At 60.2% G+C, this 56609-nt stretch carries 57 protein-coding genes and 2 tRNA genes (2 of these 59 cut by a window edge); 34 read left to right on the plus strand and 25 right to left on the minus strand.

What is annotated here, in order from left to right; all coding sequences use genetic code 11:
• From F6V25_RS08575 to rnr, 14 genes are all read right to left on the minus strand, one after another.
• A protein-coding gene (locus F6V25_RS08575; RefSeq protein WP_151128193.1) for an LPS-assembly protein LptD crosses the window boundary here: on the minus strand, positions 1-1059 show its 5' portion. 996 nt of this gene lie to the left of the window's left edge; 1059 of the gene's 2055 nt are visible here — the first part of the coding sequence; the start codon lies at positions 1057-1059; the stop codon falls past the left edge of the window.
• Positions 1059-2336, minus strand: coding sequence for a bifunctional folylpolyglutamate synthase/dihydrofolate synthase (locus tag F6V25_RS08580; protein WP_151128194.1), 1278 nt, complete (start codon positions 2334-2336; stop codon positions 1059-1061). The genes F6V25_RS08575 and F6V25_RS08580 overlap by 1 nt, the downstream gene beginning before the upstream one ends.
• A gap of 1 nt (position 2337) precedes the next feature.
• Positions 2338-3192, minus strand: a complete 855-nt coding sequence (gene accD, locus F6V25_RS08585; protein WP_151128195.1) for an acetyl-CoA carboxylase, carboxyltransferase subunit beta — start codon at positions 3190-3192, stop codon at positions 2338-2340.
• Positions 3193-3274: 82 nt separating this feature from the next.
• On the minus strand, positions 3275-4078 hold the full coding sequence (gene trpA, locus F6V25_RS08590) for a tryptophan synthase subunit alpha (protein ID WP_151128196.1): 804 nt from the start codon (positions 4076-4078) through the stop codon (positions 3275-3277).
• A 29-nt stretch (positions 4079-4107) separates the two neighbouring features.
• Positions 4108-6267 (minus strand): methyl-accepting chemotaxis protein, encoded by a 2160-nt coding sequence (locus tag F6V25_RS08595; protein ID WP_246167003.1) that lies wholly within the window; start codon positions 6265-6267, stop codon positions 4108-4110.
• A 268-nt stretch (positions 6268-6535) separates the two neighbouring features.
• Positions 6536-7036: an LEA/WHy family protein gene (locus F6V25_RS08600; RefSeq protein ID WP_151128198.1), complete on the minus strand. Its 501-nt coding sequence runs from the start codon at positions 7034-7036 to the stop codon at positions 6536-6538.
• An 8-nt stretch (positions 7037-7044) separates the two neighbouring features.
• A complete protein-coding gene (locus F6V25_RS08605; RefSeq protein ID WP_151128199.1) occupies positions 7045-7695 on the minus strand; it encodes a transglycosylase SLT domain-containing protein in 651 nt (216 codons plus the stop codon).
• Positions 7696-7933: 238 nt separating this feature from the next.
• On the minus strand, positions 7934-8989 hold the full coding sequence (gene cydB, locus F6V25_RS08610; protein WP_151128200.1) for a cytochrome d ubiquinol oxidase subunit II: 1056 nt from the start codon (positions 8987-8989) through the stop codon (positions 7934-7936).
• A 3-nt stretch (positions 8990-8992) separates the two neighbouring features.
• Positions 8993-10339 carry a cytochrome ubiquinol oxidase subunit I gene (locus F6V25_RS08615; RefSeq protein ID WP_151128201.1) on the minus strand — a complete coding sequence of 449 codons (1347 nt, stop codon included), beginning with the start codon at positions 10337-10339 and terminating at the stop codon, positions 8993-8995.
• Between the two features lie 188 nt (positions 10340-10527).
• Positions 10528-10932 carry an RrF2 family transcriptional regulator gene (locus F6V25_RS08620; RefSeq protein WP_151128202.1) on the minus strand — a complete coding sequence of 135 codons (405 nt, stop codon included), beginning with the start codon at positions 10930-10932 and terminating at the stop codon, positions 10528-10530.
• A 120-nt stretch (positions 10933-11052) separates the two neighbouring features.
• Entirely contained in the window at positions 11053-12141 is a 1089-nt protein-coding gene (locus tag F6V25_RS08625) for a 6-phosphofructokinase (protein ID WP_151128203.1), read from the minus strand.
• 114 nt (positions 12142-12255) lie between these two features.
• Positions 12256-13119: a twin-arginine translocase subunit TatC gene (gene tatC, locus F6V25_RS08630; RefSeq protein ID WP_151128204.1), complete on the minus strand. Its 864-nt coding sequence runs from the start codon at positions 13117-13119 to the stop codon at positions 12256-12258.
• Between the two features lie 97 nt (positions 13120-13216).
• On the minus strand, positions 13217-13390 hold the full coding sequence (locus F6V25_RS08635) for a twin-arginine translocase TatA/TatE family subunit (RefSeq protein ID WP_151128205.1): 174 nt from the start codon (positions 13388-13390) through the stop codon (positions 13217-13219).
• A gap of 297 nt (positions 13391-13687) precedes the next feature.
• Positions 13688-15988, minus strand: a complete 2301-nt coding sequence (gene rnr / locus F6V25_RS08640) for a ribonuclease R (RefSeq protein WP_151128206.1) — start codon at positions 15986-15988, stop codon at positions 13688-13690.
• Between the two features lie 207 nt (positions 15989-16195).
• On the opposite strand from rnr, the gene F6V25_RS08645 reads away from it, so the two are divergent.
• Complete coding sequence (locus F6V25_RS08645; RefSeq protein WP_151128207.1) at positions 16196-17158, plus strand: NADPH:quinone reductase; 963 nt, start codon at positions 16196-16198, stop codon at positions 17156-17158.
• A 199-nt stretch (positions 17159-17357) separates the two neighbouring features.
• Here F6V25_RS08645 and msrA read toward each other — a convergent pair whose 3' ends face one another.
• A complete protein-coding gene (msrA, locus tag F6V25_RS08650) occupies positions 17358-17825 on the minus strand; it encodes a peptide-methionine (S)-S-oxide reductase MsrA (RefSeq protein WP_151128208.1) in 468 nt (155 codons plus the stop codon).
• A 49-nt stretch (positions 17826-17874) separates the two neighbouring features.
• Complete coding sequence (locus F6V25_RS08655; RefSeq protein WP_151128209.1) at positions 17875-18621, minus strand: YebC/PmpR family DNA-binding transcriptional regulator; 747 nt, start codon at positions 18619-18621, stop codon at positions 17875-17877.
• A 121-nt stretch (positions 18622-18742) separates the two neighbouring features.
• Here F6V25_RS08655 and F6V25_RS08660 point away from each other — a divergent pair, with 121 nt between their 5' ends.
• The 3 genes from F6V25_RS08660 (at position 18743) to F6V25_RS08670 (ending at position 21402) form a co-directional block, all read left to right on the plus strand.
• Positions 18743-19120: a hypothetical protein gene (locus F6V25_RS08660; RefSeq protein WP_246167004.1), complete on the plus strand. Its 378-nt coding sequence runs from the start codon at positions 18743-18745 to the stop codon at positions 19118-19120.
• Between the two features lie 54 nt (positions 19121-19174).
• Positions 19175-19249: transfer RNA gene (locus tag F6V25_RS08665), tRNA-Cys, on the plus strand.
• A gap of 380 nt (positions 19250-19629) precedes the next feature.
• Positions 19630-21402 carry a DEAD/DEAH box helicase gene (locus F6V25_RS08670; RefSeq protein ID WP_151128210.1) on the plus strand — a complete coding sequence of 591 codons (1773 nt, stop codon included), beginning with the start codon at positions 19630-19632 and terminating at the stop codon, positions 21400-21402.
• Between the two features lie 101 nt (positions 21403-21503).
• Here the strand turns inward: F6V25_RS08670 and F6V25_RS08675 are convergent, their stop codons facing one another.
• Positions 21504-21770 carry an HU family DNA-binding protein gene (locus tag F6V25_RS08675; RefSeq protein WP_149306156.1) on the minus strand — a complete coding sequence of 89 codons (267 nt, stop codon included), beginning with the start codon at positions 21768-21770 and terminating at the stop codon, positions 21504-21506.
• 296 nt (positions 21771-22066) lie between these two features.
• Positions 22067-23683: a DUF748 domain-containing protein gene (locus F6V25_RS08680; protein WP_151128211.1), complete on the minus strand. Its 1617-nt coding sequence runs from the start codon at positions 23681-23683 to the stop codon at positions 22067-22069.
• Positions 23684-24052: 369 nt separating this feature from the next.
• On the opposite strand from F6V25_RS08680, the gene F6V25_RS08685 reads away from it, so the two are divergent.
• The gene (locus tag F6V25_RS08685; protein WP_151128212.1) at positions 24053-24742 is read left to right on the plus strand and encodes a type 1 glutamine amidotransferase domain-containing protein; all 690 of its coding nucleotides are present in this window, start codon (positions 24053-24055) and stop codon (positions 24740-24742) included.
• Between the two features lie 55 nt (positions 24743-24797).
• Here the strand turns inward: F6V25_RS08685 and F6V25_RS16985 are convergent, their stop codons facing one another.
• Positions 24798-24974 carry a hypothetical protein gene (locus tag F6V25_RS16985; protein WP_191965653.1) on the minus strand — a complete coding sequence of 59 codons (177 nt, stop codon included), beginning with the start codon at positions 24972-24974 and terminating at the stop codon, positions 24798-24800.
• Positions 24975-25255: 281 nt separating this feature from the next.
• The gene (locus F6V25_RS08690) at positions 25256-25954 is read right to left on the minus strand and encodes a spermidine synthase (protein ID WP_151128213.1); all 699 of its coding nucleotides are present in this window, start codon (positions 25952-25954) and stop codon (positions 25256-25258) included.
• 355 nt (positions 25955-26309) lie between these two features.
• Between F6V25_RS08690 and F6V25_RS08695 the strand changes: the two genes are divergently transcribed.
• The 7 genes from F6V25_RS08695 to nifH all read left to right on the plus strand — a co-directional run bounded on the left by F6V25_RS08695 (position 26310) and on the right by nifH (position 32407).
• Positions 26310-26654, plus strand: coding sequence for a DUF4124 domain-containing protein (locus F6V25_RS08695; protein ID WP_151128214.1), 345 nt, complete (start codon positions 26310-26312; stop codon positions 26652-26654).
• A gap of 144 nt (positions 26655-26798) precedes the next feature.
• Positions 26799-27380 carry a hypothetical protein gene (locus F6V25_RS08700; RefSeq protein ID WP_151128215.1) on the plus strand — a complete coding sequence of 194 codons (582 nt, stop codon included), beginning with the start codon at positions 26799-26801 and terminating at the stop codon, positions 27378-27380.
• 13 nt (positions 27381-27393) lie between these two features.
• A complete protein-coding gene (locus tag F6V25_RS08705; RefSeq protein ID WP_191966138.1) occupies positions 27394-27795 on the plus strand; it encodes a DUF2787 family protein in 402 nt (133 codons plus the stop codon).
• Positions 27796-28174: 379 nt separating this feature from the next.
• Positions 28175-29416, plus strand: coding sequence for an ABC transporter substrate-binding protein (locus tag F6V25_RS08710; RefSeq protein ID WP_151128217.1), 1242 nt, complete (start codon positions 28175-28177; stop codon positions 29414-29416).
• Positions 29413-30099 (plus strand): GTP-binding protein, encoded by a 687-nt coding sequence (locus tag F6V25_RS08715; RefSeq protein ID WP_151128218.1) that lies wholly within the window; start codon positions 29413-29415, stop codon positions 30097-30099. Before F6V25_RS08710 ends, F6V25_RS08715 begins: the two co-directional genes overlap by 4 nt.
• A 9-nt stretch (positions 30100-30108) precedes the next feature.
• Positions 30109-31125: an ATP-binding cassette domain-containing protein gene (locus tag F6V25_RS08720; protein ID WP_218043537.1), complete on the plus strand. Its 1017-nt coding sequence runs from the start codon at positions 30109-30111 to the stop codon at positions 31123-31125.
• Between the two features lie 418 nt (positions 31126-31543).
• Entirely contained in the window at positions 31544-32407 is an 864-nt protein-coding gene (nifH, locus tag F6V25_RS08725; RefSeq protein ID WP_149306149.1) for a nitrogenase iron protein, read from the plus strand.
• Between the two features lie 71 nt (positions 32408-32478).
• Here nifH and cowN read toward each other — a convergent pair whose 3' ends face one another.
• Both cowN and F6V25_RS08735 read right to left on the minus strand, forming a co-directional pair.
• The gene (gene cowN, locus F6V25_RS08730; protein WP_151128219.1) at positions 32479-32787 is read right to left on the minus strand and encodes a N(2)-fixation sustaining protein CowN; all 309 of its coding nucleotides are present in this window, start codon (positions 32785-32787) and stop codon (positions 32479-32481) included.
• Positions 32788-32816: 29 nt separating this feature from the next.
• Entirely contained in the window at positions 32817-33245 is a 429-nt protein-coding gene (locus F6V25_RS08735) for an FKBP-type peptidyl-prolyl cis-trans isomerase (protein ID WP_151128220.1), read from the minus strand.
• A 559-nt stretch (positions 33246-33804) separates the two neighbouring features.
• Here F6V25_RS08735 and F6V25_RS08740 point away from each other — a divergent pair.
• The 18 genes from F6V25_RS08740 to pnp all read left to right on the plus strand — a co-directional run bounded on the left by F6V25_RS08740 (position 33805) and on the right by pnp (position 51383).
• Positions 33805-34221: a NifB/NifX family molybdenum-iron cluster-binding protein gene (locus F6V25_RS08740; RefSeq protein WP_151128221.1), complete on the plus strand. Its 417-nt coding sequence runs from the start codon at positions 33805-33807 to the stop codon at positions 34219-34221.
• A gap of 148 nt (positions 34222-34369) precedes the next feature.
• Positions 34370-35686, plus strand: a complete 1317-nt coding sequence (locus tag F6V25_RS08745) for a porin (RefSeq protein ID WP_151128222.1) — start codon at positions 34370-34372, stop codon at positions 35684-35686.
• 174 nt (positions 35687-35860) lie between these two features.
• Positions 35861-36676 (plus strand): TOBE domain-containing protein, encoded by an 816-nt coding sequence (locus tag F6V25_RS08750; protein WP_149306144.1) that lies wholly within the window; start codon positions 35861-35863, stop codon positions 36674-36676.
• A 107-nt stretch (positions 36677-36783) separates the two neighbouring features.
• On the plus strand, positions 36784-37638 hold the full coding sequence (modD, locus tag F6V25_RS08755; RefSeq protein ID WP_151128223.1) for a ModD protein: 855 nt from the start codon (positions 36784-36786) through the stop codon (positions 37636-37638).
• Positions 37639-37705: 67 nt separating this feature from the next.
• Entirely contained in the window at positions 37706-38452 is a 747-nt protein-coding gene (gene modA / locus F6V25_RS08760; protein ID WP_191966139.1) for a molybdate ABC transporter substrate-binding protein, read from the plus strand.
• 8 nt (positions 38453-38460) lie between these two features.
• Positions 38461-39147 carry a molybdate ABC transporter permease subunit gene (gene modB / locus F6V25_RS08765; RefSeq protein ID WP_151128225.1) on the plus strand — a complete coding sequence of 229 codons (687 nt, stop codon included), beginning with the start codon at positions 38461-38463 and terminating at the stop codon, positions 39145-39147.
• A gap of 1 nt (position 39148) precedes the next feature.
• Positions 39149-40204 carry a molybdenum ABC transporter ATP-binding protein gene (modC, locus tag F6V25_RS08770; protein ID WP_151128226.1) on the plus strand — a complete coding sequence of 352 codons (1056 nt, stop codon included), beginning with the start codon at positions 39149-39151 and terminating at the stop codon, positions 40202-40204.
• Between the two features lie 137 nt (positions 40205-40341).
• Positions 40342-40417: transfer RNA gene (locus F6V25_RS08775), tRNA-Thr, on the plus strand.
• An 80-nt stretch (positions 40418-40497) separates the two neighbouring features.
• A complete protein-coding gene (locus F6V25_RS08780; protein WP_151128227.1) occupies positions 40498-40845 on the plus strand; it encodes a cytochrome c3 family protein in 348 nt (115 codons plus the stop codon).
• 126 nt (positions 40846-40971) lie between these two features.
• Positions 40972-41457 (plus strand): ribosome maturation factor RimP, encoded by a 486-nt coding sequence (rimP, locus tag F6V25_RS08785; protein ID WP_151128228.1) that lies wholly within the window; start codon positions 40972-40974, stop codon positions 41455-41457.
• A gap of 38 nt (positions 41458-41495) precedes the next feature.
• A complete protein-coding gene (gene nusA / locus F6V25_RS08790; RefSeq protein WP_151128229.1) occupies positions 41496-42713 on the plus strand; it encodes a transcription termination factor NusA in 1218 nt (405 codons plus the stop codon).
• A gap of 9 nt (positions 42714-42722) precedes the next feature.
• Positions 42723-43328, plus strand: coding sequence for a DUF448 domain-containing protein (locus F6V25_RS08795; RefSeq protein ID WP_151128230.1), 606 nt, complete (start codon positions 42723-42725; stop codon positions 43326-43328).
• A gap of 2 nt (positions 43329-43330) precedes the next feature.
• On the plus strand, positions 43331-46051 hold the full coding sequence (infB, locus tag F6V25_RS08800; protein WP_151128231.1) for a translation initiation factor IF-2: 2721 nt from the start codon (positions 43331-43333) through the stop codon (positions 46049-46051).
• A 198-nt stretch (positions 46052-46249) separates the two neighbouring features.
• Positions 46250-46600, plus strand: coding sequence for a ribosome-binding factor A (locus F6V25_RS08805; protein WP_151128232.1), 351 nt, complete (start codon positions 46250-46252; stop codon positions 46598-46600).
• Complete coding sequence (locus tag F6V25_RS08810; protein ID WP_151128233.1) at positions 46593-47555, plus strand: DHH family phosphoesterase; 963 nt, start codon at positions 46593-46595, stop codon at positions 47553-47555. Before F6V25_RS08805 ends, F6V25_RS08810 begins: the two co-directional genes overlap by 8 nt.
• 136 nt (positions 47556-47691) lie before the next feature.
• Positions 47692-48600, plus strand: a complete 909-nt coding sequence (truB, locus tag F6V25_RS08815) for a tRNA pseudouridine(55) synthase TruB (RefSeq protein ID WP_151128234.1) — start codon at positions 47692-47694, stop codon at positions 48598-48600.
• A gap of 108 nt (positions 48601-48708) precedes the next feature.
• The gene (gene rpsO, locus F6V25_RS08820; RefSeq protein WP_149306131.1) at positions 48709-48975 is read left to right on the plus strand and encodes a 30S ribosomal protein S15; all 267 of its coding nucleotides are present in this window, start codon (positions 48709-48711) and stop codon (positions 48973-48975) included.
• A gap of 272 nt (positions 48976-49247) precedes the next feature.
• Positions 49248-51383 carry a polyribonucleotide nucleotidyltransferase gene (pnp, locus tag F6V25_RS08825; protein ID WP_149306130.1) on the plus strand — a complete coding sequence of 712 codons (2136 nt, stop codon included), beginning with the start codon at positions 49248-49250 and terminating at the stop codon, positions 51381-51383.
• Between the two features lie 89 nt (positions 51384-51472).
• Here pnp and F6V25_RS08830 read toward each other — a convergent pair whose 3' ends face one another.
• A complete protein-coding gene (locus F6V25_RS08830) occupies positions 51473-52045 on the minus strand; it encodes a class I SAM-dependent methyltransferase (protein WP_151128235.1) in 573 nt (190 codons plus the stop codon).
• Between the two features lie 334 nt (positions 52046-52379).
• Between F6V25_RS08830 and F6V25_RS08835 the strand changes: the two genes are divergently transcribed.
• The 4 genes from F6V25_RS08835 to F6V25_RS08850 all read left to right on the plus strand — a co-directional run bounded on the left by F6V25_RS08835 (position 52380) and on the right by F6V25_RS08850 (position 55083).
• Positions 52380-52571, plus strand: coding sequence for a hypothetical protein (locus tag F6V25_RS08835; protein ID WP_149306128.1), 192 nt, complete (start codon positions 52380-52382; stop codon positions 52569-52571).
• Between the two features lie 219 nt (positions 52572-52790).
• The gene (locus tag F6V25_RS08840; RefSeq protein WP_149209830.1) at positions 52791-53042 is read left to right on the plus strand and encodes a hypothetical protein; all 252 of its coding nucleotides are present in this window, start codon (positions 52791-52793) and stop codon (positions 53040-53042) included.
• Positions 53043-53060: 18 nt separating this feature from the next.
• Positions 53061-54110, plus strand: coding sequence for a hypothetical protein (locus tag F6V25_RS08845; protein ID WP_151128236.1), 1050 nt, complete (start codon positions 53061-53063; stop codon positions 54108-54110).
• Positions 54111-54453: 343 nt separating this feature from the next.
• Positions 54454-55083, plus strand: coding sequence for an acetate uptake transporter (locus tag F6V25_RS08850; protein ID WP_151128237.1), 630 nt, complete (start codon positions 54454-54456; stop codon positions 55081-55083).
• A gap of 252 nt (positions 55084-55335) precedes the next feature.
• Here the strand turns inward: F6V25_RS08850 and F6V25_RS08855 are convergent, their stop codons facing one another.
• Together F6V25_RS08855 and F6V25_RS17480 are read right to left on the minus strand one after the other, a co-directional pair.
• Positions 55336-55797 (minus strand): hypothetical protein, encoded by a 462-nt coding sequence (locus F6V25_RS08855; protein ID WP_151128238.1) that lies wholly within the window; start codon positions 55795-55797, stop codon positions 55336-55338.
• Between the two features lie 412 nt (positions 55798-56209).
• Positions 56210-56609, minus strand: partial view of an AAA family ATPase gene (locus F6V25_RS17480; RefSeq protein ID WP_218043538.1) — the end only. Its footprint extends 476 nt past the window's final position; the window shows 400 of its 876 coding nt (coding positions 477-876); the start codon falls outside the window, past its right edge — the gene reads right to left on this strand; the stop codon is at positions 56210-56212.

Genomic DNA, 56609 nt, shown 5'->3' on the forward strand with positions numbered 1-56609 from the left:
CTGGAGCGTATGGCTGTTGTCCGCGGCGTACAGGTCTTCGGCGAAGCGCAGGTAACCGGAGAGGGCATAATTCTGCCAGGTTTTCAGGGCGTTGACGACGGTGTCGTTGGACTGGCGGTTGTAGTCGCCGCTCTTTTCACCGAAATCCCCCTGGAAGCTCCGGTCACTGTCCAGGTTGATATCCGCCCGTACGTTCATGGTCGGGGAGAATATTTCCTTGTGGTTGAGGTTCATCTGGCCCCGCCAGCGATCCTTCAAAAGGTCGTAGATCAGGTAGCCCCCGAAACGCCCTTCGCTCCCCCTGTTCCAGATATAGCGGTAATCGACCCCGGTGCCGACGCCGCGCTTGGTTTCGAAATCCAGGTCCAGCACCAGATCCTGGCTGGGGGAGATGACCAGGTAGAGCGGGATGTCCAGTTGAGCGCCGCGATTGCTGGAGTAGCCCATGCGGGGAAAGAGGAGCCCCGTCTTGCGTTCCCGCACCACCGGAAACGCCATCCAGGGGAGGTAGAGCACCGGCACGTCCTTGATGTAGAAGGTCACCCCCCGGCCGATGGCGTATCCCAGCAGGTTGACCTTGAGGTGGTCAGCGCCGAATTTCCAGCTTGGATCGGGGAGGTCGCAGGTGGTCAGCTCGGTGGTGGTGAGTTCCACTTCGTTATCGTTGATCCGGGTGATCTTCTCGCCGACAAAGGTGACGTTGGATGTGGTGGAGTTGAGTGTGCCTTTTTCCAGTTCACCCCGGCCGGTGTCCATATCCAGCTTGATGGAGTTTCCCCGTAGGGTCTCGTCCCCCTTGACGACGAGGACGTTGTCGGTGGCGTTCAGCACCCTGGTCTTGCGGTCGTAGGTCGCCTTGTCCGCGGTGAGGGTCATCCCCTGCCACCTGATGGTGACGTGGCCGGTGGCGGTGAACACCTCGTTGGCCGTGTCCTGGCTCATGCTGTCGGAGTTGATGGAGATGTTGCCTTCGGTCGGCATGGGGACCGCCCCAAGGGACGGAGTCGCGGGGAGCACGACCAGGCAGATCAGCAGTATGAACAGGCGTGTGTGGGTCACTAGCCGCGTATCCCTTCGAAGTGTTGTCCGGCGAGCCACGCCTTGGTCTCGCCGACCGTGAACAGCGATCCGCACACCAGGATCAGGTCGTTCGCCCCCGCCTCGCGGCGGGCCGTTTCTATGCCGTTGCCGACGCTCCCGCAGACCGTGGCCCGGAAGCCGAGCCCGCCCAGAATGCCGGCCAGGGCGTCGGCATTCATCGCCCGCTCCACGGCGGGGGAGACGGTGTAGGCCTGGTGGACCTTGCCCGCCAGGGGCGCGAATATGGCCGGGACATCCTTGTCGGACATGACGCCGGTGACCAGGAGCAGCCTCCGGTAGTGGTAATCGTCGAGCGCCTCGGCCAGGGCGGCGGCGCCGGCCGGGTTGTGGGCCCCATCCAGCAGCAGGGGGGGAGGGCCCGGGATCAGTTCCATGCGGCCGGGCCAGCGGGCGGCGCCGATGCCTGTCGAGAGGGCATCCGTGGCGATGGTGATCCCGGCGGCGCCGAGCGCCTCGGCAGCGGCCAGGGCCAGGGAAGCGTTGTGCGATTGATAGCGCCCCGGAATGCCGGGGATCAGGTGGGACAGCTCCGTGCCGAGGCCGTAGTAGTCGAGGGAACCGTCGCCTCCCCAGGAGGCGCGAAAGTCATCCCCCTCGTGGATGAACCGGTTGCCTCCTCCGGCGCAGACCCGCCGGATCACCTCCAGGGCCTCGGACGGTTGGCGGGCGGCGACCACCGGGGTCCCCGGTTCGGCGATGGCGCTCTTTTCCGCGGCGATGTGGGCGAGGGTTGCCCCCAGATAATCGCAGTGGTCCAGGGCAATGGGGGTAATGACGGTCATCAGGGCGGGGATGACGGCGGTGGCGTCCGATCTCCCCCCCATGCCCGCCTCCATGACCGCCACCTCGGCCCGCTCTTCGGCAAAACAGAGGGCGGCCAGGGCGGTGACGATCTCGAAGAAGGTCGCCTCTGCCGGGGCCGCAGCCAGAACCGTGGCGAGGAGCGTTTCCAGGCGTTCCCGGGTGGGCTCCTCGCCGTTGATGCGGAAACGTTCGCTGAAGTTTACCAGATGGGGAGAGGTGAACAGGGCGGTGCGCAGTCCCGCCGCGCCGAGTATGGCGGCGAGAAAGGCCGAGGTGGAGCCTTTGCCGTTGGTGCCGACCACATGGATGCTGCGGAAGGAGCGCTCCGGGTGCCCCAGGCGCTCCAGAATGAGCCGGACCCGGTCCACGCCGGGACGAATGCCGAAGCGCCGCCGGGCGTAGAGTTTCTCAAGTATGCCGGCCAGGGACATCTCAGGCAGCGGAGTGGTGGAGCATTTTCAGGATCGAAGCCAGCTTGGGGCGCATCTCCATGCGGGGAATGATCGCATCCACCATGCCGTGGTCCAGCAGGTACTCGGCCCGCTGAAACCCTTCCGGCAGCTTCTGGCGGATGGTCTGCTCGATGACACGGGGCCCGGCAAAGCCGATCAGGGCCTTGGGCTCGGCGATATTCAGGTCCCCCAGCATGGCGAAGCTGGCGGTGACGCCGCCGGTGGTGGGATCGGTCAGGATGGAGATGAAGGGGATGCCCGCCTGTTTCAGTTTGGCCAGGGCGGCCGAGGTCTTGGCCATCTGCATGAGCGACAGGATGCTCTCCTGCATGCGCGCGCCACCCGAGGCGGAGATGATGAGCACCGGCTGGCGCTGTTTGAGGCCGCGCTCGATGGAGCGGGTGATCTTTTCCCCCACCACGCTCCCCATGCTTCCCCCCATGAAGGCGAAATCGAAGCAGGCTACCTGCACGCCGATTCCCTCGATGGCCCCCTCGACACAGATGACGGCATCTTTCGACCCCCCCTTGGCCAAGGCGGCATCGATCCGCTCCTGATAGCTCTTGGCATCCTTGAAGTCGAGAAAGTCCACCGATTTCATGTCGGCGTCATACTCCTGCCAGGTTCCGTTGTCCAACAGGATCTCCAGGCGCTTGCGGGCCGGGATGCGGTAGTGGTGGCCGCACTTGGGACAGACGTTGAGGTTGTTCTCGATCTCTTTGCCCAAAATGGTTTCCGAACATCCCTGGCACTTGACCCACATTCCCTCGGGAACCTTGACCTTCCTTTCCGTGTGCTTTTCTATCCCTGCCTTATCCCGATTGAACCAGCTCATAATAAACCTCGCGATCTGTTGAAAACGTACTGAAGTGAATGGGGGTGGTAGCAAAAATGCGGCGGCCTGTCAAGCGCACATCTCAGGCTGGGCCGGGAGAAATGGCCTTTTTCAGCTCGCCGACCAGCCGGCGCAGTTCGCTTTTCAGCTTGGCGCCGGAATGCTGCTCGAACAGCTTGACGATGGCGCTGCCGACGACGATGCCGTCGGCCATTGCCGCCACCTGGGCGGCCTGTTCCGGGGTGGAGATGCCGAACCCGGCCATGACCGGCAGGCGGATCTTTTTGCGCACCTTGGCCAGTTCGGTCGCCAGGGTGGCGGAGGTCTGCTGGCGCATGCCGGTGACCCCGGTGACGGTGACGTAATAGACGAAACCGCGCCCCAGCTTGTCCACGGTGGCGATACGCGACTTGTCCGAGGTCGGGGTCAGGAGGAAGATGACGTTCAGCCCGCTCGGAGCGGCATGGCGGAGAAATTCGCCGGACTCCTCGGGGGGCATGTCCACCAAAAGAACGCCATCCACGCCCGCCTGCGCGGCGTCGCGGCAAAAACGCTCGTAGCCGTAGGCATGGATGGGGTTGAGATAGCCCATGAGGATGATCGGTATGTCCTGTGAGGTCCTCACCTTTGTTACGGTGGCGAGAATCCCCTCCAGGGTGGTGCCGGCCGCCAGGGCGCGTTCGGACGAGAGCTGAATGGTCGGCCCATCGGCCATGGGGTCGGAAAAAGGAACCCCCAGTTCGATGATATCCGCGCCGGCATCCGCCAGCAGGTGGATCACCGCTTCGGTGGTGCCCAGGTCCGGGTCGCCGGCGGTGACGAAGGTCACCAGCGCTTTGTCGTTATGTTCGCCCAGTGTGGCGAGTCGTTGGGTAAGTCGGTCCATGATGTTGCAGTCTCCGGGGTGGTATGCGGCTAGATTTTGAAACCGTCCATCTCTTTTTCCAGCAGGTCGATCTGCTTGGAAAGGCTGGTGACGGCTTGTTCCATGAGATCGGCGGCCTTGGCGTTGGTGGTGGAGGAAAGCTGGATGTTGCCGACCGCCTTGAGGATCTGGGCGCTGTTGAGGCCTTGGGAACGGCAGGCATCGCGGATCTGATCGACCATGGAGGTCATGTCTTCGGTGGAACGGGCGATCAGGCTGCTGGCGCGGCTCTGTTCGCGGGTCGAGGTACGCACGTGGACGGTCAGGTCATTCATGCACTCTACCGCCGATGAGATCAGGTCGCTCCCCTTGGTGTGTTCCCGGGCCGAGGTGGCGATATGACCGACCATCTCCTCCACGCTGGTCATGGCTTCCTTGATGCTCTGGCTGCCCCGCGCCTGTTCGACGGTGGCGCGTGCGATCTCCCGTGTCTGGATGCTGGCCTTCTGGACGCCGCTGACGATCTTTTCCAGGGCGGTGCCGGAACGCTGGGAGAGCTTCTCACCCTCCGAAATATAGTGCTCCGCCAGGCCGATCGCTTCGACCGCGCGCAGGGTTTCGTTCTGCACCCCCTTGATGACGGCGGCTATCTCCCGGGTGGAACTGCTGGTCCGTTCGGAGAGTTCGCGAATCTCGTCGGCCACCACCGCGAACCCCTTGCCGTGTTCTCCGGCCTGGGCGGCGATGATGGCGGCGTTGAGGGCCAGCAGGTTGGTCTGCTCCGCCACCTCATCGATGACCGAGAGTATGGCGCCGATGTCGTTGGCCTTGACGGACAGGTTCTCAATGACCTCGGCGGTGATGTGGGACGAGCGGCGGATGTCCTGCATGCCGGCTATGGCCTCTTCCACCGCCTGCTTGCCGGTTTCTGCGTCGTTCTTGACCCCCTCGGAGATGGCCGAGGCGTCCATGGCGCTCTTTTCCACCTGCTTGATGGTGGCGTCCATCTCGGCGACGGAGGAGGCGGTGGTGCTGGAGGCGTCCAGCAGATTGGCGATGCTGACGTCGATCTCCTTGATGGAGGTGGCCATCTCGATGATCGACGAACTGACCTCGTTGACTGTAACCCCCAGCTTGTCGGCGTTTATGGCCACTTCCTCAATGCTGGCCGCCATCTCCAGGATCGAGGAGGAGGTCTCCGAGGTCGAGACGGCGAGCTTGTCGATGTCGTTGGAAATGTCCTGGATCGATATGTTGATGAGTTCCACCGCCTGGGAGGTTTCCGCGACCGTTTCCTCCTGGAGCTTGGCGGAGTTGACCACTTGGCGGGAGGCCTTCTCGATGTTGTTGTCGATGGAGGTGAGCTCATCGGAGGCGGTCGTGACCCGGGAAACCATATTTTGCAGGTTCTCGGCCATGGTATTCATGGTTACGGCCAGGGCACCGATCTCGCCCCCGGCCTTGGTTTCGAGACGGGTGTCGAGCTTGCCGGCCGCCACGGTGCCGGCAAAAACAACGCACGCCCGCAGGGGTCTGGTGATGGACAGGGTAATCAGGTACGAGAGCAGGGCGATCAGGGAGATCACCACGAGACCGACGATGGCGGTCGTCATGATCTTGAGCGCGATGCTGGTAGCCACCCGTTGTTCGGCGGCGTTCACGTCACGGTGGAGGGTTTCCACCATGGCCGCGACGGTGGTGCTGAAGCTGTTGAAACGCTGCGTCTGAAGGCCGGTCATGAGGTAACTGGCCTTGAGCACGTCCCCCTTTTCGGCGGCGGGCAGGACCTCGTTCAATAGCGTTTTCTTGTAATCGGACCAGATGGTGTAGGCCTTGTTGATGGTCTCCCGTTCCTCGGACGAGTTCACCGACTTCTGGACAACGCCGAATTTGCTGTCGATATCACGGGTGAGTCGCTTCACGGTCGTAACGATCTTGTCGATGGCGGCGACATCGGTTTCCAGCATGAAGTTCTGCATCTCGTTGCTGATCTGGTAGAGGTCGGACTTGAGGAGGGCGATATTTTCGAGGGCGTTGTTGTTGGCCTGGATGGTCCGGTAGGTCGCTCCCCCGATCCTGACCTCGTTGAGGAGCAGGATGCTGAGAATGGCCACAAGCAGGATGCCGGAAAAGGCCGCCGTCGAGAGCAGCATCATCTTGGCGCGCAGGCTGAAACCGTTGCCGCTGGTCGGATTCAATGGGGTCTCCACGTTGTGCAAGCTCCTTGCTCTGCGAAGTTTATGGTTGAAACGCCAAGGGGATGTTCGCGGTCCGCCGCCTTTTCGTCGGTTCGTGTCCCGTGCGGTTCGTCGTGGGAAGTACGGGTACGAACTAACCATACGGGGCACGCATTACCGTGCGGCGGCCCGTGCGCATACTGGCAGCATGGGGAAATCCGGCCAACTATAGCAGAGCACGCGCTTTCATATCAAGCAAAAACGCCCGAAAACCGCTGCGCGGCACGCTTCCGGCAGGTTTTCAGCGCAGGCCCCGCAGGAGGTCCCTGATGCGGTCCAGGTAGGTGTCGGGCCGGTATGCTTCCGGCAGGGAAAGGGTGCTGTCGCTGACGACCGGGATGATCATCTCCCCCAGGGGAGTGGCCAGCTGCAGGCGGGCCTCCAGGCGGTAGGGAATCTTGTCCGGGTCGGGCCGGCGCTTGAGGATCTCGATCAGGTCGTTGTACCGTATCCGCACCGGAAGGCGCAGCTCCGTCTCCCCGCCCGCCGGAAAGGCGACGGTCCGTTGGAGGCCGCCGGCGGCCAGCGGCAGGGCCATGACCCGGAGGTCGTAGGTATATCCCAAGAGCGAGATGTCGAAAGAGTTGGGGTTTGTAACCCCCAGGTAGCATTCCATGTCGAAGCCTGTGGTGTCCAGACCGACGATATTCGTACGTTTGATTGCTACCTGGGGGTCCTTGACGAAGGCGGCGCAGGCCGTCAACAGAAGAACCGCGATGGAGAGGGTGATGAGACGTCCCATGGCTGTCATCAGGGGGTTTTGGTGCCGGACTCTTCCATGGCGAGACGTTCGGTCTGGTGCTCCAGTTCGGCCAGCATCTCCTGGCGGACGTGCCGGATCTTTCTCAGATAGGCATTGGCCTGGGGGCCTTGGCCGCAGTAGAGCTTTTTAGCCCGTTCCAGATTTCCTGCGGCGACTTCCAGCTTGGTGAACAGTTCGCGGACAGCGGCTTCGGCGCACTTTTCATCGTTCTCCATGTCCTGGGGGGTGTAGCCGTGACTTCTGGCCCGCTGCGGCATGAGTTGCCACACGCCAACCGCTCCCTTGGAAGAAACGGCCACCGCGGAGAGGCGGCTTCCGCCGGTCTCGGCCAAGGCGATCTCGGCCAGGTCGAAGGGCATGAAAGGCGTGCTGAGTGTTTTGGTAAAACAGAGGGCTGCCAGTTGGCGCGCTCGTTGAGGGGTTGTGCGGCGGGTGAAAGCGGCTTCTATGGCGCTGACCTGACGCTTGCGTTCGCTCATGGAGATGCCTTTCTCCAAGAGGCTCTTGATCTCCCGGTCCAGCGGAGATTCGATGGGAGTGGTGACGACAGCAGCCTGCGGCTCCGCTTTTTTGATCGGAGTGTTTTCGCAGCCTGCGAGCACCAGCAGGCATGTTAAGCAGAGTAGTTTTTTTCGCATAAGAAAGAGTGGGGTCGGTTGTATCGGCTTTGCCGGAATGGCGTACACGCCTGGAAGTGTTGTCGGGGGGCTCCGGCTGGGTGCTCCTTTCTCGCTGTAGTTACCCTGAAACGCCAAAGTCCCGGTTGGCCGGGACTTTGGTTCGTTGCTCAAGGTACGTAATACTTATACTTCACGATCGTCGATTTGTCAAGCCGAGGGGGGGCTGTTGAGCTATATCAGCATGTTATGTGCCGATTTAGTACGCATCATGGCTTCCCAATACGTCCTCGTTGCTGACGGGTGCCCTGAAGATCCGGTACACCCAGATCTTGTAGGCGATGACGGTCGGGACGAAGATCAGCGCCACCACGGTCATGATCTGCAGGGTTAGCAGACTGGAGGAAGAGTTGAAGATGGTCAGGTTGGAGGCCGGGTCGATACTGGAGGGGATCAGGTTGGGGAACAGCCCCGTCACACCGGTAAAGACCACGAAGACAATGGTCAGGCACGAGAAGGTGAAGGCCTTGTAGCACTCGCCTTTTGCGGCAAAGAGCTTGACCAGGAGGAGCGAAACCACGGCAATGACCGGAATGATCAACAGTACCGGGGCCTTGAGGAAGTTGCCGTACAGCTTGGTGGCCGGATAGGTGTAGCCTAAGAAGACGACCGCAACCACCAGGAGCGGCAGCCAGAGTTTGTTGGCCAGGGCGGCAGCTCGCTTGCTCAGGTCGCCGGTGGTCTTGATGGCGGCGTAGAGCGAGCCGTGCACGGCAAAGAGCAGGACGAACAGCACGCCGGTCACCAGGCCGTAGGGGTTGAGCAGGCCGATCAAGGTGCCGTCATAGGTGAAATTTATTGCGGCGAAATCGTTCTTCATGGGGATACCCTTGAAGATGTTGCCGAAGGCCACCCCGAACAGCAGGGCCGGAAGGAAGCTGAAAACGATGATGGCCTTGTCCCAGGCCCCCTTCCAGGCGGCACTTTCCAGTTTGCCCCTGAATTCGAAGGAGACGCCGCGCACGATCAGAGAGAACAGAAGCAGCAGCAGGGCCGAGTACAGGTTGCTGAACATCAGGGCATAGGTGGTGGGGAAAGCCGCAAAGGTGGCGCCGCCCGCGGTAACCAGCCAGACCTCGTTGCCGTCCCATACCGGGCCGACCGTGTTGATCAGGACCCGTTTTTCGGTATCGTTTTTGGCCAGGAATCCCGATATGAAGCCGGTGCCGAGTACAAAGCCGTCGAGCATGAAATAGACCGCCCACAAAACGCCCCACAGTACGAACCAGATGGTCTGGAATACGGAGATGTCCATAGTTTATGCCCTCCCCTGAACGTTGATGATAGTGGAAATATTCTTGTCCGGCCCTTTTTTGGCGTATTTTATCAACAGGAAGATGTCGATGGCGCCCAACAGGCCGTACAGGACGGTGAAGCCCAAGAGGGATAGGGCCACCTGGGTGGTGGAGATGGACTTGGAAACCGCGTCGGCGGTCTTGAGCACGCCGTAGACGATCCAGGGTTGGCGCCCCAGTTCGGCGACGAGCCAGCCGAACTGCTCAGCCAGGTAGGGGGCCGGGATGGCGAACACCATGAGCGTCAGGAACCAGCGCTGCTGCTCCAGGTTCTGTCTGCGCGACAGGAAGATCGCCACCAGGCTGGCGAGGATCATGAAGCTACCCAGGCCGACCATGAGGCGGAAACTGAGGAAGGTCGGGGTAACCATGGGACGGAGTTCCTTGGGGAAATCCTTGAGCCCTTTGATTTCGGCGTTCGGATCGTGAAAGGCCAACATGCTGAGGGCGTTGGGTACGCAGAGCGCTTCCACGGAGTTGCACTCCTGGGCCACGTTCGGCAGGATCAAGAGGTTCATGCCGACACCCCGCTTGGTTTCCCATTGGGACTCCATGGCGGCGAACTTGGTCGGTTGGGTCTTGGCGATCTCCACGGCGTGGAAGTCCCCGGTCAGGGCAACGCCGAGGGAGGCGACAAAGGCCCAGACCGCGGCCAGTTTGAAGGAACGTTTGAAAAAGTCGTTCTCGTTGTTGCGCAGCAGATGCCAGGCGGAAACCCCCATAATGAGGAATGCGGCCAGGGCATAACCCGAGAGCAGGGTGTGGGTGAATTTGATCCAGCCGTAGGGGTTGAGCAGAACCGTCAGGAAGTTCTCCATCTCGGCCCGGTTGTTACGCAGCACGTAACCGACCGGTTTCTGCATCCAGGCGTTGGCCAGGAGGATGATCAGGGCTGAGATGTTGGTGGCGACCGAGGCCAGCCAGATGGCGGTCAGGTGGGCCTTCTTGGAGACCTTGTTCCAGCCGAAGATCCAGACGCCGATGAAGACCGATTCGAGGAAGAAGGCGAAGGTCGCCTCAATGGCCAGCGGTGCACCGAAGATATCGCCCACGTAGCGGGAATATTCGGACCAGTTCATGCCGAACTGGAACTCCATGGTGATGCCGGTCACGACGCCCAGGGCAAAGTTGATCAAAAACAGTTTGCCCCAGAATTTGGTCATGCGGAGCCACATCTCATCCCCGGTGGTCACATACTTGGTCTCCATCCAGGCGGTCAGGATCGAGAGGCCGAGCGTCAGGGGGACGAAAATCCAGTGGAACATGCCGGTTGCCGCGAACTGCAGCTGACTGAGGGTTAGTACGTCCATACTTCCTCCTTGCTAAGATAGTGGTGCTGTGAGGTGTTTTCTCGAGGCAAATCGTAATTTGGTGTAATCAAACTGTTATTTGCCAGTCTATAACTTTTTATTTGAAATGCAATCCTTTTATGAATAAAAAGACCCTAATTGTCCTATTTTGGACAAAATTTTTTTGGCCGGGGCCGAAAGGGCGAAGATTACCCTTCAGCCAACTCTTTCAGCGTGACCTTGTCAAGGATGCCCCGGACCTGGGATTGTACGTTCATCCATACCGGGTGCACGTTGCAACTGCTGCTGCGATCGCAATCTATTCCGTTGATGACACATCTGTTGGGGATGATCGGGCCCTCTACGGCCTCGACCACGTCCAAGAGGGTGATCTTGTCCGCCGGGCGGCCGAGGATGAAGCCGCCGCCGGTGCCGCGGTATGATTTGACCAGCCCGATTTTGCTGAATTGCTGGAAGATTTTGGCAAGAAAGGTAGGGGGGACGTCAACTGCCGCGGCGATGTCGCTCAGCAGGCAGACTTGATCGGTAGGGCGGGATGCCAGATAGACAATACCGCGAATTGCATATTCACCCTTGCGGGTAAGTTCCATCATGGGATACAACCTCAAGAAGACTTTTTTTATCTTTTTATGGTTTTTTCCGTTGTTTGTCAACAGAATTTTTTGTGGGCATTCCGACGGGGCTGCTCGTGTCGCGCGGCTGACGAGTCGGGGTCAGCGTCCGAGCATGATGCCCAACTCTTCGGCGGTTTGCACGATCTCCCCGGTGGGGTCCACCAGCTTCAGGTCGCGAATGGCATCCTCGATGGGGACCGAGGTGATGGCGCGCCCCTTCAGGCAGGCCATGCGCCCGAATTCCCCGGCGGCCACCATCTGCACCGCCTTGGTGCCGAAGCGGCTTCCCAGGGCCCGGTCGAAGGTGGTGGGGGACCCGCCCCGTTGCAGGTGCCCCAGCACGGTGACGCGCACATCCATATCCAGGCACTGTTCGATGCGCTTCGCCACGAACTGCCCGATGCCACCCAGGCGTTCGATGGCCTGGCGTTCGTCCGCCTCGTGGGCCACGACCCTGCTGCCGCCTGCCGGGAAGGCTCCCTCGGCGACCACGACGATGCTGAAATGGCTGCCGCGGGCCGAGCGGCTGCTGACGGCAGAGCAGATGCGGTCGATGTGAAAGGGAATCTCCGGGATGAGGATAACGTCGGCGCCGCCGGCAATGCCCGATTCCAAGGCGATCCAGCCGGCATAGCGTCCCATCACCTCCAGGATCATCACCCGGTGATGGCTCTCGGCGGTGGTGTGCAGCTTGTCCAGGGCGTCGGTTGCCGTTTCCAGGGCGGTGTTGTAGCCGAAGGTGAAATCGGTCTCCCGCAGGTCGTTGTCGATGGTCTTGGGCACCCCCACCACCGGCACCCCCTTTTTGCACAGTTCCAGGGCGATCTTGAGGGAGCCCTCGCCCCCTACGGTCACCAGGGCATCGATACCGAGGGTCTTGATGTTTGCGACGACCGCGTCGGAGCGATCGGCGTGAACGATGACACCGTCCTGTTCCACCGGATAGGAAAAGGGGTTGCCGCGGTTGGTGGTACCCAGGATGGTGCCGCCGCGAGGGAGGATGCCGCGCACGCTTTCCAGGGTGAGCGGCGCGCATTTATCGAGGTTCAGGAGGCCGTCGAAACCGTCCTCGATGCCGATCACCCGCCAGCCGTGGCCGATGATGGCGCTCTTGACCGCACCGCGGATAACGGCGTTCAAGCCGGGACAGTCGCCGCCGCCGGTCAGGATGCCGATAGTTTGCGTCATGGAGAACCTCCCGTGTCTGCCGCAGGGCGGCTATGGAGAATGGTGTGGGGAATATGACCGCACCAGCGGCCGAGGGCGGGAAATGCCGGTCCCCGCCATCGGCCGTGACAGAACCTATGCGGCCGTTGCGCCCTCTTCCGGTTCGGGTGGGGCAATAACCTTTTTCTTGCCGAAGATCAGTGCCACCCAGATGCTGATCTCGTACATCATGTACATGGGGAGCATGATGACGAACATGGTGATGAGGTCGGCGTGGAAGGCGGCTACGATAGCGCTGGCCAGGAGGGCGTATTTGCGCTTGGGGGCCAGAATTTTGTAACTGACGATGCCGAAGCGGGACAGGATCAGGGTCAGGATCGGGAGTTCGAAGATCAGGCCGAAGATCAGGATGAGCCGCAGGCAGAAGTTGATGTAGGAGCTGATGTTGAACCAGCTCTGCAACCCTTCGGCCTCGTAGGAGAGGGAAAAGTTGATGATGACCGGCCAGATCACGATGAGGAAGAACATGGCGCCGATGCAAAAGGTTATCGTGGCTGCGGTGATGAAGGGGATCACCATGCGTCGTTCCTTGCGGGTGAGCCCCGGCGCTATGAACATCCAGAGTTGCAGGAAGACCACCGGCAGGACCAGCACGAACCCGAGCAGCATGGAGATCTTGCACTGGATGAAGAACGGCTCCAGGGGGGCGCTGTAGTTGAGCGGGCGCTTCTTCTCCGGGGCGTTGATCTCCTGGTCCAGCTTGTAGCGGGTATAGAGTTGGGGGGCGCGCTCCTTGACCTTGGCATAGACTATCTTCTTGATCTCGGTCAGGTAGGTCTTGCCGGTCAGGGGCTTTTCCACAAAGGTAAGGACCGGGCCGGAGAAGTTCCAGGCCACGCCCATGCCGATAACCACGGCGACGACGATGATGACAAGCCGCTTGCGCAGTTCAACCAGGTGTTCAATAAAGGGGGCAACTTTTTCTTTGTCTTCGCTCATGGGGTTCTTTCCTACCACAGGGCCACGCGGTTGCGCAACCGCTTTTTGCCGGGCGGGCCGGGCGTCACGCCGGCCGTAGGGGTGATGGTAAACCCGGTTACGACTCTTTCTGGGGGGGGAGCTCGACGGTATCCTTGCCGTCGGCGGCCTTCTTGAAGTTGCTGATGGCCTTGCCGAAGGAGGTGCCGATTTGCGGCAGTTTCCCCACGCCGAATACCAGCATCACGATGGCCGCGATAATAATCAATTCCGGGGTGCCAAAACCAAACATAATCTGTGATCTCCTTTGTATCGGTTTATTACGGCGCAGAAGGCCCCTGGAGAAAGGAAAAATAGCTCCACGGGCCTTCGTGCTGCACGTTTTTTTGGGGGGGGCGGCGGCCTTGTCCCCGGTTGGGCGGACGCCTCTGCCGCCCCTGTTGAACGGTGTGGATTGTTGGGCAAAGCAATTAGGGCAAAACGCGGCAATGCTATACGAAGAACATCCGCAAAGCAAGTGGCATTGTCGGCGCATGCAGGCCTTGAGAGACGGTAGCGCATATGACCAGCCGGAGCGGTAACCGCGGGATCAGCGCCGTTTCCTGCCGCCCCGGCCTTTGCCCGTGCCGGGCGCAGCCCCCTTGGGCTCCACGCCGCCGCCCCGCTTGGGGCCGCTCACCCGCTTGCCTTTGATCGGTATCCGCGGGTACTCCTCGGCCGGCCCGGCGCCGGCCGTGACCTTGGGCGGCGCGGAGGGGGTATGGGCCGCCAGGGTGAACTCGATGCGCCGGGTGGCCGGGGTGACCGCCGCCACCGTGACCCGCGCCTTGTCGCCGATGCGGAAGACGCGCCGCAGCCGGCTGCCCACCAGGGAGTGCTGCTTCTCCTGAAAGGTGTACTGGTCGTCGTCCAGGGTGGAGATGTGCACCAGCCCCTCCACGAACAACTCCTCCAGCTCCACGAAAAAGCCGAAGCCGGTCACCCCGGTGATATAGCCGTCGAACTCCTCGCCCAGATGCTGCTGCATGTACTGGACCTTCTTCATCTCCACCACGTCCCGCTCGGCCTCCATGGCCACCCGCTCCCGCTTGCTGGTGTGCTCGGCCGTCTCCCCCAGGTGTTCGGTGGCGATGGCGAGCTGTTTGCCGCGGCGCTTGTCCTCTTTCTTCTCGTCCAGGGCCAGGATCGCCTTGAGGATGCGGTGCACCACCAGGTCGGGGTAGCGCCGGATGGGGGAGGTGAAGTGGCAGTAGCAGGGGGAGGCCAGGCCGAAATGCCCCAGGTTCTCGGCGGCGTAGCGGGCCTGTTTCATGCAGCGCAGCAGGGCGTAGTTGAGCATGCGCTCCTCGGGCCGCCCCTCGGCCTGGGCCAAAAGCCGCTGCAATTCTGAGGGGTTGACCCGGTCCTCCACCAGGGCGAACTCGTAGCCGAAGCCGTAGATGAACTCCTGGAAGTCGTGGAGCTTGGCCGGGTCCGGGTTCTCGTGGATGCGGTAGAGGAACGGGATCTCCCGGGAGGTGACGAAGGCGGCCACCGCCTCGTTGGCCGCCAGCATGAACTCCTCGATCAACTGGTGGGCCAGGTTGCGTTCGGCCCGGACGATCCCTTCGGTCCGGCCGGTCAGGCCGATGATGATCTCCGGCTCGGGCAGGTCGAAGTCGATGCTCCCCCGTTTCTTGCGCATGGCCATCAGGATCAGGGCCAGCTCCTTCATCTCGCCCAGCATGGGGGCCAGGGGACGGTGCTTGTCCGTCACCTCCGGGTCGTTGTCCACGATGATCTGCTTGACGATGGTGTAGGTCAGGCGGGCGGTGCTCTTGATGACGCTGGGGTAGAAGGCGCTCTCCACCATGCGGCCGGTGGCGTCGAAGAGCATCTCGGCGGTCATGGTCAGGCGCTCCACCTGGGGGTTGAGGGAACAGATGCCGTTGGAGAGCCGTTCGGGCAGCATGGGGATGCAGCGGTCCGGGAAGTAGACCGAGGTGCCGCGCAGATAGGCCTCCCGGTCCAGGGGGCTGCCGGGCGTCACATAGGCGGAGACGTCGGCGATGGAGACCCACAACCGGAAATTGCCCCCCTCCCGGCGCAGGGCGACGGCGTCGTCGAAGTCCCGGGCCGTCTCGCCGTCGATGGTGACGGTGGCCATGCCCCGCAGGTCCACGCGCCCCTTCAACTCCCCTTTGGTAACCGCCTCGGGCACGGCGTCGGCCTCGGCCAGCACGTCGGGGCCGAACTCATGGGGCAGGTCGAAGCGGCGGATGACCGACTGGACCTCCACCTCCGGGTCGTCGGGCCATCCCAGGATCTCCACGATGCGCCCCTCTGCCGGGCGGCCGCCGATCGGGTAGGCGGTCAGTTCGGCCACAACCTGCTGGCCGTCCTCGGCCCTGCCGCGTCCCTTGGGGGGGATGACGACCGCCAGGTTGAGGCGCTGGTCGTCGGAGATGACCACCGCGCCGCGGCGGCTCTCCTCAAAGCGCCCCACGATCCGGGTGGTGGCCCGCTCCACCACGTTCACGATCCGCCCGTCCAGCTTGCTCCCCCCCATGCGGCTCTGGTTGGCGGTCGCCTCCACCAGGTCGCCGTGCAGGGCGTTCTTCATGAACTTGGCCGGGATGAAGATATCCTCGCCGCCCCCCTCGGGCGCAACGAAGCCGTAGCCGTCGCGGTGGACCGAGATCCGGCCGCGCACGGTCTTTACCTGGCCCGGCAGGACGTAGCTGTTGCCCCGCAGGCGGGTCACCTCGCCGTTATCCGCCATCTCCTCCAGCAGGTTCTTCAGTTCGCGCTTCAGGTGGCGGCCGCCGAAGTCGCGCAGCAGGGTCGAGAACAGGACCGCCCCCCCGTATTCCTTGAGGAGCGCCAGAATTTGTTTTTTTGAAACCGTCATAAGTATATCCCATCGTCGTGTGGTAGTTCGTGCGTTATGAGCCGCATGATATGCTTTTTTGCCGCAATTTGCGATACTTTCCTGCTGTTTACCCCCCGGGAACGTCGCTCTGCCCCGCAAGCCCGCTCATTTTTTCCCTTCCCGGCCCGGCGGAGTGAGGTAGAATAGAAAGTATGAAATGACACGTTAGGGAAAGGAGTGGATGGGATGAAAGCGATACGCGTTGCTCAATTCGGGCCTCCCGAGGTCCTGGCGCTGCACAAGGTGGCCGACCTGGAGCCGGGGCCGGGCCAGGTGGTGGTGACGGTCAAGGCTGCCGGGGTCAACCCGGTGGATACCTATATCCGTTCCGGTCAGTACAAACACGCCCCGGAACTGCCCTATACGCCGGGGATCGACGGCGCCGGGGTGATCGCTGCGGTGGGGCCGGAGGTGAAGCATCGCCGGGTGGGGGACCGGGTGTACGTGGCCTGGTCCGTCTCCGGCACCTATGGGGAGCAGGTGCTTTGCACCGAGTTCCAGACCCACCCCCTGCCCGACGGGATCACCTTCAGCCAGGGGGCTGCCATCGGGGTTCCCTACGGCGCAGCCTATCGCGCCCTGTTCCAGCGGGCCCATGCCTGTGCCGGCGAAACGGTGCTGGTGCACGGCGCCAGCGGCGGGGTGGGGCTCGGTGCGGTGCAACTCGCCCGGGCGGCCGGGCTGCGGGTGATCGGCACCGCCGGCACCGACCAGGGGCGGGCGCTGGTACAGGCCCAGGGGGCGCACCTAGTGCTCAATCACCACGAGCCGGGCTATCTGGACAAACTGGCCGGCCTGACCTGCGGTAAAGGTGTGGATGTGATCCTGGAGATGCTGGCCAACGTGAACCTGGCCAAGGACCTGACGGTGCTGGCCACGGGCGGCCGGGTCGCGGTGATCGGCAGCCGGGGCCGGATCGAGATCGACCCGCGGGACGCCATGGGGCGGGAGGCCTCGATCCTGGGGGTCACCCTGTTCAACGCCACGCCCCAGGACCTGGCCTCCATGCATGCAGCATTCGTGGCCGGCCTGGAAAACGGCACCCTGCGGCCGGTGGTGAGCAGGGAACTCCCCCTGGCCGAGGCGGCGGCGGCCCATCACGCCGTCATGGAGGCCAACACCCTGGGCAAGATCGTGCTGATCCCCTGACACAAGTTTAAGAGGTTGTTGAAAAACAGCCATCAGGCCTTCGTCCTCAAAAGCCCTTTCGTGCGGCGTAGCGCTGCTACGCCTCCTCAGGGCTTGTCTCGCGGGTGCGACGATCTGACTATTTTTGAACAACCTGAGTGTTTCGACAGCCTCTTAGAGGCTAAATGGAATGAAAGGGGCGGCCGGAGGGGAGGGGGCGTCAGAACCCGCAGCCGCCCCCCTGCTTTTGGTGATACTTCTGGTGGTACGCCTCCGCTTCCCAGAAGGTGGTGGCGGGGACGATCTCGGTCACGATCCTGCGGCGCAGCCTGCCCGAAAGGTCGAGGCGCTCCAGGGCCGCCTCGGCGGCCTGGCGCTGCTCCTCGGAATGGTAGAAGATGGCCGAGCGGTACTGGTCGCCCACGTCCGGCCCCTGGCGATTCAGTTGGGTCGGGTCGTGGCACTCCCAGAACAGGTCCAGGAGCCGGTCGTAGGTTGTCAATTGGGGATCGAAGGTGATCTCCACCGCCTCGGCATGGCCGGTGGCATGGCTGCATACATCGCCATAGGTGGGGTTTTCGGTGCGGCCGCCCGTGTAGCCGACCCTGGTGGCCACGACGCCGGGCGCATCCATGAATGCGTCTTCCACGCCCCAGAAACAGCCGGCGGCAAAGGTTGCTATCTCCATGCGGCCTCCCAAAAGAAAAGGGGGCCGAAGCCCCCTTGATTGTCTCTGCCTACATATCCAGCTTTTCCATCTCTTCCGCCGAGATGTCGAAGTTGGCGTACACGTTCTGCACGTCGTCGTTGTCCTCCAGCTTGTCCATCAGCTTGAGCATGGTTTCGGCGTGCCTCCCCTCCAACTCCACCTGGGTCTGGGGGATCATGGTGATCTCGGCGCTGACCATCTTGAAGCCCTTGGCCGCCAGGGCCTCCCTGACCTCGATGAACGAGCCCGGCTCGGTCGTGACCTCGATCTGGTCGTCCTGCTCGGCCACGTCCTCGGCGCCCGCCTCGATGGCGGCCTCGAACAACTGCTCGAAATCCACCGAATTGTCGTAGACGATGAGCCCTTTTTTGCTGAACATCCAGGCAACGCAGCCCGCCTCGCCCATGTTCCCGTTGTTCTTGGTGAAGATGCTGCGGATATCGGAGACGGAACGGTTGCGGTTGTCGGTCAGGACCTCCACCAGCACCGCCGCCCCGCCGGGGCCGTACCCCTCGTAGACGATCTCTTCGTAGGTAACCCCTTCCATCCCGCCGGTACCCTTCTTGATGGCCCGGTCGATGTTGTCCTTGGGCATATTCTCGGCCTTGGCCTTATCGACCGCGGTCCGCAGGCGCGGGTTACCGTTGGGGTCGCCGCCCCCCAGTTTGGCGGCAACGGAAATCTCCTTGATCAGCTTGGTGAATACCTTGCCCCTTTTGGCATCCGCTGCGCCCTTTTTGTGCTTGATGGTGCTCCATTTATTATGACCTGACATCCTTCCCACTCCTTCGAAAAAATGTGGTGTAGCTTTTTTTGTTGCTATAAAAAGTGACAGACATTAGCATGGCGACCACGCTACTGTCCAGAGGGAAAAACTGCACAAAGGGGGCAAAAATATGATGCCGATCATATGCTACCTCAGACGATTCGGGCTCCTGTCGCTTGTCACGGTGGCGCTTTTGGCCGGCTGCGCCGGGGTGGATTCCAACACCCGCGACGATGCCTCCACTCTTCCCCCGATCCTGACCCAGGACGAGGTTATCCGTCCCTACGTCAAGATCGGCAGGATTCAAATCACCCGCGAGGTGTTCAAAACCGACGCCCTGAACAATACCGACGTCTACGACTGGGGCACTGCGGCCCTGCGCCGGGAGGCGGCCAAGATGGGGGCGGATGCCATTATCTTCCCCGAGATCAACGGCTCCTATATCATGTCGGTTGTGATACCCTCAACCGAGTACCGCGCCACCGGGGTGGCGATCAAGTTCAAATAAATGGATTGACAGGCCTGAGCTAATTTTATATAAGAAACGTCCACATTTCATCGTGGCGACGTAGCCAAGTGGTAAGGCAGAGGTCTGCAAAACCTTTATTCGGCGGTTCAAATCCGCCCGTCGCCTCCAAACAAATTCAAAGGGTTAGCCTGATCGGCTGGCCCTTTTTTTGTTTGTTGCGGGACGTTTTGTGGAACAACACCCCCCTGCCTGATGGATGTAGCTTATCTGATTATTTGACGCTGTAGCAAAACGACACAAAACGAGGCATCTGGAACTATTCCAGGTGCCTTTTTTCGTATGATAACAGGTTGTTTTGCAAGAGCCCCCGGAATGGTAATTTTATTAACATTTTCGGAATAGTGTTAATATTTTTAACATACTGATATTACAGTTGAATTGTGGACTTTTGTGGCGTAAACATATCTTGCTTCACCCGCAGAATTCATGGGTGATTACCGTTTTTAGGATATTCGTCGTTGAACCAAGAAAAGGAGCTAAACAATCGGATGGCTACCCTCATTCCTGCTTTAAGCACCTGCTTAAAGAAAATGACGCAAGGGGAAAAACGTTTTGCCGGCCGGCTTGAGAGCAAGCTGGATGACGACTATCTCTGCTGGTACAACGTGCCAATTGGCCGGTCAAGCCGCTATCCTGACTTCATTATTCTGCATCCGCAACGAGGGATTATCGTTCTTGAGGTCAAGGACTGGCGGGTTGATTATATCCAGGACATCAGCCCGACAAGTTTCAAACTGCTGATCAATGACGCCGTCAAGGACGAGAAGAATCCCTTTGAACAGGCCCATGAGTATATTACCGAGATTATAAATATCCTTAAGCGTGATCCGCAGTTGGTGTGTGCGGAGAACGGCAAGCTGCTTTTCCCCTGGACGTGGGGTGTTGTCCTTACCAATATCAGCCGCAAGGTTTTCGACCTGCACGAGATGGATAATGTGATTCCGTCCCATCGGGTGATTTGCCAGGATGAAATGCTCGATACGATTGACCCCTTGGTGTTTCAGGAACAGCTTTGGGGGATGTTTACCTACCACAACAAGGGGATGCTGACCCTTCCACAGATAGAACGTGTCCGCTGGCATCTCTTCCCTGAAATACGCATTCCTTACAAACAGGCATCTCTTTTCGATTTCCAGGACGGTGCGGATATAACACCACCGGATATTATCAAGGTGATGGATTTGCAGCAGGAACAACTTGCCCGGAGCCTGGGGGAAGGCCACAGGGTGATTCATGGCGTGGCGGGTTCCGGCAAGACGCTGATCCTGGGGTTCAGGGCGGAGTATCTGGCGCAGGTCTGTTCACGGCCGATTCTGATTCTTTGTTACAACAAGGTTCTTGCCCGGCGTCTGGAAGAGTTGATGGAATCACGGGGACTCGGGGCAAAGGTGCAGGTGCGCCATTTCCACAAGTGGTGCCGGGACCAGTTGAACGCTTTCCATGTGGGGCTGCCGGCAAAAGGTCTGAGCGACGATGAATTTAGCGATGAGTTGGTGGATGCGGTAATTCGCGCGGTGGATAGTAAACATATCCCGGCAGGCCAGTATGATGCGGTGTTGATTGACGAGGGGCACGATTTCCGGCCGGAGTGGTTGAAGCTCATTGTGCAGATGGTGAATCCGCGCTCAAATTCCTTGCTGGTGCTGTACGATGACGCACAGTCTATCTACAACAAGAAGAAACGTGGGTTCAGCTTTAAGAGTGTCGATATTCAGGCGACGGGGCGCACAACGATCCTAAAGGTGAATTATCGAAATACCAAGGAGATCCTTGATTGTGCGACGCGGTTTGCCCAGGGGCTTCTGATAGCGCAGGATTCGGACGATGATTCAATCCCGCGTATTGCGCCGATTTCAGGCGGTGAGAGCGGGGAAAAGCCGATCTTGATCAAGCTGCCGACCTTGAAGGATGAGGTGGATTATATTGTCGCCAAGCTGAAAGAGGCGCACCAGCAGGGGCACGAGTGGAAAGACATGGCGGTTTTATTCCGGCATTGGAAGCCAATGGGGGAAGAAATTTGCAATGCGATGTTTAAGGCCGGAATTCCTGTTAGTGGGAAAAAAACTATTCAGTTTAGCGCCAGCGCAAAAAGTGTATCGTTTTTGTCGTACAACAGCAGCAAAGGGCTTGAGTTTCCCCTCGTGGCGATTCCGGGGGTTTGTTTTCCGTCAGAGGGATCAAAGGCGGATGAAGCAGAGGCGCAGCTTCTGTATGTGGCTATGACGCGGGCGACGAAACAGTTGATTATGACGGGTAAGTGATCGTATTTTCTAGACCCCGTGTTACTTTGAAAGAAACCAAAAAGGCCTGTCTCCTTTGCATGGAGGCAGGCCTTTTTTTATAGCCATGGTGCCGCGAAAGACTACAGCCCCTTCAATTCCTTGCCGGGGGTGAACTTGCCGCTCTTGGAAGCCGCAATCTTGAGCGGGGCTCCCGTCTGCGGGTTACGGCCTTCCCTGGCTGCCCTGGCGGACACCGAGAAGGTGCCGAAGCCAACCAGCGCAACCTTGTCGCCGGCCTTGAGGGCTTTCGTTACGGCCCCGGTGAAGGCGTTCAGCGCTTCGGCGGCCTGGGCCTGTGTCAGTCCCGCTTCCTCTGCTATCTCTTTTACCAGTTCTGCTTTGGTCATGGTCATCCTCCAGTTTTTGTCGTTTGCCCGAGAGTGGGCTTCTGGAGAATATAACCCGAGATGCTGTGCGGCTGCAAGGGCAATTACCGGCGTTTTATCCTTTCACCGGTAATTTCCCGGTGATTTCCGCTCAGCCATCACAGATGAAGGGGGGACAAGCCCTCCACGGCAGAGAAGATCTCGAACAGGGCCATGGTTCCTGCAAAGTCGCGAATCGCGCCGAATCGTACCGCCAACCAGCCGGTAGGGAGTACGGTGATTAATCCTCCTCTACACCGCACCTTCCCGCAGGCTGCTCAGCGCTTACCTTTTCCGGGCGCCTCCTTTTCGAAGCTGGGGAGGAGCGCCTTGAAAAACGCGTTCTTGATGAGCTGGGTAACGATCTGCCAGGTGCTTGTTTCCGGTTTTCCCACCGAACCGGTGATATCCACCTTGGTGGCAACCTCTTGATGCGGCCTGTTTTCCAGAATCTTGGCGACCCCGCCGACGAGTATCTCGTACATTTGATGGGGGATGCTTCGCTTCTTGTCCTTTCGTCGGTCATACACCTTCATATCCCGAAAGAACGGCTTGATATAGCCGGTAATGGCGTTGTTTTTGATGTGCAACTCCGTGACGAGGGTGAAAAAACCGGCGGATACATCGAAATCCCCGTAGGCGCGCAGTACATCGTTCATCGCCGTCAACCGGGACTCCTCTATTTTGAGTGAGAGGTCGAGGTCGGGTCCTGTTTTATTCGGCCGGAACGTGGCGGATGCCGTTGTGGGGCCGCTGCCCATGAATTTAGCCTTCAGGTGCACCTTCGCCGGTCCCTGGGAAAAATGATTGGAAAAGTTGTTCATCTGCAAGTCCGTATCGGTAAGATATATGCGGTACGGCTTGCTCTCCGCCCTATTCACCAGACCCAGAGTGCACCCCGTCAGGCTCACCTGATCGGCGCGGATCAGGACTCCGGGCTTGTTGCTCAGTTCCCTGGCGGCCTTTCCCGCTTTGATTGCGCGTTTTTTTTCAACTTTCGCGGTCCGGGGCGAATGGATATAGTCGATCTTCATCCCCTGGATCGTCAGGCTTTCCAGGTGGGCCATTTTTACCTTGGGTGCATACTCCGCCTCGCCGGCGGCCTGGAGAATACCGCCTTGGAGAGATACGTTCGAGCGGGCAAACACCGGCTTGAAATAATCGATCGGCACCTTTTCCAGCTTCAGGCGGCCTTTTATGCCGGGATACGGCTCTGCGAGAAAATTTCCCGCTCCATCGATACTGCCGCGCCCGGTGCCGAAGATTGCCGCGTCGAGATGGAAGGTGGAGGGATAGACCTGATCCGGCAGCCTGATATTGCGAATATTGACGGCCTGGAGGTTGACATGGCTCAGGACGAGCGGCATTTTCGGGTCCTGGTCGATATAGGTGAGGTTGGCGTCTTTGATTTTCAGCGTGTTGATCTTGAGCGGGTAGATATCTTCCACCGCCCGTTGCCAACCGCGTTCCTTGAGCGGAACCGTGCTGGCCGCCTCGCTGCGCAACTGCTGGAGGTTGATGACGATCTTCGGCTGGGTCAGCAAGAATTCTGCAACGAGCCTCCCCGAGAGGAGTCCTCCCCAGTGGATGCTGGCCTTGATAGCGGGGAAAGAGGCGACAGGAGTCTCGGGATGGGCCTGCTGCATCACGGTCAGCCCTTTCAAGGTCAGGGAGAGGCCCAGCAATTGGACATGCACCCCCGGCAGCCGCACCGAGTACCCTTTCAGGTCGCGGTTCAATTTCTTTTCCATCATGCTGCGCAAAGGCGCATCAAGGGTGTAAGAGGCGATAAAGAGAATAAGGGCCAGGGCGGCCGGTATGCCGGCCCCCCAGCGGAGCAGCCTCGATTTCAGCACCCCCTTGCCCCACGGTATAGCTTGTCTGATCTCCGCCATGAGCCCTCTCCACGCATACGGCACGACTGTGCATCTGTTCCGACTATGATAAGGTGCTACGCAACTAACGCGCCAGTAAAAAAATAGGGTGTTCAGAGTGTGCAAGAGGGTAATGGTGTCGGGTGAAAGGGGAAAAGATACGCAGGGGCAGGGGAGGGGCCGTCAGCATATTCCGCGCTATTTGACGTAAACGCCATATATGACGGACCGTGTGGAGGTGTTTTCAGCACCCTCCGGAAAACAACGGGGCGGCCCTGTCATATGATTCCGATCTGCCAAACTATCATCGTATGACATTGCTTCTTGTCGGACCGTTGCCGTGGGTGTATTGTTAAATCAGTGACTTACCCGAAATACCCGGAGGCAGCTATGAAAATCCTGATGGTACTGACGTCCCACGACACGCTCGGCGCTACGGGCCGCAAGACCGGTTTCTGGCTGGAGGAGTTTGCCGCTCCCTATTATGTCTTTAAGGACGCCGGGGCCGAGGTCGTCCTGGCCTCCCCCAAGGGGGGGCAGCCGCCGCTGGACCCGAAGAGCGACGACCCGGCTTCCCAGACCGCGGCAACCGAACGGTTCAAGGCCGATGACACGGCGAAACGCGCCCTGGGCGCAACTTTGAAGCTCTCGGGCCTGTCCCCTGCGGATTACGACGCGGTCTTCTATCCCGGCGGCCACGGCCCCCTGTGGGACTTGGCCGAAGACCGGGACTCCATCGCGCTGATCGAAGCCCTGTATGGCGCGGGCAAGCCGGTAGCTGCGGTGTGCCATGCGCCGGGTGTGCTGCGCCACGTCGCGGCGCCGGACGGTACTCCGTTGGTGAAGGGCAAGGCGGTGACCGGCTTTTCCGACACGGAGGAGGACGCCGTCGGCCTGACCGACGTGGTGCCGTTCCTGGTGGAGGACGAGCTCCAGAAGAAGGGCGGCATCTACACCAAAGGCCCGGACTGGCAGTCGTATGTCGTGTGCGCCGGCACGCTCGTCACCGGCCAGAACCCCGCCTCATCCGAGGCAGCGGCGCAAAAGCTGCTGGCACTGCTGGCGGGCGGAAAAGACTGACACAGCAGAAGCAGCTTCATCAAGAACTGTAAGTGGTGCTCTCGCACAGGATCGCTCACCCCTCCTTGCGACGTACATTCCGCATGTTGTTGTAGCACTCCTGCTTGCTCCAGATCAATTCAGTGGCACGATCCAGAGTCGCATTGAGGTCTTGAAGGTTTGTCCGGGATATACGATCAGCAATCCTGTTGAGCACCTTGCAGGTCAGAGCCGGATTAATGTACCACGGCATGTTCATCAACCCCTTTCCACGCCCGTGTTGCCAACCTCAATACCCCCGCCCTCCGGTGGGCGGGTGAAATCGAAACCCATGGGATGAGTAAAGCATAATGTGTACCGGGTGTTGTAATCAGATGATATGATGGCGAAATATCAAGTGCCGTTGGCGTGGAACGCTGCAAACAGCCCGTTTGTCGGAATTTTTTACAGTGGTGTGACGCGATAGAGGGGATTCGCGGCTGCGGGCTGCCCGGCACTCGAAAAAGTCTGTCAGCCGAGTGCCCGTTTCCCGTGTTACGTAACTGAACCGGTCGTTTTGGGCCCCCGCACGCCGAGCCAGATGGTGTGCTGTCTCCCCCCCAGCGCCTTGCCCCGGGCTGGCACCCGGACCTCATGCACCTGGAAACCGGCCCGGCGCAGCCGTTCGGTAAACGCCCGGTCGGGACCGGCCGACCATACGGCCAGCACCCCCTCAGGCCGCAGGGCGGCGAAGGAAGCCTCCAGGCCGGCCCGGCTGTAGAGCCATTCGTTGCCCCTGTGGGTCATGGCTTCGGGGCCGTTGTCCACGTCCAGCAGGATGGCATCGTAGGCCTGGTGCTCCGCACGCAGGACCTGGGCCACATCCTGCTCCCGGACCGTGACCCGGTCATCGTCGAGGGGGAACCCGGCCAGGTCCGCGAGCGGGCCCCGGTTCCACTCCACCACGGCCGGCACCAGTTCGGCGACCACCACCCGGCCGTCGGCACCGAGTCGCCGCAACGCCGCAGCGGTGGTATACCCCATGCCCATTCCGCCGATCAGTATCCGGGGGGCGTGGTGGGCGGCGATCCGGGCGCAGGCCAGCTCTGCCAACGCCTCTTCCGAACCGTGAACCCGGCTGTTCATGAGCTCGTTGCCGTTGACCTGGATCGAATACTCCCTGCCACGCCTGTAGAGGCACAGTTCGCCGCCCCCCGGCGCCTGTGCGCTGTCGATGAGTTCCCACGGTATCATGTCCGCTCCCCTGCTGGTGTGAAAGTTGAGCCGCCACGCCACTCTACCACACGGCGTCCCGCGTTTATCTGCTTTTTTTCCGTGTAATACCGGGATGTTTGTAAAATGACCCGGAGGTGTCACTTTTTTTTACACGTTCTGAATAGTGGTAATATTTTTAACATGCCGTAATTGCAGTTGAAATTCTCATTTTCATGGGGTAAGAATGTAGGCGCGGGCACAAATCGTGCGCAATTGGGCGTAACGCGCTGCTGTTGCGCGGGGGGGGGCTGCGGCGGAGAACGGCTGCGTGGCCCGCTCCAAGGGGAAAAAGCGAAAATCACGGCCAGTTTCGATCACGGGGACAGGAGGGACGATGAGGGTAATATGCCTGGTGGTGGGGATCATGGTGATGGCGTCGTTGGATGCCGGTGCCACCTTCTATAAGTACCGGGACAGCAGCGGGGCGATCGTGATCACCGATAAACTGGAAAATGTCCCGCAAAAATATCGTAAGCAGTACAAAGTCATCCTGGACGAGCAACTGGATGCCCGTGACTCGCTGAAAAAGCGGTGGGCGGCAGGCAAAGAGGCGCAGGAGAGACAAGAACTGGAACAAAGGCAGCGGAAGGCTGCTGAAAAGAAGAAGCCGAGCGACGGCAAGCGCCTCGTCATTACCGTGGACGAGCAAACGGGAGAGTTGATTCGTACCATGGAGTAGCGTCGCATGCCTCGGCGCTCTTCCGTCACCCCCCGAGGGAAGCGATATCACAACGCTTGAAAGCCTTGGCGGAATTTGCTACTGTGCTGCTGCTCGTTGCCGGAGCGGCACCCCCCGCTGTTATTCCTGTGCTCAGGTATTGTTATGAAGTTTTTACAGGCATTCCTCATAACGTCTTTTCTGGTGCTGTCGGCATGCAGCAATCTTTCCAGGTCCTACGGCTTGACGACCCTTTCGCATAACAAAGTCTCGGAAAATGAATTTCCCATCGACAGCAAGCTCTACTATCTCTCCTGCAATCAGAATATCAGGATTGCCGTCGTCGCCGGTACTGTCAAGATTGATAACAATTACGAGGGGTATGACGGTTATCAGGAGTTTGTGTCGGTAACCACCGAGGAACTGATTACCGATTACGAGCATCATCTGCTCGATCTCTCCAAGTATTTTCAGAAATATGCCTTCAATTTGGTCAACAGGCGTGAGGTCAACCGGGTCCTTAACGAATACGAGTCGAGCAACCTGGCCTTTGTGCCGGGGGATTTGCGGGAAAAGATCGGTGCGGAGACTACCGCGACCCACATCCTTCTGATGAACTTCTCGCGAAACTACGATGACCGGTCCCATGCGATCGATACCATTGAACGCCAACTCATAAATGTTGCAACCGGCTCGGTCGAAGCGGCTGATTATCTGAAGGTACGGAACTCCATCTCTCCACTATAGGGTCGATTTCATCGTGTTCTTGAATACCAATAACCTGCCGTGGCTCATCTCGAAAGAGCTGCGAACCGTCATCCACGCCCACATCTCCGATCGTTTCACGGCCTGCGTCATTACCTTTCAATGCCGCACCCCAGCAGCCGGGCACCATCCGGCCGAAATCGCCATCGATACCGACGGCACCATCATCTTCATTACCGGCTTCTCGGATACCGCCGTTTCCTCCGAAGCGACGGAGGATAGCTCCTTCGATTTCGTGGCCAGAGCGGCCCGGTACGGCGGCCGGGAACCGGTGCCGTTGGAGGGGGAGCAGGAACGGTACCAGGAGTGGGAAGGCGCTTTTGTGGCTTCTTCCCTTGCGGGCGCCTACCGGGTCGCGGTAGCGCCCATACTGGAGTTGGAAGAACGGTGCGATTGAAGAGCCACGCATTCAGGAACGGTGGTTCGGTACACACAGCGGGCTGCGTCATAATGGCGCAGCCCGTTTCGGTTTGTGAGCAGGCGGTAAAATATTGGGAAAAGTAGCAACATGCTGGACATGACGTCCGGCAGCGTGCCGTTTGTCTCACTCCATACCGTTCCTGCCCATTAATTAGTCACCTTGTGCCCAGGAAGCTGCCTGCCGGTATCCGCCATGGGCGCATAGGGCGGTCGTTATGGTGTGTGAGCCATAGCAAGGCCCGGGCCGACAACAACTCGCCCGGCTCGCGGTCAAGCTCCGTTCCCGAATATCTGGCAAGCATTATGCTTGGAGGGGTGAGGGTAATGACATCCCACACCTGTACGAGGAATCTTCTATGACCACAGCCGCCAGCGCCGGGTTGCTCAACGCCACCCTCAACCATATCCTCACCGGGCACCCGGAAACCCTGCCGGTGTTCGCCGACGCCGGACTGGGGGTGGTTGCGGATGAAGGGCTCCGGGCATCATTCGGCACGGTGGTGACCCTGCGCACCCTGCTCAAGGCGCGGGATCTCAACGCCGATCTCTTCTGCCGCCGCCTGGACGATGCGATTGCCGAGGCCGCCCGCACGGCCCGCAAACAGGCGGTCGCGACGGCGGCGGGTACCCCCCTCAACCTGTTCGCCTTGCTCCCCTGTCCCCTGAAAGTACCCCTGGAGGAGGCCTTCGAGGCCTACCTGGGCACACTTCCTCCCGAGAAACGGGCCTCCTTCACCTATTGCCTGGAGGGGAACGCCAACCACGACGTGGATTACTACGCCCTGGTGGAGCATTTCGAGTCCATCGACGACATGCCGGACATCATCGTCACCCCCGGCTTCAACAGCTTTTTCCACCGCCCGTTCGTGGAGCGCTTCATCAAGCCGGGCCTGTTCACCAGCGTCTCCACCTTTGCCGGAGACCGACACCTGGCGCGGCTGGGGGTAATCGATCCCCAAGGGCAGTACACCATGCTGGCCATGAACCTGCTGGTGATGGTGGTCGATCATGCCCGCCTGGGCGACCGTCCGGTTCCCGCGGCCTGGCGGGACCTGCTGGATGCTGCGTATCACAAGAGCGTCGCCATTCGCGGCAACCACGATGGTTCCTTCTGCGAGACCCTGTTGTTGACGATCCACAAGGAGTTCGGCCTTGACGGGGTGTTCCGCCTGGGGGAGAACGTCCGCTACGGCTGGCACCCCTCCCAGATGGTCAAGGCCGCAGCCAGCGGCGGCGCGGAGGCACCGGCCATCAGCGCCATGCCCTATTTCTTCGCCCGGCACCTCAAGGAACGGAAGGGGGTCAGTATCGTCTGGCCGCAGGACGGCGCCCTGGTCAGCCCGGTGACCATGCTGGTCAAGACCGGAAAACGGGAGGCGCTGCAACCGCTGATCGATTTTCTGGCCGGGCCAAAGGTGGCCGCAATCTGCGCCGAAGCCTCGTTCCCAGCGGTCCATCCCGCCGTGGACAACCACCTGCCGGACGACGCCGTGTTCAAGTGGGTCGGCTGGGAGTACGTGAAAAACCATGACATCAAGGCCATGCTGACGGAGATCAATAAAACCTTCCTCCACGGTTTCAACGGGGGCGGGGCATGAGGCTCATTACGGTGGCCGGGCCGCCGTCATCCGGCAAAACCTCCGTGATCATTAAGGCGGCCGAGGCGCTGCGCGGGGAGGGGGTCACGGTGGGGGTCATCAAGTTCGACTGTCTCTCCACCGGCGACCAGGTCCTGTACGAACGCCGTGGCATCGCGGCGAAGACCGGGCTGTCCGGTAACCTCTGTCCCGACCACTTCTTTGTCAGCAATATACAGGAGTGCCTGCAATGGGGCGAGCAGAGCGGTTTCGACCTGCTGATCTCCGAGAGCGCCGGCCTGTGCAACCGCTGCGCCCCCCATATCAAGGACGTGTGCGCGGTCTGCGTGATCGACAACCTGAGCGGCGTGGAGACGCCGCGCAAGATCGGGCCGATGCTCAAGATGGCGGACATCGTGGTGGTCACCAAGGGGGACATCGTCTCCCAGGCCGAGCGGGAGGTGTTCGCCTACCGGGTGCGCCAGGTCAATCCGGGGGCGGTCATCATCAACGTCAACGGCCTCACCGGCCAGGGGGGGTACGAACTGGGACGGCTGTTGTCCGCCGCGGAGGAGACGGTCTCCCTTACCGGCAGGCTGCTGCGTTTTACCATGCCCGCTGCGCTCTGCTCCTACTGCCTCGGCCAGCGCAAGATCGGCAGCGATTACCAGATGGGCAACGTCAGGAAAATGGATTTTTCGTAAAGGGAATTCATGGAAACCGATCGCGATACACCACCCTACAGCGCCATGCCGAGCGAGGAGTTGCTGCGCAAACATCCCTATGCCGAGGATTTCTTCACCTCCCTGGGATTGGCGCTACCGCCTCCCGGCGAGTCGGTGGGCGCCTATTTCGGGCGCATTACTGCCGATACGCTGGAGGACCTGGGGGTGGAGCGCCACGAGTTGGGGGAGCGGTTCGACGCCTTCATGGCCCTCCTGGCTTCGCTCCAGGAGAAGCGTACCGGCCCGGCCATCGACTCCATCACGATCCAGGGGGGCGTGGACAAGAGCGGCGCTGCCGAGGGATTCGCACTGACCGTTGCGCCGGGGGAGGTGGTTTCCATCGTCGGCCCCACCGGCTCCGGCAAGAGCCGTTTCCTGGCCGACATCGAATGGATGGCCCAGGGGGACACGCCCACCAAGCGCCGGGTGCTGATCAACGGCGCCGTGCCCGACCCGTCCCGCCGTTTTTCCCTGGAATACAAGCTGGTGGCCCAACTCTCCCAGAACATGAACTTCGTCATGGATTTGAGCGTGGAGGAGTTCATCGCCATGCACGCCGAAAGCCGCATGGTGAACGACGTGGCCGGGATCACCCGCACCATCATCGCAAAGGCCAATGAACTGGCCGGGGAACAGTTCTCGTCCCAGACCCCGGTCACGGCCCTGTCCGGCGGCCAGTCGCGGGCGCTGATGATCGCCGATACCTCCTGCCTCAGCACCTCGCCCATCGTGCTCATCGACGAGATCGAAAACGCCGGCATCGACAGGAAGCGTGCGGTGCGAACCCTGGTGGACGAACGGAAGATCGTACTCATGGCCACCCACGACCCGATCCTGGCCCTCATGGGGGACCGGCGACTGGTGTTCAAGAACGGCGGCGTGCGCGCAGTCATCGCCACCACGCCTGCCGAGCGGGCCAATATGGCGGCCTTCGAGGAGATGGACGCCCGGCTGACCGCCGTGCGTAACGCCCTGCGCAACGGGGAACAGATCGACCACATCTGATGGCCGCTCCGGAGTTTGCTGCTCCCTAGGGCGCATCGTCTGCCTGTTTATTAATCATCTGCCGGCGCAGCAGATGCGGACCGCTAGGGTAAAATGCCCTGGTAGCGCGCCTTGAGCCCCTTTAAATCTCTTGGCACGTATTGTGTACCCTCTCTCCCCATGGCATGGCTTACCATGTCACCGACATTCACACAAATCCCGTGCAATCGGCGCCACCGCCCCGCTCTCGCAGATGAGACGCGGGGCGTTTTGTTTTTGCAGGCGAGGAGATGATGACGACAACCCGTTGTGGGAATTGAAGGGAGCATACAGCTCACGGGGCCGGGGAGCATGGTGAGGAGTGTGGCAACCGTGCAGCGCCCAGGTCCGCTACCTCGCAAACAGCAGTCAATCCAACAGGTGGATGAAAGGAGATTCGATGAGACAGATAGCTATCTACGGCAAAGGCGGCATCGGCAAATCGACCACAACCCAGAACACGGTGGCGGGTCTCGCCAAGCTTGGCAAGAAGGTCATGATCGTGGGGTGCGATCCCAAGGCGGACTCGACCCGGCTCATCCTGCACGCCAAGGCCCAGGCAACGGTCATGGACCTGGTGCGGGAGCTCGGCACGGTCGAGGACCTTGAGGTGAAAGATGTCATGAAGGTCGGCTACAACGGCATCGCCTGCGTCGAATCGGGCGGTCCCGAGCCGGGTGTCGGCTGCGCCGGGCGCGGCGTCATCACCGCCATCAACTTCCTGGAGGAAAACGGTGCCTACGCGCCCGACCTGGATTTCGTGTTCTACGACGTCCTGGGCGACGTGGTCTGCGGTGGGTTTGCCATGCCGATCCGGGAGGGGAAGGCGGAAGAAATCTACATAGTCTGTTCGGGCGAGATGATGGCCATGTATGCCGCCAACAACATCGCCAAGGGGATCCTCAAGTATGCCACCTCCGGGAAGGTGCGCCTGGCCGGGCTGATCTGCAACGCCCGGAAGACGGACAAGGAATACGAGCTGATCGACGCCCTGGCCAAAAAGCTCGGCACCCAGATGATCCACTTCGTGCCCCGTGACAATCAGGTGCAGCGGGCCGAACTGCGACGCATGACGGTCATCGAGTATTCGCCGGAACACCCCCAGGCCAATGAGTACCTGACCCTGGCCAAGAAGATCCTCGACAACAAGATGCTGGTCATCCCCAAGCCGCTCGAGATGGAAGAGCTGGAGGAGCTGCTGATGGAGTTCGGTATCATGGAGCCAGATGACGAGAGCAATGTGGGCAAGGCAGAGGCGGCGTAGCACGTTGGAATATGGAACAGCTTTGAAAGAGTCCCCCCTCCCTTGACGGGAGGGGATTTTTTATATGTGCTTCAGCAGCTTTCCTCCTCGATCCTCTCCAGCAACTCCAGGGCGTCCTGGTCGTCGTAGGTCTCGAAGAGTTCCCTGATGTTATTGATGTACGAGTGGATCAGGAACAGCTCGTCGAGGCAGCGGCCGCTGGTTTTGTCCGGCGCTCCCACGCTGTCCAGCTTTTCCTTGAATTTCTCCCAGAACGGATCGGTCCGTTCCGGGTCGTCGATGTGCCGCCGTAGCATCGCCATCAGCACCCGGGAATTCTCGTCGCCGTTGATGCCGATAAAGGATACGTAGCGGTCCGGTTTTGCTGCTGTTGCCTCCATAAATGCATCCTTTCAGATTATTTGTTTCACTATTTGATTCCGTCCAACCGCAGGGCAAAGGTCAGGTCAAGCCCGGCCAGGGGGTGGTTGCCGTCCAGAGTCACCTCGGTCTCGGTGATCCCGGCGATGAGCATGACCCGTTCCCCGCCTCCCGAAAAGCCGATGCTGAGTTTTTGACCAACCATGATCTCTTTTTCAGCGGGAAAGCGGGCCCGGTCCACCCGGAGGATGTTCTCGGGCAACCGCGGCCCATAGGCCTCGGCGGCCGGGATGAGGATATTGACCGTCTCTCCCACGGCCATGCCGACCACGGCCCGTTCCAGGGCCGGAAAGACCTGGTCCTGGCCGATGGTGAAGACGAGCGGCTCTTCGTCCGGGGTGCTGTGGAAGATGCGGCCGTTGTCGAGGGTCCCGATGTAGTGGACCGTTACGGTGCTGCCCTGTCGTGCGCGTACCATGTTGCGTCTCCTTGCAAGCGGGTGCTCATTTGTTGTTACTATGACTATATGCAACATGTCGGCCGAGATGCCTTTTGAATACGGTTTCTTCGACGACGCCCCGGGCGCCGTGCGGACAGCAAGGCTGCCCGATAATGGGGCACGTATCCGGGACTTGACTATTCGTTATGCAATTTATAACATAACGAAAGTCGGTTTGTTTTTTTAACTAGTCGAATATAAAGGATAATTGTGCCAATATAATTTTGGCATGTGTTATGTAATTAATTATATAACACCCGAAGGTGTTGCGAGCGAGAATGGATGTATTCCACCGCAACATGATTCGGGTGCCGGTAAGGCGACAGGGAGGTCGCGCGCGGCGCCCGTTGGTGTGCGCTGCCGTCGGTGGGTGTGGTAACGGCGTTGCCATGGATGAATGGAGCGCCTCTTTCCGAATATGCACGATGTACCATGCTCACCGAGTCTGCGTGGGCAAAAGGGAAATGCACGAGCGGCTGGTGGCAAACTGCGGCACTGCAGGGGCACCGGCGGCGTAATGCCTTGGAAAGGAGGCAGTATGAAGGTCGCTTTCACCACATCGACCGGCGTCGAAGTCGATCTGAATTTCCGCACGTCCACCAGTTTCACCGTCTGGGACGTGAGGCCGGACGAGGCGTACTACGTAACAACGGTTCGGATCGCAGACGATGCGGGGTGCGAGGATGACAGGATCGCCATCCGCGTCAAGGCGCTCAGGGGATGCTCCATCGTGTGCGCCCGGGAGATCAATGGCCCGGCGGCGGCCAAGCTGGCGGCCGGGAACATCCACCCTCTGAAGACCGGCGTGGCCACCCCCGTGGAGGAGATCATCGGCAGGTTGAAGAGCGTGCTGCGGGGGGCCCCGGCACCCTGGATTCGCAAGGCGCAGATCGGGAACGACTTTGTTGCGGGGGGACATGCCCGCTCAGGGGAGTTTTCCCAAGGATTGAGTTAGGCTGTACGCACGCCGTACAAGGCTCACTTTGGGGGCCTCCTTCATGTGGTGGGGGGAGCGATCCCCTCTTTTTCATGCAGGGGCGGCGGGCGCATTTCGCAGTATGAATGGCGCGCCCCCGGGCGCGTATAAAACAAGGGAGGTTGGTATGAAAAGGTTGGGAATTTTGTTGGGGGTGGCCCTGATGGCGGCCCAGGCCGGCACGGCTTCGGCACGGAGTCTGGAGGACGTGCTGAAGGAAAAGGGGGTCATCACCGAGGAGGATTACAAGGAGATTCAGAAGAGCAGCCCGATCAAGTACAAGTTGGGCGAAGGGTTCAACTTAACCTCGGCCGACGGGAAGTTCAGCACCTCCATCGGCGGTGTGTATCAGCTCCGCTACACCCTGATGGACAATGACGACGTCAACAACACCGCCGCCAAGCAGGCCCAGGATTCCAGCAAATTCGAGTTGCGCCGCATCAAGCTTGTTTTCAACGGCTACGCCTATTCTCCCGATTTGACCTACAAGATGACGATCAACTTCGCCAACATCGCCGGCGGCGCCACCAGCAACGGCGGCCTGCTGGAAGAGACGTTCGTCAACTACCGCCTGCTGGACGAGGTGCAGTTCCGTTTCGGCCAGGACAAGGTCCAGTTCGGCCGCCAGTGGATCACCTCCTCCGCGGCCCAGCAGTTCGTGGACGCCTCGGCGGTGACCAACGCCTTCGTGCCCGGGTATGACACCGGGGTGATGATCCACGGCAAGATCGCCGGCGGACTCGTCAACTACAACATCGCCGGCTACGGCGGGGTGGGGCAGAACACCTACCGCAGCACCACGGACAACGCCTTTGCGGCGCGCCTCACCGTCAACCCCCTGGGCGACGTGAAATACGCCGAATCCGACGTGGAGTACAGCAAAAAACCGCTGGTCTCCGTGGGCGCCGACTTCTACCGGAACACCCTGAGCGCCACCGAAGCCAATACCACCAACACCGCCACCGGCAACAACCTCAGCTTTGCCAAGAGCACCAGCTGGTACGGGCTTGGCAAGGGCCTCCTGCCCGCGGCCAGGGCGTTCAGCGCCGGTGAGGCGCTGGACTTCAACATGGCCGGCGTGGATGCGGCCTTCAAATGGCGCGGCTTCTCGGCCACGGGCGAGTACTTCTTCGCCGAGGCCGACGGCCAGACGACCAGCCACAAGCTGCGCGGCCAGGGCTTCTACGCCCAGGCCGGCTACTTCGTGATCCCGAAGAAGGTGGAGTTGGCCTACCGCTATTCCTACATCGACCCGAACCGCGACGCGGTGAACGACCTGTGGGTTGAGAATGCCGGTGCGGTGTCGTGGTACGTGAACAACCAAAACCTGAAGGTCCAGGCGGACTACACCAATGTCCACAAGCAGGCGGCCATCGCCTCCACGAGCGGCAAGAACGCCACCGACGATCAGCAGGTGCGCTTCCAGGTCCAGATGCTCTTTTGATCAGGCTTGTCGGGAAGAGGTCCGGCAGGCTGCGCCACGTTCGGCAGTCTGCCGGATTGAATTTTAGTCATGCGCTTTACATGGGTGGTGATCCCTGTATAATTTTAACCGATACGGCACGAAATTCCGTGCCGGTCGCCGCGAGTTTTTTGCGCACAGGGGTGTGATCGTGTTATGAAATGTTCACAGGAAGGTGCCAAGCTGGGGCTCTCCGGGGCCGTCTGGCTGAACAAGGAAGACCGGAAGTTCCTGGGGGGCGACCGGATCAGCCTGCTGGAGCAGATCGGCGAGCTGGGCTCGATCACCAAGGCCGCGAAGGCGGTCGGTGTCAGCTACAAAACCGCCTGGGACCTGGTGAACATGATCAACAACCTGGCCGACAAGCCGCTGGTCGATCGCTTGACCGGGGGCAAGGGCGGGGGAGGGACCACCCTCACCGCCGAGGGGAAGAAGGTCCTGCGGGAGTTTCAGATCATCCAGGAAGAGCATCGCAAATTTTTGGGCAATATCGCCGAGAAACTGGGCGATGCGGACAGTCTGTACCAACTACTGAGGAGGATTGCCATGAAAGTCAGTGCGCGTAACGTCTTTGCCGGAACCGTGGCCAGGATCGTCAAGGGTGCGGTCAATGCCGAGGTCGACCTGACCCTCAAGGGGGGAGCCACCATCGCGGCTGTCGTCACCAACGGCGCCGTCGATAACCTGGGGTTGGCGGTGGGGAAAGAGGCCTATGCCATCATCAAGGCCAGTTCGGTCATCGTCGGCACCGATCTGCACGATGCCAAGCTCAGCGCCCGGAACCTGATGTGCGGCACGGTCGCCAAGGTCATCGAAGGGCCGGTCAGCGCCGAGGTGGATGTGGAGGTGGGGGGCGGCAACACCGTCAGCGCCGTCATCACCCATGAGAGCAGCAAGAACCTGGGGCTGGCCGTGGGCGGCCATGCCTGCGTCATCTTCAAGGCATCCAGTGTCATCATTGGCGTGAGCTGAGCCATACGCCGCAAGCAATATCCACGAGGGGCATCAACGGCGCTGCCCCTTTTTTGTGCATTCCGTTATATTTTGAGCACTATAACGAACAAGCGAAGGAGGGTGCCATGCTTGCCTGTCTGCCTGACGGTGAGATCGAACGATTTTTGGAAGAGGATCTCCCCTATGGCGATCTGACCACCCATTTGCTCGGCATCGGCCACCAGCCGGGCACCATCGCCTTTGCCACCCGCGAGGACACGACCCTCTGCTGCACCGAGGAGGCGGGGCGGGTACTGGAGAAATGCGGCTGCCGCATTTCGACCCTGGAGCCGAGCGGGACGCGCTGTGCCCCCGGCACGGTCTTCCTCACCGCCACGGGAACGGCACAGGCCCTGCATGCCGGTTGGAAGGTCGCCCTGAATCTGTTGGAGTACGCCTCGGGCATCGCCTCCCGGACCGCCAGGATCGTCCGGGCCGCCCGGGAGATGAATTCGGGCGTCGTCGTGGTGACCACCCGAAAATCCTTTCCCGGCACCAAAAAGGTGGCCATCAAAGCCATCTGTGCCGGCGGGGCGCTGCCCCATCGCCTGGGGCTGTCGGAAACCGTGCTGGTATTCAGGCAGCACACCGCCTTCCTGGGGGGGCTGGATGCGTTTCTTGAAGGCATTGCCGACCTGCGGGTCGGGGCGCCGGAAAACCGGATCATCGTCGAGGCGGAGAACGCCGCGGAGGCGCTGCGTATCGCCGGGGCCGGGGTCGATGTGATCCAGGTGGACAAACTGCCGCCCGCCGAGTTGCGGCCACTGGTCGCCGACATCCGGGCGGTGGACCGGGCGGCGAAGATCTCCGCGGCAGGTGGCATCAACGAGGGGAACGTGGCGGAATATGCCGCCACCGGTGTGGACATCATCGTCCTGTCGTCGGTCTACTTCGGCAAGCCGGCGGACATCGGCGTCCAACTGGTTCCCCGCGGGGAGTGAGGGGGCATCGTTACGCCCTGCGGGTCAGAAATTACTACAACACTAACGCCTTTATACGGAGACCATCATGAATCGAATCGTATCTACCCTAGTTGTCGCACTGGCCTGTCTGCTGCCCGTAACTGCCCTGGCCGGCGAGATCAACCTGTTTGTGGCGGCCAGCATGCGGGAGGTCGTCAATGAACTGTCCGCCGACTTTGCCGTGAAGAACAGCGGCGTTACCTTCAAGAAAAACTACGGCGCCTCCGGTGCCCTGGCCAAACAGATCGAGAACGGCGCTCCTGCGGATATCTTCATCTCGGCCAACGTGGAGTGGATGGATTACATGAAGAAAAAGAAACTGGCCGACGACAGGAGCGTTGCCACCTTTGCCTACAATTCCCTGGTGTTCGCCGGCCGGCCGGGAGTGAAGGCCGCCAGCCTGCATGACGTGACCAAGCTGGAGAAGATCGCCATCGGCAGCCCCAAGAGCGTGCCGGCCGGGGAATACGCCACCGAGGCCTTCCGGAAGGCCGGGATCGACAAGCAGCTGGAGAAGAAGCTGGTCATGGCCAAGGACGTGCGCGAGTGCCTGCTGTACGCCGACCGGGGCGAGGTCGACGGCGCCTTCGTTTATAAAACCGATGCCCTGCAAGTGGCCAAGAGCGCCAAGATCCTGTTCACGGTGCCGCAACAGTACTACCCGCGGGTTACCTACCCCATGGCCCTGACCGTGACCGGCGGCAAGAAGGCCGAGGCCGCTGGCTTCTATCGGTTCCTGCAGTCTGCGGAGGCCAAGGCCGTCCTTGCCAAACACGGCTTTCTCGTGAAATAGGGTACGGCATGCCGATTTTTACCTCCGCCGAATATATGGCCATCCTGCTGTCGCTCAAGGTGTCGGTCGTGGCGACGCTGGTGTCGCTCCCCTTCGGTTTTGCGGCCGCCTATCTCATGACCTTCCGGCAGTTCCGGGGGAAGGTCGCGCTGGACGTGGCGGTCAATCTCCCCCTGACCCTGCCGCCGGTGGTGATAGGGTATATCCTGTTGCTGCTCCTGGGGCAGAAGGGCTTTATCGGGCAGCATCTGTTGCAGCCGCTCGGCATCACGCTGATTTTCACCTGGAAGGCCGCGGTCATCGCCACGGCCGTGGTCGGCTTTCCCCTCATGGTCCGGTCGATCCGCCTGGGCATGGAAAGCGTTGACGAACGGCTCATCCAGGCCGCCCGCACCCTGGGCGCCGGATGGCTCGACACCATTGTGACCGTGATCATCCCGCTCTCGTTCCGCGGGATCGTTGCCGGGGCGGCGCTCATGTTCGCCCGCGGCCTGGGGGAGTTCGGGGCGACCATCGTGGTGGCCGGCAACATCCCCGGCGTAACCCAGACCATTCCCCTGGCCATCTACGAGTACACCAGTTCCCCCGACGGCGATCGCATGGCCCTGGCCCTCTGCCTGGTGTCGGTCCTCCTCTCGGTGGTCGTGCTCCTGCTCCACGAATATCTCAACCGTCGCATCGCCAAGGCCGACTGACATGGAACTACACGTTACCCTGAACAAGAGTTTCGGAACCTTTTCCCTGGATATGGCCTTCACGGTCCAGGGGGAGCGCATCGGCGTCTTCGGGCCGTCGGGATGCGGGAAGTCCACGCTGGTGAGCCTGCTGGCCGGATTGCAGCAACCGGACAGCGGCAGCATCAGCCTGGACGGGGAGGTGCTCTACGACAGCCACGGCGGCATCAACGCCCCCCCCGAGCAGCGCCGCATCGGCATCGTCTTCCAGCGCCCCTACCTGTTCCCCCATATGAGCGTCAAGGCAAATCTCCTGTACGGTTTCAAACGGTGCGCCGCGGCAAACCGCACGGTGGATTTCGACAGCCTGGTGGAGGTGTTGCAGATCGGCCACCTGTTGTCCCGCAGCGTGCACAACCTCTCGGGGGGCGAGAAACAACGCGTAGGCATCGGCCGGACGGTGCTCTCCAATCCCCGCCTGCTGTTGCTGGATGAACCGTTGTCGGCCTTGGACGACAATCTCAAATTTCAGATCATCGATTACCTGAAGGCGGCCAGCGCGGCGTTCCGTATCCCCTATATCTTTATTTCCCACTCGCTCCTGGAGATGCGCATCATGACGGACCGGGTACTCGCGGTGAGTGCCGGGCGCATCGCCGCCCAGGCAACGGCCGAGGAGCTGGCCCGCTCCCAGATGGGGCGGAGCCCAATCGGCTACATCAACCTCCTGAGGCTGGACAAGCCGCGCAGGATCAACGGTGTATCCGCCTATGCCTGGGGCGGGACCGAACTGGTGATCTCCACCGTCGGCGACCGGCCGGAGGCGCTGTTCGAACTCTCCTCCAAGGACATCATCCTCCTCAAGCAGCACCCGGACGCCATCAGCGCCAGAAACCTGCTCGAATGTATTGTGGCGGACACCTTCCACTCCGGCAACAAGGTCGGGGTGGAGTTGGCCTGCGGCGACGGCAAACTCGTGGCCGAGGTCGTGCCCGAGGCCGCTCGCGAGTTGGGGATCGCAAGGGGCAGCAGGCTCTTCGCGGCCATCAAGGCCTCGGCGTTTCGCCGGCTCGAATGATTATCCCGCAAGTAGGGATTGACAGTCGCCCTTGTTTTAAGGTAATTTACCCTCCGCTGAAGCGTTGCTGGATTGATTTGTAGCGAAAAATACCCCGCAAACCCGCATCAAATAACGCTTTGTTGCGCCAATTAGTTGCCATCTTAGCTCAGTTGGTAGAGCAATTGATTCGTAATCAATAGGTCGCCGGTTCGATTCCGGCAGATGGCTCCACCCAGTATAGACAGGCACTCCCGTGATACGGCGAGTGCCTGTTGCATAAAAAAACAATGAATGGGTCTGAGGTCGTTTGTATGGTAAACTATCGGTTGCTTTCGTTTGCGCTCGCCGTTTGCCCGCTCTGGGCGGTAAGCGTCCATGCCGACGAGGCGCGCTCCAAGTCTCAAACCCAGGTCCGTATCGGCAAGAAGGTCGTCTATCCCGCCTCCCGGGGGGATGTGGTGTTCGATCACGATATGCATGTGGATGAACTCAAAGGGGAATCGTGCGCCCCCTGTCATCGCAAGGACGGCCCCATGGGCAAGGATACCCTGGCCCGCTTCGATACCCGTATTGCCCACTATTTTTGCAAGGGATGCCATCGGGAGCGGGGGCGGGGCCCCACGGAGTGCCATGGGTGCCACAAGGTCCCGACAAAATAGCGCTCCGGCCCGGTAAATCCTCAAAAAAAGACTTGCTTCTCCATGGCTTGCTGTGGTACAAAAACAAAAAAGTTGTTCACTAGAAAGTGAGCTCGCAAGGCTCACTTTTTTTTTGCGAGATTTTATATGAGTACAATCAAAGGTGATGTTTGCGGGCTGGTGACCGAGATTGCCCTGCCGATTCTGGAATCCCTCGGCATGGAACTGGTCGATGTGGAGTTCGCCAAAGTAGGGCGCGATGGCGTGCTGCGGCTCTTTATCGACAAAGAGGGCGGCATTAACCTGGACGACTGCGCCGACGTCAGCCGCGAATTGTCGGCGGTCCTGGATGTGGAAGATGTCATCCCCGGCCACTATTCCCTGGAGGTCTCTTCCCCGGGTCTGGATCGGCCCCTCAAGAAACCGGCCGATTATGAACGCTTTGTTGGCCGGTTGGTGAAGGTGCGTACTTTTGAAGCGTTACCCGACGACGCCGGCAACAAGCGCAAAACCTTTGTGGGACGGCTGGAAGGGCTGGCGGACGGCAACGTCGTCATAAAGCTCACCGAGGGGCAGTCCGCCTCGATCCCGCTGGAAAAGGTCGCCAAGGCCAATCTGGAATTCGAATTTTAAGCTCATTTTTCCATATACATCAGTAAGGAGAAGCAATCGTGGATACGAACATCAATCTCAAACATGCCATCGAACAGATCGTCAAGGAAAAGGGTATCGACCGGCAGGTGGTCATGGAGGCCATGGAGCAGGCGGTCTTGACCGCTGCCAACAAGAAATACCGCAATACGCGGGATCTTGAGGCCCATTACAATCCTGACTCGGGTGAGGTGGAACTGTTTGAGTTTGTAACCGTTGTGGAAGAGGTGCAGGACTCCTACAAGGAGATCGACCTCGAAGAAGCCCGCGAGATCGACCCCGAAGTGGAGGTCGGCGACTCCCTGGGGGAACGGCTTGATGCCACCGGGTTTACCCGCATTGCCGCCCAGACCGCCAAACAGGTCATCATCCAGAAGGTGCGCGAGGCGGAGCGGGAAACCATCTTCAACGAGTACAGCGACCGCCAGTGGGAGATCATCACCGGCATGGTGCGGCGTTTCGAGAAGGGCGAGCTGCTGGTCGACCTGGGACGCGCCGAGGCGGCCCTCCCGACCAAGGAGCAGATGCCGCGGGAGGTTTACCGTCCCGGTGATCGTATCCGCGCCATCATTACCGAAATCCGCATGACCACCAAGGGGCCGCAGATCATCCTTTCCCGCACCCATCCCAGCATGCTGGCCAAGCTGTTCGAGCTTGAGGTGCCGGAGATTGCCGAAGGCATCGTGGAGATCAACGCCGTGGTGCGCGATCCGGGCAGCCGCGCCAAGATCGCCGTGTCTTCCAACGATTCGGATGTGGACCCGGTCGGCGCTTGCGTCGGCATGCGGGGCGCCCGCGTCCAGAACGTGGTCTCGGAACTGCGGGGCGAAAAGATCGACATCATCCCCTGGTCCGAGGATATTGCCCGCTTTGCCTGCAACGCCCTTTCACCGGCCCAGGTTTCCAAGGTGTTCGTGGATGAGGATAACCGGGTGCTGGAGATCGTCGTGGCCGACGATCAGCTCTCCCTTGCCATCGGCAAGCGCGGCCAGAACGTCAGCCTTGCGGCCCGCCTGACCGGGTGCCGCATCGATATCAAGAGCGAATCCAAGGCGGCTGAGGCAGAACTGGCCCAGTTCGCTTCCTTTGACGGCACCCAGGGGGAAGAGGAGCCTGCGGCCGACGAGACTGCCGAAGGCGCCGAAGCCGTTGAAGGCTCCGAAGCCGTTGAAACTGCCGAGGCCGGGACCAACGATGCCGCAGCTGCGCCGGATGCCGAAGAGAAGCAGGCGGAGTAGCGCACCGCCATGCCCCGCCACGACGGTGGAGAAAAGCCGCAGCGCAGTTGTCTTGCGTGCCGCGAAACCAGGGATCGGGACCACCTGATCCGTTTCGTGCTCTCCCCACAGGGGGAGGTGGTGCCGGATCTGGATGCCAAGCTGCCCGGCAGGGGCGCCTACACCTGTGTCGATGCCGCCTGTCTGGCTGCGGCGGTCAAGCAGCGCCAGTTCGGCCGCGCCTTCAAGCGCGAGGTGGCCGTGCCCGCTCCCGACGAGATGACCGCGCAGGTGGCGAAGCTTTTGCTCGAACGGGTCATGGGGTACATCGCCCTGGCCAACAAGGCCGGCAAGATCGTTGCCGGCGGTTCGATGGTCGGCGATGCGTTAAAAAGCAAAAACAAGCCGGGGCTGGTCCTGGTGGCGCGGGACGTTTCCGAGGCCATCGGTGAGAAGATCGCGGCCCAGGCGGCCGGCAACAACGTGCCCTGCCGGTGGGTACTGACAAAGGACGATTTCGGCGCTCTGCTCGGCAAAGCGCCGCGCAGTGCGATTGGTATCAAATCGAGTGGTTTTGTGGCGCAACTTTTGAAAACTATTGAACGATATAGAAACTTCCTGGGGGAGGTGCAGTAAGTATGAGCAAGATACGCGTGAGCAATCTGGCAGAAAAATTGGGTGTTGATGCCCGTGAGACCCTTGCCAGGCTCAAAGAGATCGGGGTTGAGGCCAAGTCGGCGGCCTCCCTGGTCGAAGAGGATGCCGTCAAGAAGTTGCTGACGCCTCAGCCCAAGGAAAGCAGTGCCAGCACCGAAGAGGTGCGGGTCACGACCAACATCATCAGGCGCCGCGCCAAAGCTGTTCCGGCGGCTCCGGCCGAAGAGGAAGCGCCGGCTCCGGTTGCCGCAGCCCCTGCAGCGCCCGTAGTTGCGGCCACTGTCGTTGCTCCTGCTCCTGCGGCCGCCGCGGTTGTGGAACCGGAGAAAAAGGCCGAACCGGCCCCGGCAGCCAAGGCCCCGGTGGTCAAGCCCGCCGAGCCTGAGGCTGTTGTTCCTCGTGAGGTGCCGCCGACAGCGGCCCCGGCACCGGCACCGACCGCCGTTGTGGAACCGGTTGTCCCCGAGAAACCCAAGGCGCAGCCCGAAGTGCTGAGAGCCGGCCCCAATCAAGCCCGCATCCTGGGCCGGATGGAGATTCCGGGCGTTACCAGTCGTCCGACCCGCGTGGTGACAAAGGATGCGCCCCCCACGCCGCGCAACGCACCGCCTCGGCATGACGCGGCGGCACCCCGGAGCGCCGCTCCCGCAGGCGAACAGGACCGTTCCCGCATGAAGCAGGTGCAGCTTGCGCCGGCAGCCCCCTCGGCCGGCGACAGTCGCCGTCCCGGCGGGAAAAAGGACGGCCCGGGCCACGGCGGCGCCGATGCCGGCAAGGGCAAGAAGGGCGGCGCTGCTGCCGGCAAGGGCAAGAAGGAACAGCCGAAAAAACATGAGATCCTGGAAAAACGTGAACGCACCTTTGATCCGGTTTATCGGGGCGGCAAGAAGAAAGGCGGCAGGGAGCGGTCGGTCGAAACCCGCAAGACCGAGATTACCGTTCCCAAGGCCATCAAGCGAATCATCCGCATCTCCGAGAGCATCAGCGTCGGCGAATTGGCCAAGCGTATGGGTATCAAGGCCAATGACCTGATCAAATCCCTGATGAAGATGGGGATGATGGTCACCATCAACCATCCCTTGGATTACGACACCGCGGTCATTCTGGCCTCCGAGTACGGCTATGAAGTCGAAAACGTGGCGATTGACCTGGACGAGATTCTGGAATCGACCCCCGATGCGCCCGAAACCCTTGTAAAACGGCCGCCGGTCGTGACCATCATGGGCCACGTCGATCACGGTAAAACCTCCCTTCTGGACGCTATTCGCAAGGCCAATGTCATTGCCGGCGAGGCGGGAGGCATCACCCAGCATATCGGCGCCTACGACGTGGAGCTGAAGGGGCGCAAGATCACCTTCCTCGATACCCCGGGCCATGAAGCGTTTACCGCCATGCGTGCCCGCGGCGCCAAGGTGACCGACATCGTCATTCTGGTCGTTGCTGCCGACGACGGGGTCATGCCCCAGACCCGCGAGGCCATCAACCACTCCAAGGCCGCCGGGGTTCCGATCATCGTGGCGATCAACAAGATCGACAAGCCGGACGCCAAGCCGGAGCGGGTCAAGCAGGAACTGATGGAGTTCGGCCTGGTCGCGTCCGAGTGGGGCGGCGACGCCACCATGGTGGAGGTGTCGGCCAAAAAACGCCTCAACCTGGAAGAACTGTTGGAAATGATCCTGTTGCAGGCCGATGTGATGGAGCTCAAGGCCAACCCCGACAAGCTGGCCAAGGGGACCATCGTGGAAGCCAAGCTGGACAAGGGACGCGGTCCGGTTGCCACAGTACTGGTGCAGGAAGGTACCCTCAAGGCGGGCGACTACTGCGTCGTCGGCATCCATTCCGGCCGTGTGCGTGCCATGCAGAACGACCGCGGAGAGAAGGTCCTGGTGGCCGGTCCCTCCAAGCCGGTGGAAGTGGTTGGCCTCTCCGGCGTGCCCGATGCCGGTGACGTCTTTGTGGCCATGCAGGATGAAAAACAGGCCAAGGAGATCGCCACCCTGCGCCAGATCAAGCTGCGCGAGGTGGAACTGGCCAAGCACACCAAGTTGACGCTGGAAGACCTGTACCGCAAGATTCAGAGCGGCGAGGTCAAGGACCTTAACGTCATCGTCAAGGGCGATGTGCAGGGGTCGGTGGAAGCGGTGGGCGAATCGTTGCGCAAGCTGTCCACCGATGCGGTGCGGCTCAACGTCCTCCACTCCGCGGTCGGCGCCATCACCGAGACGGACGTCAACCTGGCTGCGGCATCCAACGCCATCATCATCGGCTTCAACGTCCGCCCCGAGGTCAAGGCCCAGGGCCTGGCCGAGAAGGAAGGGGTCGATATCCGCCTCTACAACATCATCTACGATGCGGTTGAGGATGTGAAAAAGGCCATGGAAGGCCTCCTGGAACCGACCTTCAAGGAAAAATACCTTGGGCGCGCCGAGGTGCGCGAACTGTTCTCGGTACCCAAGATCGGTATCGTCACCGGTTGTCACGTTCAGGACGGCAAGATGCTGCGCAACGCCCAGGTCCGCCTGCTGCGCGACAACGTGGTGATCTACGAGGGCAAGATGTCGTCCCTGCGCCGTTTCAAGGACGATGTCAAGGAAGTGGCCAGCGGCTACGAATGCGGTATCGGCCTGGAGAATTACCACGACATCAAGGTCGGCGACCTCATCGAAGCGTTCGAGATGGAGAAGATCGCCGCGAAACTGTAGTTCCAAAGAGCATTCAAACTGATGGTGCCTAACCACTGACCACCTCTCACCCCTCCTTGATAAGGAAGGGTGAGAGGTGGTTGATATGAGTGCCGTCATGAGTGCACGTTGGCATAGACTCCGCCCCAGAGGCATGGGGTTGCGGGGGCTGCCCTTGTGGCCGGCCCCTCGCGCCCTAAAGAAAAAGGTTGCATTTTTATGGCACACAAACGTTCCGATAAGGTCGCCGAGACCATCCATGAGCTGATTTCTTCGATCCTCTCCCGGGGGCTCAACGACCCGCGTATCGGATTTGTCACCATCATTGCCGTGGAGGTCACCGAGGACCTGCGGCTGGCGCGGGTTTTCTTCACGGTCATCGGCGACGACCAGGCCAAGAAGGACAGCGAGGCCGGCCTGAACAGCGCCAAGGGGTTCCTGCGTCGCGAATTGGGCAAGAGCCTGACCATGCGCTACACACCGGAAATCATCTTCAAGTACGATCATTCCGGGGAGTACGGCTCCCGGATAGACTCTCTCCTCAAGGAGATTGATACCCCGCATGAATGAAACCATTCAGGATATCGCATCGGTCATCCGCGCCAATACCTCGTTTCTGATCACCAGCCACGAAAGCCCGGACGGCGATGCGGTCGGCTCTACCCTGGCCCTGGCCTCGTTCCTGCGGAAGAGCGGCAAAGAGGTCTGCGTCCATCTGCGTGACCAGGTGCCTGATCTGTATGCCTTCCTGCCGGGTGCCGATACGGTTGCTCACCACATACCCGACCGGGATTTCGATGTGGCCTTTGTGCAGGATATAGGCGAGTTTAGCAGGGCGGGTGAAGAGTTCTGCTCCTTCAAACGCATCGGCACGCTGGTCAATCTGGACCATCATCTGGGGTGCGATAACTTCGGCCACCACAACCTGATCGATCCCCAGGCCGCGGCGACCGGTGTGCTGGTTCATCGGGTCATCAGCGCCTTGGGCGGCCCCATGGACCGGGATACGGCACTCTGCCTGTACGTCTCCATCATCACCGATACCGGCTCCTTCCGTTATTCCAACGCCAACACCGAGGCCTTTGCCATTGCCGGCGAGATGATCGGCTACGGTATCAACGCCTGGGATGTGGCGGAACAACTCTATGAGAATCAGCCCCGCAAGCGTTTGGAACTGTTGTCCAAGTGCCTGCCCACCCTTGAGGTGATCAGCAACGGCCGGGCAGCTTCGGTAGCCGTGACCCTGGACATGTATGCCGTAACCGCTACCGACGCCGAGCTGACGGACGGGTTCATCAATTATCCCCGTTCCATACGCGGTGTGGAAGTGGCGATCTTCTTCCGCCAGCTGTCCGAGCAGCGCTACAAGGTCGGTTTCCGCTCCAAGGGCAAGGTCAACGTGGCCGGGTTTGCCGCCAGCATGGGCGGAGGCGGGCACCACAACGCCGCCGGCTGCACCGTGGACGGCACCTTGGACGAGGTAAAGGCCAAGGTCTACGCCATCGTGGAATCCGCCCTTTGCTAGATCGTCCCCGCTCCCCCCAAAACCGTCCGCACCACGGGGAACATCCTGCACGTTCGGCCGCAGCCCGGTACGGCGCCTTGCGCGTTCCGGCCCCCCTTCCGTTTTCGTGGTCGAGCACCGGTGCCCCCAGCCCCCTATGAATGGTTTCGTGGTTATCGATAAACCGGTCGGCCTCACCTCCCATGATGTGGTCAACCGCGTGCGCAGGATTCTCGGCACCAGGAGGGTAGGACATACCGGTACCCTGGACCCCTTTGCCACCGGCGTCCTGCCGGTAGCGGTCAACGAGGGGACCAAGGCCATACCGTTTTTGGACGAAGGGCAGAAGGTCTATGAGGCGCTCCTGCGTCTCGGAGTAAAGACCGATACCCTGGACATGACCGGCCGGGTGCTGCACGAGGCCGACGGGACGCAGGTGAGCCGCGACCGTCTGGAAGCCGTGGTGGCGGACTTTACCGGCGAGATCAGCCAGATGCCTCCCATGTTCTCGGCCATCAAACAGGACGGGCAACCGCTGTACAAGCTGGCGCGCAAGGGGCAGGAAGTGGAGCGCCAGGCGCGCCAAGTGCAGATCTATTCCCTGGAGATCGTCTCCGTGGATCTGCCGCTGGTGGCCCTGCGGGTGGTCTGCTCCCGCGGCACCTACGTGCGTTCCCTGGCGGACGACATGGGGGCGGCCCTCGGCTGCGGCGCCGCGCTCCAGGAATTGCGCAGGACGGCCAGCGGGCCGTTCACCATCGCAGCCAGCATGACCCTGGACGAATTGCAGGAGGCGGCGCAGGAGGGCAGGACCGAAGCGGTATGCCGAACCCCCTATGCCGTCCTCGGCCACCTGATGGATATCCCCCTGACCGATGCCGGTGTGGTCAAGGTCAGGCACGGCAGGGCGCCCGAACTGGACGAAACCGGTATTGCCGCCTGGCCGGCATGTGCCGCGCCCCTGACGGTGCGCCTCTCCCAGGGGCAGGAACTTGTTGCGGTCGCGGAGCTCTCCTCTCTGGATGGAGAGGGGGTTCGTATTGCGCTGAAGCGGGTCTTCTGCTGAGTTACCGCTTTACAAATTTGCACGCATGTGCTATTTAAAAAAATCCATGATAAAGTTGCTATGCTGCTGCATACAAATAACAAACCGCAATGAAGGGAGGTGTTGACAGTGTTGGCATCCGAAAAAAAACAGGAAATCATCAACTCGTTCAAAACCCATGAAAGCGACACAGGTTCTCCGGAGGTGCAGATCGCTATTCTCACCGAGCGGATCACCTATCTGACCGAGCATTTCAAGATCCACAAAAAGGACCACCACAGCCGTCGCGGGCTTCTGAAGCTCGTCGGCCAGAGGAGGCGCCTTCTGGACTACCTCAAAGGCAAAGAGCTGGACAGGTACAAGAAGGTTATCGAACGACTCGGCATACGCAGGTAATGGAAGGCAGTATGCCCGCTCTTTTGCGGGTATATTGCCTGCTCCATTTTTTGGTATGCTCGTTTCGCAAGAGGGCTTCACAGCCCTTTTATTTTTTGTTGGGGACGTGGGTAGAGTTGCCCTGAAGATCAAAGAACATCTGCCGATGGGACGCGGAGAACGGCCTTGAGCCAATCCAGCCCTGTTCCCGTGGCTTTTTCAGCAGATTATTGATTGTCGTTCAGGGATGCTGTAGCGACGGCCCCAACACAACCAAACAGGAGAATGAAGATATGGAACAAAAAGTACAGGTTGAGTTCGGCGGCAGGACCATTACCATTGCCACCGGCAAGATGGCCAAACAGGCCAGCGGCGCCGTGGTGGTAAGTTGTGGCGACACCGTGGTGCTGGTGACCGCCGTGGCGACAAAAGAGGCCAAGGAAGGGCAGGATTTTTTCCCCCTTACCGTCAACTATATCGAAAAAGCCTACGCCGGCGGCAAGATCCCGGGCGGTTTTTTCAAGCGCGAAGCACGTCCGTCTGACCCTGAAACCCTCACCTGCCGGTTGATCGACCGTCCGATCCGCCCGCTCTTTCCCGAGAATTTCCTGAACGACACCCAGATCATGGCCACCGTGGTATCGGCCGACAAGGACAACGATCCCGCCATCCTGTCCATGCTGGGCGCCTCGGCTGCCCTGATGGTGTCCGACGTTCCGTTCCAGGGCCCCATCGCCGGCGCCAAGGTCGGCCGGGTAAACGGCAAGCTGATCTGCAACCCCACCGCCGAAGAGCTTGAGCAGAGCGACCTGGAGATCGTGGTCGCCGCCAGCCGCGACGCGGTTATCATGGTGGAGGGCGAAGCCAAATTCGTCTCCGAGGCCGACATGCTGGAGGCCATCTTCTTTGCCAAAGAGGCGATGTTGCCGTTGATCGAGGCTCAGGACGAATTACAGAAGAAGGCCGGCGTCGCCAAACGCGTGATCGCCCCCCCCGTCGTGGACGAAGCGCTGCTGGCCAGGGTGCGCGAACTGGCCTATGATCGTATGGGCGAGGCGGTCAAGATCAAGACCAAGCAGGAGCGCCACAATCAGATCGACCTGATCACCGCCGAGACCGTCGAGGCCCTCAAGGAAGAGTTCGAAGGCAAGACCAAGCAGATCAAGGCATTCCTGGGCGATTTCGAGTACGAGCGCGTCCGTGACGATATCCTGAATACCGGCATCCGCATCGACGGCCGCGACACGGCCACCATCCGCCCCATTACCAGCGAAGCAGGCCTTTTGCCCCGTACCCACGGTTCCGCCCTGTTCACCCGCGGCGAAACCCAGGCCCTGGTTTCCACCACCCTGGGCACCTCCATCGACGAACAGCGCATCGACTCCCTGTACGGCGAGTCCCGCAAGCGCTTCCTGCTCCATTACAACTTCCCGCCGTTCTCCGTGGGTGAAACCAGCTTCCGCCTGGCTCCGGGCCGTCGCGAAATCGGCCACGGCATGCTGGCCGAGCGCGCACTGTCGGCCGTCATTCCGAAGCACGAAGACTTCCCCTACACCATCCGCATCGTCTCCGAGATCCTGGAGAGCAACGGCTCCTCCTCCATGGCCTCGGTCTGCGGCGGCAGCATGTCGCTGATGGACGCCGGCGTACCTATCACGGCTCCGGTTGCGGGCATCGCCATGGGCCTGATCAAAGAGGGCGACAAGGTCGCCATCCTGTCCGACATCCTGGGCGACGAAGACCACCTGGGCGACATGGACTTCAAGGTGGCCGGCACGACCGAAGGGGTTACCGCCCTGCAGATGGACATCAAGATCGGCGGCGTCACCAAGGAAATCATGCAGCAGGCGCTGAAACAGGCCCGTGAAGGCCGGTTGCACATCCTGGGCAAGATGGCCGAGACCCTGTCGGCCGCACGCGGCGAGATGTCTCCCTTTGCCCCGCGCATCACCACCATCTGGATCAAGACCGACCGTATCCGCGACGTCATCGGTACCGGCGGCAAGAATATCCGCAACATCACCGAGACCACCGGCGTCACCGTGGATATCGAGGATACCGGCCGCATCAACATCGCCAGCACCAACAAGGAAGCCTGCGACCTGGCCATCCAGATGATCCGTGGCCTGACCGACGAGGCCGAAGAAGGCAAGCTCTACATGGGCACCGTCAGGAAGGTCATGGACTTCGGCGCCTTTGTGGAGATCATGCCGGGCACCGACGGCCTGGTACATATCTCCGAACTGGATACCAAGCGGGTCAAGACGGTTACCGAAGTGCTGAACGAGGGCGACAAGGTCCTGGTCAAATGCATCGGCATCGACAAGAACGGCAAAATCAAGCTCTCCCGCAAGGAAGCGCTCGGCCTCAACCCCGACGGTACGCCGAATGGTTCGGCCCCGTCGACGGAGGAGCCGTCGGGCGAATAATCCCGACTGTCCGGTAGTTTGAACGACAAACAAAAGGCGAAGTCCGCATCAGGGGCTTCGCCTTTTTTATGCCGTCTCGCCTCGGGAACTCAGCCCGCCTTCCTGAACAATACCCGGGCCGTGGGCATATCCCCCTCCCTGATCTCCTCGCTGAACAGCACCTCACCCTCGAAGGCCCCAAATATCCTCTCAAGCTCGCCATGACGCAGGAAAAAGTCCGGGTTGTGGGTTGCCAGGAGCTGGGGCGATTCCAGGATGGTGTCGAACAGCAGGAGCCCCCCCGGCGCCAGGGCGCCGACCTCCTCGGGGATCAGGGGGCGCAGCAGGAAGTTGACGTTGACGATCAGGTCGTACTCTTCCCCGATGTGCCACCCCTCCAGGTCCTGCCGGCGGAAGTCGATCTCCAGCCCCTCTGCCCGGGCCTGGCGCTCGCCCCTGGCGATGCCCACATCCGAGATGTCCAGTCCGGTCACCCGGAAGCCGTGCCGGGCCAGAAAGATGCTGTTGCGCCCCTCGCCGCAGGCCAGGTCCAGGGCCCGCCTGCCGGGGGCCAGGCGGAGGATGCGCTCTATCTCCCGCTCCAGGAAGGGGGAGGGGTGCCCGCCCTGATACGCATCGGCCACTCCGAAGCGCTGGTTCCACTTGATTCTGTCCGTTTCCATACCACCTCCGAATATTTGCATTTCTGCAAAAGAACGTCACACGCTGTTTTGCAGTTTTGCAAACACCTCCGTGGCCATGCATACCACAACTAACCTATTGAAACAACGGTAGATCAAAAAGGACCATCTACGTCGCCATTGGCGCCGCCCTGGGGCCGGGAGCCCTCGATGCCGACCTCCGCTTTTTGCATTGCTGCAAAGCGTAGCCGGCGTCCGCAGCCCGGTAACGTGCCATGTGTTTTCAACTATCCGTAATTGCTTGATAATGTCTGTACGCGCGATATTGGCACATCCTGTGCGTATACACTGTTGAACACGGTACATGAGGGCGCCAATGGGAAAAACGAACATCTGTCCCTTTTACGGGAAAAACGATGATTACTGCGATGTGGGATGCGGCTATATCTCCCCCCACGACGTGAACATGATCATCCGTTACTGCAGCGGCCGCCACACCGACTGCACCAAGTACCTGGAACTGGCCGACAGATTTCCGCACGAACTGGTTCACCTGATCAAGTGCTGAGCCACCATTGATCTACCCCGAAACCGTGACGGCTTCACGGCTCTGTTCGCTTACCATGCCGCCGTTCAGGCGTTACGGATTCAGGATAGATTCATTCGATAAAAAGGAGAGCTGCCATGTTGTACCACCTGACGCTTCATCTGAACGGATTTCATCTTGCACTGTCCCTGACGGTCGCCATGCTGTTCATAGTCATTATCCTTGCAAAGGAGAAGAGAGATGAGCGAAAGAGAGCTTGAACTGTTGTCGCGGATCGAAGAGCTGGAGCGCCACACCTGGCGTAACAGCGCCATCCTGCGGGCGGTCGCCATGGTGTCCTTTACCACGATGATCGGTTTCGTGATCGCCTCCGGGGTCGTGGGCGGCGGGCACGGCAGCCACTGGTCCGGTCCGGCCTGGAACACCATGTGGCTCTACGGCCTGTTTGCGGCCAATGCGGTGTCGATGTTCTGGACAACCCACAAAGAATAACTCCGGAGGAATGCCGCCATGCCGATGAAAATCTCTCACGCAATCCTGCTGCTGGTGGTCTGCGTTGTCTGCGCCGCCTTCAATATGCAGCTCTTTTCCGGTTTGGACGAAATGATGGGGGACCAGTATTGGGTCATCGATTCCACCCAGGGCGACCACGGCTGGTACGCCATGGGACTGTTGCCCCACGTCAAGAAGGTGCCCAAGGATGTGGTCAAGGCGGTCAACACCGACCCCAACACCAAGGACAAGTACATCATCTACGCCCAGAGCGGCGACTTTGCCGGCACGTCGGTCTACGGCATCTGCTTCGGCATCCCGCTCATCATGTACCTGATCTGGTTCGCCTTTATCATCGGCTTCCCGGACCGGATCGACCCCTACCTCCTGCCACGCAGGATCTTCACCATAGCGGTGATCATCGGCTGCTCGGTGATCGCCAACCTGTTCCTGATGCGCATCGCCGCCGACTTCGCCCGCGACCCCATGTCCCGCATCGCCAACGTGGCCGGCAACCATGCCTCGCTCCTGTTCCATAACGCCGGTATCTGGTTCGCCATCCTCTTCTCGGCCCTGGGCACCCACGGTCACTCCTCCAACGAGGTGCAGGCCCCGGACAGCCGCAACTGGCAGACCCAGGCCAACGAGAAGTTCAACTGGATGTTCACCATGCTGGGGATCGTGACGGTCCTGGAGGTCGCCTTGGTGAAGAACAAGCTGGCCCTGCCCGATGCGGCGGTGGATTACTCGGTCTGGATCATCTGGGTCGTGATCTTCATGCGCATGTACGGCTTCTCTCCCAAATACTGGGTCAAGCGCCCCACCGGCATCGCCATCATGGCGGTGGGCACCCTGCTGACCCTGCCGGTCTTTTACCTGCTGGAGCGGGCGACCGGGACCCTGGGAGCCGGTTTTGCCTCGCCGATCCTGGCTAAGGCCCTTGGTGCCGAGAACCAGAATGTGGGGCTGTCGCTGATGATCTCCATCTATCTGGTATTCTGGATGGAGTTTGCCGCCGCCATCCGCAGGAACGGCCCGGTCAAGAAGGCCGTTGCCCAAAAAGCGTAGGCGCCAAGGCTCCTGGCCGAGCTGAAGCCCGCAACCCTTGAGCAGGCATTATTGTCATATTTGCAAAACCCAATTTGCATTTTTGCGAAACGTCCGCCATAGCGACACATGCAGCCCGAACTTGCAGGATTATGGTCGTTTGTATCGTCCCATTGAGTAAAACGGGAAAGTTATTTTGCAATACTGCAAAACAGACAGGAGAGGGGGTGTTGGCATAACAAGGAGTAACACTTCGAAAACACGCATTATTTTTGTGATTACGGTATTATATAACGTTGGTATGTTTGTTGCTGGTAGGTAGCCAAGAGCAAAATAAATATAATAAAGAAATGAGGAGGAAGAAATGAGCGACGTAAAACTGGGAAATCCTGCGGTTGTTGGCCTCGCTGGCTTTGGAATGACAACAATGGTGCTGCAATGCCATAACCTGGGATGGTGCGGTATTGCCCCTGTCCTCTGGCTCGGACTCTGCTTCGGCGGCTCCGCTCAGCTCATCGCCGGCCTGATGGAATTTAAAACCGGCAACAACTTCGGTTTTTGCGCCTTTACCGGGTATGGCGCTTTCTGGATCTCCCTGTGTCTGATGCTGATATTCGGAAAGAACCCGGACCTGGTCAAAGCCTATCCGACCCTCGCCTTCTCCGCAAACGATCTCGGCTTCTTCCTGGTAGCCTGGACCATCTTCACCTTCATCCTCTTCATCGCCTCAATGAAGCACAACGCGACGCTGGCCTTCATCTTCCTCACCCTGCTCCTTGGCTTTATCGGTCTTGACCTGAAAGAACTTGCCGGCAGCGCCCTTGCCGGGACCTTCGCCGCTTACGACCTGCTTATCTGCGCCTTTTCCGCGCTGTACCTGATGGCGGTTGCCGTGTATGGCGAATCCGGCATTAAGCTCCCTGTCGGCGAGGCCTGGATCAAGGAAAAGGCGCAAGCTGAGGAAAGCCTCGCTGCCAGTAAGGTTACCGCATAAGCATCTCCTTCCGGCTGCATCCTCGAAGCGGCCGTCGTAGAACCATCCATATTGTGAATAGTTTGATGGGCCATGGCAACCACCATGGCCCATCTTCTTTGTGCACATCAGGAGCGAGCGAATACTGCCGAGGCTTGCGATCATTGAAGGGCAGAGTAATTGCTGTCCACTACTTGGAGGTATTGAACGGGCGGGTTCTCGATCTGTCTGGAGGTGATGGCAGGCTGGAACGAACCGGCCAGGGCCGGTCGGCTACCACAGGTAAATGGATTTGTTGTCGAAGTAGCGCCGGTTGAGATACAGGAACACGTTCAGCATCAGGAACAGAACGAACACACTGAAAGCATTGAGGCGGTAGTGGTGGTCGGGGACGATGGCCCCCGAAGTTGTGACGATCTGCTGGACGGGAAGGAGAAAGAGGTTGGCGATCCCATTAAAGCTGTTGATAAAATTGTAGGCGATGAGCAGCCAGAGGGTGAGCCGCTGCCGCTTCAGGATTCCGGCAATGAGGTATAAAGAGATGATACTGTCGGCAAAGGTTAAGGATTCGCTGGCATCCCCCGAGTATAGTTTCCCCATAAAGGGGAACGGTTCACCGAGGTGGGAAAGAGTCAAGAGCATGGAAAAGAGATAGACGCCGACCAGGGGGGCCAGCACAAAGTGCCTCCACCTCTCATCCGACACTACCACAGCCTTGTGATCGGTCTCTTTCAAGGTGCTCTCCTTTATCTGTCCGTTGATGCGGGGAATGCACCTGCAGGGGCCATTACCGGCACGCCCGGTCTGCTCGACAGCCGATACGCTCTCTTCTACGGCATTCTCAAAAACAAATCAACGGAAAACTAACAGAATACCGGGCCTCGCGTAAGATGCGTTCACCATTTGCCTTCAATGGTAGGATAGTTTGGGAAATGTCAAAGTGGTGAGTTTGTGAGGGGAGGGCAGAGCGCCTCGACGTCTGGATGGGCCGAAAATACGGTTTCTACGGTCGGGCTGAGAAGTTTATTCTGGCTGCAATCAAGGTGGGCTCGTTTGGTTTGCCGTAACTGAGGCCGTATTGGAGAGTAACCCTTGAAAATGGAATTTTCCCCTTTTCAAGGGTTACCCTCTAACGGATCTCTTCCTTTTATGTATGTCGAATAACGTTGAAGCCTTCATCCGGTGATGGTGGGACAAAGTAGTGGGTGATTTCATCAAATTCATTGTCACTCACCATAAATGGATGTGAACTGGCAGCATTGCGTTCATGCAAACGAGCCTTGCACGTTTCATCCGGGGCATCAAGATAGTGAAGTTCATGGGCGACATCAGCCTTCTCGAATAGAGCCTTTGCCCATTGTCTACTGGTTGGCGTGTTTGCCGGAAAATCGAGCACGACGGACAGCCCTGCTTGTAATAGCGCAGCAATATGGCCGGCAAGCGCCTTGCGAAATCGCCCGGTGCAGCGTACGTAGTCGGAAAGGTTATTGATCTCGTCGGCATAAATCTGTGAGAGCCAATCGTCTTCACTGACCAGGATGGTTTTA

Origin of the sequence: Oryzomonas japonica, assembly GCF_008802365.1 — a bacterium.
Classification (GTDB): domain Bacteria; phylum Desulfobacterota; class Desulfuromonadia; order Geobacterales; family Pseudopelobacteraceae; genus Oryzomonas; species Oryzomonas japonica.

Coding starts and splice junctions, on each gene's coding strand:
- F6V25_RS08580 (WP_151128194.1), bottom strand. CDS start 2,336: ATGTCCCTGGCCGGCATACTTGAGAAACTCTACGCCCGGCGGCGCTTC.
- accD (WP_151128195.1), bottom strand. CDS start 3,192: ATGAGCTGGTTCAATCGGGATAAGGCAGGGATAGAAAAGCACACGGAA.
- trpA (WP_151128196.1), bottom strand. CDS start 4,078: ATGGACCGACTTACCCAACGACTCGCCACACTGGGCGAACATAACGAC.
- F6V25_RS08600 (WP_151128198.1), bottom strand. CDS start 7,036: ATGGGACGTCTCATCACCCTCTCCATCGCGGTTCTTCTGTTGACGGCC.
- F6V25_RS08605 (WP_151128199.1), bottom strand. CDS start 7,695: ATGCGAAAAAAACTACTCTGCTTAACATGCCTGCTGGTGCTCGCAGGC.
- cydB (WP_151128200.1), bottom strand. CDS start 8,989: ATGGACATCTCCGTATTCCAGACCATCTGGTTCGTACTGTGGGGCGTT.
- F6V25_RS08615 (WP_151128201.1), bottom strand. CDS start 10,339: ATGGACGTACTAACCCTCAGTCAGCTGCAGTTCGCGGCAACCGGCATG.
- F6V25_RS08620 (WP_151128202.1), bottom strand. CDS start 10,932: ATGATGGAACTTACCCGCAAGGGTGAATATGCAATTCGCGGTATTGTC.
- F6V25_RS08625 (WP_151128203.1), bottom strand. CDS start 12,141: ATGACGCAAACTATCGGCATCCTGACCGGCGGCGGCGACTGTCCCGGC.
- tatC (WP_151128204.1), bottom strand. CDS start 13,119: ATGAGCGAAGACAAAGAAAAAGTTGCCCCCTTTATTGAACACCTGGTT.
- F6V25_RS08635 (WP_151128205.1), bottom strand. CDS start 13,390: ATGTTTGGTTTTGGCACCCCGGAATTGATTATTATCGCGGCCATCGTG.
- rnr (WP_151128206.1), bottom strand. CDS start 15,988: ATGACGGTTTCAAAAAAACAAATTCTGGCGCTCCTCAAGGAATACGGG.
- F6V25_RS08645 (WP_151128207.1), top strand. CDS start 16,196: ATGAAAGCGATACGCGTTGCTCAATTCGGGCCTCCCGAGGTCCTGGCG.
- msrA (WP_151128208.1), bottom strand. CDS start 17,825: ATGGAGATAGCAACCTTTGCCGCCGGCTGTTTCTGGGGCGTGGAAGAC.
- F6V25_RS08655 (WP_151128209.1), bottom strand. CDS start 18,621: ATGTCAGGTCATAATAAATGGAGCACCATCAAGCACAAAAAGGGCGCA.
- F6V25_RS08660 (WP_246167004.1), top strand. CDS start 18,743: ATGATGCCGATCATATGCTACCTCAGACGATTCGGGCTCCTGTCGCTT.
- F6V25_RS08670 (WP_151128210.1), top strand. CDS start 19,630: ATGGCTACCCTCATTCCTGCTTTAAGCACCTGCTTAAAGAAAATGACG.
- F6V25_RS08675 (WP_149306156.1), bottom strand. CDS start 21,770: ATGACCAAAGCAGAACTGGTAAAAGAGATAGCAGAGGAAGCGGGACTG.
- F6V25_RS08680 (WP_151128211.1), bottom strand. CDS start 23,683: ATGGCGGAGATCAGACAAGCTATACCGTGGGGCAAGGGGGTGCTGAAA.
- F6V25_RS08685 (WP_151128212.1), top strand. CDS start 24,053: ATGAAAATCCTGATGGTACTGACGTCCCACGACACGCTCGGCGCTACG.
- F6V25_RS16985 (WP_191965653.1), bottom strand. CDS start 24,974: ATGCCGTGGTACATTAATCCGGCTCTGACCTGCAAGGTGCTCAACAGG.
- F6V25_RS08690 (WP_151128213.1), bottom strand. CDS start 25,954: ATGATACCGTGGGAACTCATCGACAGCGCACAGGCGCCGGGGGGCGGC.
- F6V25_RS08695 (WP_151128214.1), top strand. CDS start 26,310: ATGAGGGTAATATGCCTGGTGGTGGGGATCATGGTGATGGCGTCGTTG.
- F6V25_RS08700 (WP_151128215.1), top strand. CDS start 26,799: ATGAAGTTTTTACAGGCATTCCTCATAACGTCTTTTCTGGTGCTGTCG.
- F6V25_RS08710 (WP_151128217.1), top strand. CDS start 28,175: ATGACCACAGCCGCCAGCGCCGGGTTGCTCAACGCCACCCTCAACCAT.
- F6V25_RS08715 (WP_151128218.1), top strand. CDS start 29,413: ATGAGGCTCATTACGGTGGCCGGGCCGCCGTCATCCGGCAAAACCTCC.
- F6V25_RS08720 (WP_218043537.1), top strand. CDS start 30,109: ATGGAAACCGATCGCGATACACCACCCTACAGCGCCATGCCGAGCGAG.
- nifH (WP_149306149.1), top strand. CDS start 31,544: ATGAGACAGATAGCTATCTACGGCAAAGGCGGCATCGGCAAATCGACC.
- cowN (WP_151128219.1), bottom strand. CDS start 32,787: ATGGAGGCAACAGCAGCAAAACCGGACCGCTACGTATCCTTTATCGGC.
- F6V25_RS08735 (WP_151128220.1), bottom strand. CDS start 33,245: ATGGTACGCGCACGACAGGGCAGCACCGTAACGGTCCACTACATCGGG.
- F6V25_RS08740 (WP_151128221.1), top strand. CDS start 33,805: ATGAAGGTCGCTTTCACCACATCGACCGGCGTCGAAGTCGATCTGAAT.
- F6V25_RS08745 (WP_151128222.1), top strand. CDS start 34,370: ATGAAAAGGTTGGGAATTTTGTTGGGGGTGGCCCTGATGGCGGCCCAG.
- F6V25_RS08750 (WP_149306144.1), top strand. CDS start 35,861: ATGAAATGTTCACAGGAAGGTGCCAAGCTGGGGCTCTCCGGGGCCGTC.
- modD (WP_151128223.1), top strand. CDS start 36,784: ATGCTTGCCTGTCTGCCTGACGGTGAGATCGAACGATTTTTGGAAGAG.
- modA (WP_191966139.1), top strand. CDS start 37,706: ATGAATCGAATCGTATCTACCCTAGTTGTCGCACTGGCCTGTCTGCTG.
- modB (WP_151128225.1), top strand. CDS start 38,461: ATGCCGATTTTTACCTCCGCCGAATATATGGCCATCCTGCTGTCGCTC.
- modC (WP_151128226.1), top strand. CDS start 39,149: ATGGAACTACACGTTACCCTGAACAAGAGTTTCGGAACCTTTTCCCTG.
- F6V25_RS08780 (WP_151128227.1), top strand. CDS start 40,498: ATGGTAAACTATCGGTTGCTTTCGTTTGCGCTCGCCGTTTGCCCGCTC.
- rimP (WP_151128228.1), top strand. CDS start 40,972: ATGAGTACAATCAAAGGTGATGTTTGCGGGCTGGTGACCGAGATTGCC.
- F6V25_RS08795 (WP_151128230.1), top strand. CDS start 42,723: ATGCCCCGCCACGACGGTGGAGAAAAGCCGCAGCGCAGTTGTCTTGCG.
- infB (WP_151128231.1), top strand. CDS start 43,331: ATGAGCAAGATACGCGTGAGCAATCTGGCAGAAAAATTGGGTGTTGAT.
- F6V25_RS08805 (WP_151128232.1), top strand. CDS start 46,250: ATGGCACACAAACGTTCCGATAAGGTCGCCGAGACCATCCATGAGCTG.
- F6V25_RS08810 (WP_151128233.1), top strand. CDS start 46,593: ATGAATGAAACCATTCAGGATATCGCATCGGTCATCCGCGCCAATACC.
- truB (WP_151128234.1), top strand. CDS start 47,692: ATGAATGGTTTCGTGGTTATCGATAAACCGGTCGGCCTCACCTCCCAT.
- pnp (WP_149306130.1), top strand. CDS start 49,248: ATGGAACAAAAAGTACAGGTTGAGTTCGGCGGCAGGACCATTACCATT.
- F6V25_RS08830 (WP_151128235.1), bottom strand. CDS start 52,045: ATGGAAACGGACAGAATCAAGTGGAACCAGCGCTTCGGAGTGGCCGAT.
- F6V25_RS08835 (WP_149306128.1), top strand. CDS start 52,380: ATGGGAAAAACGAACATCTGTCCCTTTTACGGGAAAAACGATGATTAC.
- F6V25_RS08840 (WP_149209830.1), top strand. CDS start 52,791: ATGAGCGAAAGAGAGCTTGAACTGTTGTCGCGGATCGAAGAGCTGGAG.
- F6V25_RS08845 (WP_151128236.1), top strand. CDS start 53,061: ATGCCGATGAAAATCTCTCACGCAATCCTGCTGCTGGTGGTCTGCGTT.
- F6V25_RS08850 (WP_151128237.1), top strand. CDS start 54,454: ATGAGCGACGTAAAACTGGGAAATCCTGCGGTTGTTGGCCTCGCTGGC.